62 protein-coding genes and 1 pseudogene (1 of these 63 only partly in view) are annotated in these 54,696 nt (G+C 61.1%); 24 read left to right on the forward strand and 39 right to left on the reverse strand.

Annotation, left to right across the window (positions count from 1 at the left end; all coding sequences use genetic code 11):
- Positions 1–164 precede the first annotated feature (164 nt).
- Positions 165–533: a hypothetical protein gene (locus tag ASE80_RS00005; protein ID WP_056857107.1), complete on the reverse strand. Its 369-nt coding sequence runs from the start codon at positions 531–533 to the stop codon at positions 165–167.
- Positions 534–768: 235 nt separating this feature from the next.
- On the opposite strand from ASE80_RS00005, the gene ASE80_RS00010 reads away from it, so the two are divergent.
- Entirely contained in the window at positions 769–2,067 is a 1,299-nt protein-coding gene (locus ASE80_RS00010) for a serine/threonine protein kinase (RefSeq protein WP_056857108.1), read from the forward strand.
- On the forward strand, positions 2,060–2,848 hold the full coding sequence (locus ASE80_RS00015) for an MlaA family lipoprotein (RefSeq protein ID WP_056857109.1): 789 nt from the start codon (positions 2,060–2,062) through the stop codon (positions 2,846–2,848). The genes ASE80_RS00010 and ASE80_RS00015 overlap by 8 nt, the downstream gene beginning before the upstream one ends.
- A gap of 61 nt (positions 2,849–2,909) precedes the next feature.
- Here ASE80_RS00015 and ASE80_RS00020 read toward each other — a convergent pair whose 3' ends face one another.
- Positions 2,910–3,815 (reverse strand): DUF808 domain-containing protein, encoded by a 906-nt coding sequence (locus tag ASE80_RS00020; protein WP_056857110.1) that lies wholly within the window; start codon positions 3,813–3,815, stop codon positions 2,910–2,912.
- Between the two features lie 133 nt (positions 3,816–3,948).
- Here ASE80_RS00020 and ASE80_RS00025 point away from each other — a divergent pair, with 133 nt between their 5' ends.
- Positions 3,949–4,554 carry a TetR/AcrR family transcriptional regulator gene (locus ASE80_RS00025; RefSeq protein WP_056857111.1) on the forward strand — a complete coding sequence of 202 codons (606 nt, stop codon included), beginning with the start codon at positions 3,949–3,951 and terminating at the stop codon, positions 4,552–4,554.
- 210 nt (positions 4,555–4,764) lie between these two features.
- Entirely contained in the window at positions 4,765–5,223 is a 459-nt protein-coding gene (locus tag ASE80_RS00030) for an REP-associated tyrosine transposase (RefSeq protein ID WP_056857112.1), read from the forward strand.
- 126 nt (positions 5,224–5,349) lie between these two features.
- Here ASE80_RS00030 and ASE80_RS00035 read toward each other — a convergent pair whose 3' ends face one another.
- Entirely contained in the window at positions 5,350–5,790 is a 441-nt protein-coding gene (locus ASE80_RS00035) for a GlcG/HbpS family heme-binding protein (protein WP_056857113.1), read from the reverse strand.
- A gap of 256 nt (positions 5,791–6,046) precedes the next feature.
- Between ASE80_RS00035 and gcl the strand changes: the two genes are divergently transcribed.
- The 8 genes from gcl (at position 6,047) to ASE80_RS00075 (ending at position 15,489) form a co-directional block, all read left to right on the forward strand.
- Positions 6,047–7,822: a glyoxylate carboligase gene (gcl, locus tag ASE80_RS00040; protein WP_017136240.1), complete on the forward strand. Its 1,776-nt coding sequence runs from the start codon at positions 6,047–6,049 to the stop codon at positions 7,820–7,822.
- A gap of 10 nt (positions 7,823–7,832) precedes the next feature.
- Positions 7,833–8,615, forward strand: coding sequence for a hydroxypyruvate isomerase (gene hyi / locus ASE80_RS00045; RefSeq protein WP_056857114.1), 783 nt, complete (start codon positions 7,833–7,835; stop codon positions 8,613–8,615).
- A 171-nt stretch (positions 8,616–8,786) separates the two neighbouring features.
- Entirely contained in the window at positions 8,787–9,677 is an 891-nt protein-coding gene (locus ASE80_RS00050; protein WP_056857631.1) for a 2-hydroxy-3-oxopropionate reductase, read from the forward strand.
- Positions 9,678–9,835: 158 nt separating this feature from the next.
- A complete protein-coding gene (locus ASE80_RS00055) occupies positions 9,836–11,116 on the forward strand; it encodes a glycerate kinase type-2 family protein (protein WP_056857115.1) in 1,281 nt (426 codons plus the stop codon).
- Positions 11,106–12,521, forward strand: coding sequence for a pyruvate kinase (pyk, locus tag ASE80_RS00060; RefSeq protein WP_056857116.1), 1,416 nt, complete (start codon positions 11,106–11,108; stop codon positions 12,519–12,521). Before ASE80_RS00055 ends, pyk begins: the two co-directional genes overlap by 11 nt.
- 138 nt (positions 12,522–12,659) lie before the next feature.
- Positions 12,660–13,532, forward strand: coding sequence for an urea transporter (locus ASE80_RS00065; protein WP_056857117.1), 873 nt, complete (start codon positions 12,660–12,662; stop codon positions 13,530–13,532).
- Positions 13,533–13,563: 31 nt separating this feature from the next.
- Positions 13,564–14,388: an ion transporter gene (locus tag ASE80_RS00070; RefSeq protein WP_056857118.1), complete on the forward strand. Its 825-nt coding sequence runs from the start codon at positions 13,564–13,566 to the stop codon at positions 14,386–14,388.
- A gap of 96 nt (positions 14,389–14,484) precedes the next feature.
- Positions 14,485–15,489: a sulfate ABC transporter substrate-binding protein gene (locus tag ASE80_RS00075; protein WP_056857119.1), complete on the forward strand. Its 1,005-nt coding sequence runs from the start codon at positions 14,485–14,487 to the stop codon at positions 15,487–15,489.
- Positions 15,490–15,641: 152 nt separating this feature from the next.
- Here ASE80_RS00075 and ASE80_RS00080 read toward each other — a convergent pair whose 3' ends face one another.
- Entirely contained in the window at positions 15,642–16,256 is a 615-nt protein-coding gene (locus ASE80_RS00080; protein WP_056857120.1) for a DUF5666 domain-containing protein, read from the reverse strand.
- A gap of 178 nt (positions 16,257–16,434) precedes the next feature.
- Between ASE80_RS00080 and ASE80_RS00085 the strand changes: the two genes are divergently transcribed.
- Positions 16,435–17,631, forward strand: a complete 1,197-nt coding sequence (locus ASE80_RS00085) for an MFS transporter (RefSeq protein WP_081321498.1) — start codon at positions 16,435–16,437, stop codon at positions 17,629–17,631.
- Between the two features lie 99 nt (positions 17,632–17,730).
- Here ASE80_RS00085 and ASE80_RS30575 read toward each other — a convergent pair whose 3' ends face one another.
- Complete coding sequence (locus ASE80_RS30575) at positions 17,731–18,330, reverse strand: M10 family metallopeptidase C-terminal domain-containing protein (RefSeq protein WP_236371748.1); 600 nt, start codon at positions 18,328–18,330, stop codon at positions 17,731–17,733.
- Here ASE80_RS30575 and ASE80_RS31240 point away from each other — a divergent pair.
- Entirely contained in the window at positions 18,235–19,200 is a 966-nt protein-coding gene (locus ASE80_RS31240; protein WP_236708797.1) for a hypothetical protein, read from the forward strand. The genes ASE80_RS30575 and ASE80_RS31240 overlap by 96 nt on opposite strands.
- Before the next feature lie 788 nt (positions 19,201–19,988).
- Here ASE80_RS31240 and ASE80_RS31245 read toward each other — a convergent pair.
- Together ASE80_RS31245 and ASE80_RS31250 are read right to left on the reverse strand one after the other, a co-directional pair.
- Positions 19,989–20,882, reverse strand: coding sequence for a hypothetical protein (locus tag ASE80_RS31245; protein WP_236708798.1), 894 nt, complete (start codon positions 20,880–20,882; stop codon positions 19,989–19,991).
- A gap of 283 nt (positions 20,883–21,165) precedes the next feature.
- A pseudogene (locus ASE80_RS31250) lies at positions 21,166–22,080 on the reverse strand (M10 family metallopeptidase C-terminal domain-containing protein); the annotation flags it as partial.
- Between the two features lie 81 nt (positions 22,081–22,161).
- Between ASE80_RS31250 and ASE80_RS31255 the strand changes: the two are divergent.
- Positions 22,162–22,503 (forward strand): hypothetical protein, encoded by a 342-nt coding sequence (locus ASE80_RS31255; RefSeq protein ID WP_236708799.1) that lies wholly within the window; start codon positions 22,162–22,164, stop codon positions 22,501–22,503.
- Positions 22,482–22,730: a hypothetical protein gene (locus tag ASE80_RS30580; RefSeq protein WP_133257299.1), complete on the forward strand. Its 249-nt coding sequence runs from the start codon at positions 22,482–22,484 to the stop codon at positions 22,728–22,730. Before ASE80_RS31255 ends, ASE80_RS30580 begins: the two co-directional genes overlap by 22 nt.
- Positions 22,731–23,490: 760 nt before the next feature.
- Here ASE80_RS30580 and ASE80_RS31260 read toward each other — a convergent pair.
- Complete coding sequence (locus ASE80_RS31260; RefSeq protein WP_236708796.1) at positions 23,491–24,093, reverse strand: M10 family metallopeptidase C-terminal domain-containing protein; 603 nt, start codon at positions 24,091–24,093, stop codon at positions 23,491–23,493.
- Between ASE80_RS31260 and ASE80_RS31265 the strand changes: the two genes are divergently transcribed.
- Entirely contained in the window at positions 23,979–24,491 is a 513-nt protein-coding gene (locus ASE80_RS31265; RefSeq protein ID WP_236708800.1) for a hypothetical protein, read from the forward strand. The genes ASE80_RS31260 and ASE80_RS31265 overlap by 115 nt on opposite strands.
- Positions 24,492–25,270: 779 nt before the next feature.
- Here the strand turns inward: ASE80_RS31265 and ASE80_RS00110 are convergent.
- The 3 genes from ASE80_RS00110 to ASE80_RS00120 form a co-directional block, all read right to left on the reverse strand.
- Entirely contained in the window at positions 25,271–25,675 is a 405-nt protein-coding gene (locus ASE80_RS00110) for a type II toxin-antitoxin system HicB family antitoxin (RefSeq protein WP_056857126.1), read from the reverse strand.
- Between the two features lie 11 nt (positions 25,676–25,686).
- Positions 25,687–25,875 carry a type II toxin-antitoxin system HicA family toxin gene (locus ASE80_RS00115; protein ID WP_056857127.1) on the reverse strand — a complete coding sequence of 63 codons (189 nt, stop codon included), beginning with the start codon at positions 25,873–25,875 and terminating at the stop codon, positions 25,687–25,689.
- Between the two features lie 115 nt (positions 25,876–25,990).
- On the reverse strand, positions 25,991–27,112 hold the full coding sequence (locus ASE80_RS00120) for a cytochrome P450 (protein ID WP_056857128.1): 1,122 nt from the start codon (positions 27,110–27,112) through the stop codon (positions 25,991–25,993).
- A 74-nt stretch (positions 27,113–27,186) separates the two neighbouring features.
- Here ASE80_RS00120 and ASE80_RS00125 point away from each other — a divergent pair, with 74 nt between their 5' ends.
- Positions 27,187–27,882 (forward strand): ArsR/SmtB family transcription factor, encoded by a 696-nt coding sequence (locus tag ASE80_RS00125; protein ID WP_056857129.1) that lies wholly within the window; start codon positions 27,187–27,189, stop codon positions 27,880–27,882.
- A gap of 206 nt (positions 27,883–28,088) precedes the next feature.
- Here the strand turns inward: ASE80_RS00125 and phnP are convergent, their stop codons facing one another.
- The 13 genes from phnP to phnC all read right to left on the reverse strand — a co-directional run bounded on the left by phnP (position 28,089) and on the right by phnC (position 38,545).
- Positions 28,089–28,838 (reverse strand): phosphonate metabolism protein PhnP, encoded by a 750-nt coding sequence (phnP, locus tag ASE80_RS00130; protein ID WP_056857130.1) that lies wholly within the window; start codon positions 28,836–28,838, stop codon positions 28,089–28,091.
- Positions 28,829–29,401, reverse strand: coding sequence for a phosphonate metabolism protein/1,5-bisphosphokinase (PRPP-forming) PhnN (gene phnN, locus ASE80_RS00135; protein ID WP_056857131.1), 573 nt, complete (start codon positions 29,399–29,401; stop codon positions 28,829–28,831). The genes phnP and phnN overlap by 10 nt, the downstream gene beginning before the upstream one ends.
- Entirely contained in the window at positions 29,401–30,546 is a 1,146-nt protein-coding gene (locus tag ASE80_RS00140; protein ID WP_056857132.1) for an alpha-D-ribose 1-methylphosphonate 5-triphosphate diphosphatase, read from the reverse strand. Before ASE80_RS00140 ends, phnN begins: the two co-directional genes overlap by 1 nt.
- Positions 30,536–31,258, reverse strand: coding sequence for a phosphonate C-P lyase system protein PhnL (gene phnL, locus ASE80_RS00145; RefSeq protein ID WP_056857133.1), 723 nt, complete (start codon positions 31,256–31,258; stop codon positions 30,536–30,538). The genes ASE80_RS00140 and phnL overlap by 11 nt, the downstream gene beginning before the upstream one ends.
- Positions 31,255–32,058: a phosphonate C-P lyase system protein PhnK gene (phnK, locus tag ASE80_RS00150; RefSeq protein WP_371920490.1), complete on the reverse strand. Its 804-nt coding sequence runs from the start codon at positions 32,056–32,058 to the stop codon at positions 31,255–31,257. The genes phnL and phnK overlap by 4 nt, the downstream gene beginning before the upstream one ends.
- A complete protein-coding gene (locus ASE80_RS00155) occupies positions 32,025–32,891 on the reverse strand; it encodes an alpha-D-ribose 1-methylphosphonate 5-phosphate C-P-lyase PhnJ (RefSeq protein WP_056857135.1) in 867 nt (288 codons plus the stop codon). The genes phnK and ASE80_RS00155 overlap by 34 nt, the downstream gene beginning before the upstream one ends.
- Complete coding sequence (locus tag ASE80_RS00160) at positions 32,884–33,960, reverse strand: carbon-phosphorus lyase complex subunit PhnI (RefSeq protein WP_056857136.1); 1,077 nt, start codon at positions 33,958–33,960, stop codon at positions 32,884–32,886. Before ASE80_RS00160 ends, ASE80_RS00155 begins: the two co-directional genes overlap by 8 nt.
- On the reverse strand, positions 33,960–34,550 hold the full coding sequence (gene phnH, locus ASE80_RS00165; protein ID WP_056857137.1) for a phosphonate C-P lyase system protein PhnH: 591 nt from the start codon (positions 34,548–34,550) through the stop codon (positions 33,960–33,962). The genes ASE80_RS00160 and phnH overlap by 1 nt, the downstream gene beginning before the upstream one ends.
- Positions 34,550–34,987, reverse strand: coding sequence for a phosphonate C-P lyase system protein PhnG (gene phnG, locus ASE80_RS00170; RefSeq protein ID WP_056857632.1), 438 nt, complete (start codon positions 34,985–34,987; stop codon positions 34,550–34,552). The genes phnH and phnG overlap by 1 nt, the downstream gene beginning before the upstream one ends.
- Positions 34,988–34,990: 3 nt before the next feature.
- Positions 34,991–35,695: a phosphonate metabolism transcriptional regulator PhnF gene (gene phnF / locus ASE80_RS00175; protein ID WP_164488388.1), complete on the reverse strand. Its 705-nt coding sequence runs from the start codon at positions 35,693–35,695 to the stop codon at positions 34,991–34,993.
- 36 nt (positions 35,696–35,731) lie between these two features.
- A complete protein-coding gene (gene phnE / locus ASE80_RS00180) occupies positions 35,732–36,514 on the reverse strand; it encodes a phosphonate ABC transporter, permease protein PhnE (protein ID WP_056857139.1) in 783 nt (260 codons plus the stop codon).
- Between the two features lie 163 nt (positions 36,515–36,677).
- Positions 36,678–37,679 (reverse strand): phosphonate ABC transporter substrate-binding protein, encoded by a 1,002-nt coding sequence (gene phnD / locus ASE80_RS00185; protein WP_056857140.1) that lies wholly within the window; start codon positions 37,677–37,679, stop codon positions 36,678–36,680.
- A 32-nt stretch (positions 37,680–37,711) separates the two neighbouring features.
- Positions 37,712–38,545 (reverse strand): phosphonate ABC transporter ATP-binding protein, encoded by an 834-nt coding sequence (gene phnC, locus ASE80_RS00190; protein WP_056857141.1) that lies wholly within the window; start codon positions 38,543–38,545, stop codon positions 37,712–37,714.
- A gap of 478 nt (positions 38,546–39,023) precedes the next feature.
- Here phnC and ASE80_RS00195 point away from each other — a divergent pair, with 478 nt between their 5' ends.
- Positions 39,024–39,398, forward strand: a complete 375-nt coding sequence (locus ASE80_RS00195; RefSeq protein WP_133257298.1) for a hypothetical protein — start codon at positions 39,024–39,026, stop codon at positions 39,396–39,398.
- Between the two features lie 258 nt (positions 39,399–39,656).
- Positions 39,657–39,932: a DUF6124 family protein gene (locus tag ASE80_RS00200; RefSeq protein ID WP_056857143.1), complete on the forward strand. Its 276-nt coding sequence runs from the start codon at positions 39,657–39,659 to the stop codon at positions 39,930–39,932.
- 299 nt (positions 39,933–40,231) lie between these two features.
- On the opposite strand, the gene ASE80_RS00205 is transcribed toward ASE80_RS00200, so the two are convergent.
- From ASE80_RS00205 to ccmA, 10 genes are all read right to left on the reverse strand, one after another.
- On the reverse strand, positions 40,232–40,624 hold the full coding sequence (locus tag ASE80_RS00205) for a hypothetical protein (RefSeq protein ID WP_056857144.1): 393 nt from the start codon (positions 40,622–40,624) through the stop codon (positions 40,232–40,234).
- A 15-nt stretch (positions 40,625–40,639) separates the two neighbouring features.
- Positions 40,640–41,824, reverse strand: coding sequence for a c-type cytochrome biogenesis protein CcmI (gene ccmI / locus ASE80_RS00210; protein ID WP_056857145.1), 1,185 nt, complete (start codon positions 41,822–41,824; stop codon positions 40,640–40,642).
- Entirely contained in the window at positions 41,817–42,290 is a 474-nt protein-coding gene (locus ASE80_RS00215) for a cytochrome c-type biogenesis protein (RefSeq protein WP_056857146.1), read from the reverse strand. The genes ccmI and ASE80_RS00215 overlap by 8 nt, the downstream gene beginning before the upstream one ends.
- A complete protein-coding gene (locus ASE80_RS00220) occupies positions 42,287–42,823 on the reverse strand; it encodes a DsbE family thiol:disulfide interchange protein (RefSeq protein WP_056857147.1) in 537 nt (178 codons plus the stop codon). Before ASE80_RS00220 ends, ASE80_RS00215 begins: the two co-directional genes overlap by 4 nt.
- Positions 42,820–44,808 carry a heme lyase CcmF/NrfE family subunit gene (locus ASE80_RS00225; RefSeq protein ID WP_056857148.1) on the reverse strand — a complete coding sequence of 663 codons (1,989 nt, stop codon included), beginning with the start codon at positions 44,806–44,808 and terminating at the stop codon, positions 42,820–42,822. The genes ASE80_RS00220 and ASE80_RS00225 overlap by 4 nt, the downstream gene beginning before the upstream one ends.
- Positions 44,809–44,811: 3 nt before the next feature.
- Positions 44,812–45,267, reverse strand: coding sequence for a cytochrome c maturation protein CcmE (ccmE, locus tag ASE80_RS00230; protein WP_017136197.1), 456 nt, complete (start codon positions 45,265–45,267; stop codon positions 44,812–44,814).
- Positions 45,264–45,440, reverse strand: a complete 177-nt coding sequence (gene ccmD, locus ASE80_RS00235) for a heme exporter protein CcmD (protein WP_017136196.1) — start codon at positions 45,438–45,440, stop codon at positions 45,264–45,266. The genes ccmE and ccmD overlap by 4 nt, the downstream gene beginning before the upstream one ends.
- The gene (locus ASE80_RS00240; RefSeq protein WP_056857149.1) at positions 45,437–46,192 is read right to left on the reverse strand and encodes a heme ABC transporter permease; all 756 of its coding nucleotides are present in this window, start codon (positions 46,190–46,192) and stop codon (positions 45,437–45,439) included. The genes ccmD and ASE80_RS00240 overlap by 4 nt, the downstream gene beginning before the upstream one ends.
- 93 nt (positions 46,193–46,285) lie before the next feature.
- On the reverse strand, positions 46,286–46,954 hold the full coding sequence (ccmB, locus tag ASE80_RS00245; RefSeq protein ID WP_014717701.1) for a heme exporter protein CcmB: 669 nt from the start codon (positions 46,952–46,954) through the stop codon (positions 46,286–46,288).
- Positions 46,951–47,586: a cytochrome c biogenesis heme-transporting ATPase CcmA gene (gene ccmA / locus ASE80_RS00250; protein WP_056857150.1), complete on the reverse strand. Its 636-nt coding sequence runs from the start codon at positions 47,584–47,586 to the stop codon at positions 46,951–46,953. The genes ccmB and ccmA overlap by 4 nt, the downstream gene beginning before the upstream one ends.
- A gap of 200 nt (positions 47,587–47,786) precedes the next feature.
- Between ccmA and fliK the strand changes: the two genes are divergently transcribed.
- A complete protein-coding gene (gene fliK, locus ASE80_RS00255; RefSeq protein ID WP_056857151.1) occupies positions 47,787–49,364 on the forward strand; it encodes a flagellar hook-length control protein FliK in 1,578 nt (525 codons plus the stop codon).
- Positions 49,361–49,690 carry an EscU/YscU/HrcU family type III secretion system export apparatus switch protein gene (locus ASE80_RS00260; RefSeq protein ID WP_056857152.1) on the forward strand — a complete coding sequence of 110 codons (330 nt, stop codon included), beginning with the start codon at positions 49,361–49,363 and terminating at the stop codon, positions 49,688–49,690. The genes fliK and ASE80_RS00260 overlap by 4 nt, the downstream gene beginning before the upstream one ends.
- A 118-nt stretch (positions 49,691–49,808) precedes the next feature.
- Here ASE80_RS00260 and ASE80_RS00265 read toward each other — a convergent pair whose 3' ends face one another.
- Together ASE80_RS00265 and moaB are read right to left on the reverse strand one after the other, a co-directional pair.
- Positions 49,809–50,996, reverse strand: coding sequence for a molybdopterin molybdotransferase MoeA (locus tag ASE80_RS00265; RefSeq protein ID WP_056857633.1), 1,188 nt, complete (start codon positions 50,994–50,996; stop codon positions 49,809–49,811).
- A gap of 22 nt (positions 50,997–51,018) precedes the next feature.
- Positions 51,019–51,558: a molybdenum cofactor biosynthesis protein B gene (gene moaB, locus ASE80_RS00270; protein WP_056857153.1), complete on the reverse strand. Its 540-nt coding sequence runs from the start codon at positions 51,556–51,558 to the stop codon at positions 51,019–51,021.
- 76 nt (positions 51,559–51,634) lie between these two features.
- Here moaB and mobA point away from each other — a divergent pair, with 76 nt between their 5' ends.
- Together mobA and ASE80_RS00280 are read left to right on the forward strand one after the other, a co-directional pair.
- Positions 51,635–52,237, forward strand: a complete 603-nt coding sequence (mobA, locus tag ASE80_RS00275) for a molybdenum cofactor guanylyltransferase MobA (RefSeq protein ID WP_056857154.1) — start codon at positions 51,635–51,637, stop codon at positions 52,235–52,237.
- 79 nt (positions 52,238–52,316) lie between these two features.
- On the forward strand, positions 52,317–52,538 hold the full coding sequence (locus ASE80_RS00280) for a YgdI/YgdR family lipoprotein (protein WP_017136187.1): 222 nt from the start codon (positions 52,317–52,319) through the stop codon (positions 52,536–52,538).
- Between the two features lie 56 nt (positions 52,539–52,594).
- On the opposite strand, the gene ASE80_RS00285 is transcribed toward ASE80_RS00280, so the two are convergent.
- From ASE80_RS00285 to ASE80_RS00295, 3 genes are all read right to left on the reverse strand, one after another.
- Positions 52,595–53,485 (reverse strand): pseudouridine synthase, encoded by an 891-nt coding sequence (locus tag ASE80_RS00285; RefSeq protein WP_056857155.1) that lies wholly within the window; start codon positions 53,483–53,485, stop codon positions 52,595–52,597.
- A 71-nt stretch (positions 53,486–53,556) separates the two neighbouring features.
- Entirely contained in the window at positions 53,557–53,892 is a 336-nt protein-coding gene (locus tag ASE80_RS00290; RefSeq protein WP_003189932.1) for a hypothetical protein, read from the reverse strand.
- Between the two features lie 118 nt (positions 53,893–54,010).
- On the reverse strand, positions 54,011–54,696 hold the 3' portion of the coding sequence (locus ASE80_RS00295) for a LysR family transcriptional regulator (protein WP_056857156.1). 226 nt of this gene lie beyond the right edge of the window; only the last 686 of its 912 coding nucleotides appear in the window; its start codon lies off the right edge, out of view; the stop codon is at positions 54,011–54,013.

Genomic DNA, 54,696 nt, shown 5'->3' on the forward strand with positions numbered 1-54,696 from the left:
GCCTGCATGCGGATACTACTGATCAGACTAAATGCCATGCTGCGAGACGGTACAGAATGGCGCTGACGGACGGTAGGTTAAGACAGTTGCTCCCACATTCGAGCGCATTCCAAGGGATGCATCCAATCTAATGTGGGAGCGGGCTTGCTCGCGAAGAGGCCCTGTCAGACAACCCGAGGCTTCCTGACCAATCGCAACCCCGCAATCACCACCGCAAACACCGCAAACGTGGTGTTATACAACGCCAGCGCCGGCAGCCCGAACACCATCCCCAGCACCGCCAACCCCCAGCCGACGCGGCCCGGCACAAAAAACGCCAGCACCGACGTCACCAACGCCGCCCAGCCCAATACCTTGAAGTGAATCATCAGCCCCAGGTTCGAGCGCAGCTGGCATTCCCAGCGGCTGGCCTCATCGACGCAGACCCCCACCCACTGGCCGTCTTCCATAAAACCGTAACGGGCGCCATAACTGGCAGCCAGCCATAACGGCAAGGCGATAAGCAGCAGGATAAGTGGCAAACGACGGGACATGGCGAACTCCGATAGGCAAAAACGGCGCTCAGCTTAATCCCACGGCGGCCGTTAGCAAGGTGTGTACGCAGATAACTGTTCATCAAGGCGCTGCAAAGTGTATCTTCTCGCTACTATTACCCCCGATTCCGTGTTTTTTTCCGACTTTTAGTGCCGAGGGCTGGCACTTCGGTGGCAACGCGGTGGTCATAGCCTGCGAACTTCATTCAGCACGTTTCCTCTTAGGGATTAAGTCATGCTCCGTTCCTTGCGCTGCGCTGCCTTGCTGGGCAGCCTATTTTTGAGTGCGTCAGCACTGGCCGTCGATGTCGACCAGGCCACTTATGGCTTCCCTTTGACGAACCCGTTCGAGGCGACCATTGCCACCACCCCGCCGGACCTGCGGCCCAAATTGCCCAGCAACGACGAGATCAACCAGTCCGATTACACCCTCAACATGCGCCCTGAGCGTGAATTCAGCCTGCCGGACAACTTCTGGGCAGTGAAGAAACTCACTTACCGCATCGCCAAACAGGACCGTGCCGCGCCGCTGATCTTCCTGATCGCAGGCACGGGCGCCCGGTTTGACAGCAGCATCAACGAATACCTGAAAAAGCTCTATTACCAGGCCGGCTACCACGTGGTGCAGCTGTCATCGCCTACCAGCTTCGACTTCATCAGCGCCGCCTCGCGCTTCGCCACGCCGGGTATCACCCAGGAAGACGCCGAAGACATGTACCGCGTGATGCAAGCGGTGCGCGCGCAGAACGCCTCGCTGCCGGTGACCGACTACTACCTCACCGGCTACAGCCTCGGTGCCCTGGATGCAGCGTTTGTCAGCAAGCTCGACGAGACCCGCCGCAGCTTCAACTTCAAGAAAGTGCTGCTGCTCAACCCGCCGGTCAACCTCTATACCTCGATCACCAACCTGGACAAGCTGGTACAGACCGAGGTCAAGGGCATCAACAACACCACGACCTTCTATGAGCTGGTGCTGGCCAAACTGACGCGCTACTTCCAGCAAAAGGGCTACATCGACCTCAATGACGCCCTGCTCTACGACTTCCAGAACTCCAAGCAGCACCTGACCAACGAACAGATGGCCATGCTGATCGGCACCTCCTTCCGCTTCTCGGCGGCCGACATTGCCTTTACTTCGGACCTGATCAACCGCCGTGGCCTGATCATCCCGCCGAAATACCCGATCACCGAAGGCACCAGCCTCACGCCGTTCCTCAAGCGCGCACTGCAATGCGACTTCGACTGCTACCTCACCGAACAAGTGATTCCGATGTGGCGCGCCCGCTCCGACGGCGGCAGCCTGCTGCAACTGGTTGACCAGGTCAGCCTGTACGCACTCAAGGACTACCTGCACGACAGCCCGAAAATCGCGGTCATGCACAACGCCGACGACGTGATCCTCGGCCCTGGCGACCTCGGGTTCCTGCGTAAAACCTTCGGCGATCGCTTGACCGTCTACCCGCTGGGCGGCCATTGCGGCAACCTTAATTACCGCGTCAACGCCGACGCCATGCTGGAGTTCTTCCGTGGCTAAATATCTTTTGCTGCTCGCCGCGCTGATGTGCGCAGGCGTCGCCAATGCCGACAACAGCAAGGCCCACGAGCCGGTCAAGGTTGACTCCGATGGCTTCAAGGAGCCGTTGACCAAACTCAAGTTCAACCCAGGCCTGGACCAACGTGAGTTCGAGCGTTCATCGCTGACGGCACTTAACGTCTATGACCCGCTGGAGTCGTGGAACCGTCGCGTCTACCACTTCAACTACCGCTTCGACCAATGGGTGTTCCTGCCCGTGGTCAATGGCTACACCTACGTCACCCCAAGCTTCCTGCGCACCGGCGTGAGCAACTTCTTCAACAACCTGGGCGATGTGCCCAACCTGTTGAACAGCCTGCTGCAACTCAAGGGCCACCGCTCCCTGGAAACCACCGGGCGCCTGCTGCTCAACACCACCATCGGCATCGCCGGCCTGTGGGACCCGGCCACCGCCATGGGCCTGCCGCGCCAGAGCGAAGACTTCGGCCAGACCCTGGGTTTCTACGGCGTGCCGGGCGGCGCCTACCTGGTACTGCCGATCTTCGGCCCCTCGAACCTGCGTGACACTACCGGCCTGATCGTCGACTACGGCGCCGAGACCGAGATCAACTTCCTCAACGTCTCCAAGGTCAGCGAAAACCACCCGGAAATCTGGGCCCTGCGCGCCGTCGACAAGCGCTACCAGACCAGCTTCCGCTACGGCCAGATGAACTCGCCGTTTGAGTATGAGAAGGTGCGCTACATCTATACCGAATCGCGCAAGTTGCAGATCGCCGAGTAAACCGGGCGACACAAAAAAAGGCCATTCGAATGAATGGCCTTTTTTATTGCGTGGAATTTCTTCAAGCCTTGAGGGTTTTCCACACCTTGCCGACCACGCTCACCACCGCCAACACAACAGCCCCCGCAATAATCCCGGCCACCGCATTGAGCAACGTCGGCATCAACCACGCCAGCCCGCCAACGTGCTGACTGACGCTCTCGATCCAGTGATGCACCGCCGGCACGCCATGGGTGAGAATGCCGCCGCCGACCATAAACATCGCCGCTGTGCCGATCACCGACAGGCTTTTCATCATGTAAGGCGCGGCGCGCAAGATCGCCCCACCGATACTGCGCGCCGCCTGGCCGGGCTTTTGCGTCAGCCACAGGCCCAGGTCATCGAGCTTGACGATACCGGCTACCAGCCCGTACACGCCGATGGTCATGACGATGGCAATGCCCGACAGCACCACCACCTGCTGCATCAAAGGCGCATCCGCGACGGTGCCCAGGGTGATGGCGATGATCTCGGCCGAGAGGATGAAATCGGTGCGAATTGCACCTTTGATCTTGTCCTTCTCAAATGCCACCAGGTCAGTGGCCGGATCAGCCACGGCTTCAACCAGGTGGGCCTGCTCTTCGGTGCGTTTATGCAAAAAGGTATGCGCAAGCTTCTCAAAGCCTTCAAAACACAAATAGGCGCCGCCGAGCATCAACAGCGGCGTGACCGCCCACGGCGCAAAGGCGCTGATCAGCAATGCCGCCGGCACCAGGATCAGTTTGTTGACAAACGACCCCTTGGCCACCGCCCACACCACAGGGATTTCCCGCTCGGCGCGCACGCCGGAAACCTGCTGGGCGTTGAGTGCCAAGTCATCACCCAGCACCCCGGCGGTCTTCTTGGCGGCCATTTTGGTCATCAGCGCAACGTCATCGAGTACGGCGGCGATATCGTCGATCAATACCAACAAGCTGCTTCCTGCCATGAATCGGGCTTCCATAAGAATGAGAAAGGCCGAGCATAGCGCGGCGCAAAGCTTTACGGGCGCATTCTTGAGGCTCGCGGATAGCCGGTGCTACCATGCACAACCGCCGATCTGGCAAGGAAACTCCTGGTTTATGAGCACCATTCGCGAGCGCAACAAAGAAAAGATCCTGCGGGCGGCAAGCGAGGAGTTTGCCGACAAGGGCTTCGCCGCGACCAAAACCAGCGACATCGCCGCCAAGGCCGGGCTGCCCAAGCCCAACGTCTATTACTACTTCAGGTCCAAGGACAACCTCTACCGCGAGGTGCTCGAGAGCATTATCGAGCCAATCCTGGCCGCCTCCACACCGTTCAACCCCGAGGGCGAGCCGGCGGTGGTGCTGAGCAATTACATCCGCTCGAAAATCCGCATCTCCCGCGACCTGCCCTTTGCCTCCAAGGTGTTTGCCAGCGAAATCATGCACGGCGCCCCGCACCTGAGCCCCGAGCAGATCGAACAGCTTAACGCCCAGGCCAAGCACAACATCAACTGCATCCAGAGCTGGGTAGATCGCGGCCTGATCGCCAACATTGACCCCAATCACCTGATGTTCAGCATCTGGGCGGCGACGCAGACGTATGCCGATTTTGACTGGCAGATTTCGGCGGTGACCGGGAAAGCCAAGCTGGACGAGGCGGATTATGAGGCGGCGGCGCAGACGATTATTCGGTTGGTGTTGAAGGGGTGTGAGTTGGGCTGATGGGCCGAGGTGCCGATGCTATTGGCGAGCAAGCCCGCTGCCACATTTTGATCCTCGCGAGACATAAATTGTATTAACACCGCAGACCCCATGTGGGAGCGGGCTTGCTCGCGAAAGCGCCCATCCAGACACATCCTGCCAAAAGCCTGCCGATCAGCATCAGCCACCGAGATCTAGCCTCTCAGAACCCATCTGAAGAGAGGCCATGGAATGCCTGATCTAGCGACTTCACACCGCCTGCGCATCGGGCGGTTCAGCGAACCGAACCGCATCTACCTAATCACCACCAACACCCAGGAGCGAGTCCCACTATTCGGCGACTTTCACCTCGGGCGCCTGGTGGTCTGGCAGTTCAGACTGGCCCAATACCAAGGCCTGGCTAATTCCTTGGCCTGGGTGGTGATGCCAGACCACTTCCACTGGCTGATCGAACTGCAAAAAGGCTCTTTGGGGGATTTGATCTGTCAGGTGAAATCCAAAAGTACGCGATCGGTGAATGGTGCAACCGGGCGCAAGGGCCGGCTTTGGCAAACCGGTTTTCATGATCGGTCACTGCGCAGGGAGGATGATTTGGTAAAAATGGCCAGGTATGTGGTGGCCAATCCACTGCGAGCCGGGTTGGTAGAGCGGATTGGCGACTATCCGTTGTGGGATGCAGTTTGGGTTTAAGGCTGAGACCGAGTTGCCGCCTTCGCGAGCAAGCCCGCTCCCACACTTGACTGCATTCACAGGTGGAACTCGGTCAAGTGTGGGAGCGGGCTTGCTCGCGAAGAGGCCCTTACAGTCACCACATAATCAAGCCGAAACCCCCGCATCCGCCAACAACCCCACCCCCTCAATCGCCGTAATCGCACACTGCTCATCAATATCCGAGGTATCGCCGCTGATCCCGATCGCCCCCAGCACCAGCCCGTCATGATTGCGAATCAACACACCACCCGGTGCCGGCACTACGCTGCCCTGCCCCAGGCTGTTCAACGCGGCAATAAACGCCGGGCGCTGCTGGGCGTCCAGCGCCAGCAAGCGTGAGCCCTTGCCCAGTGCAATCGCGCCCCAGGCCTTGCCGATGGCGATTTGCGGGCGCAACAGGCTGGCGCCGTCCTCGCGTTGCAGGGTGATCAAGTGGCCGCCGCTGTCGAGCACCGCAATGGTCAGCGGCGCAGCCGAGATCGTGCGGCCTGCGGTGAGGGCCTGGCTGGCGAGTTGGGTGGCGAGTTTCAAGGTTAAAGCGCTCATGGTGCCGTCCTTCTTTTGTTATTGGGAATGCGCTGGAGGTCTGTTTGATCAGATGCTCGATCAAACAAATAGAACACAATGATATTTATTTTTGTATACAATATTTTCGAACAAAGGCTCCATACGTCGAAAAAAGTGCTTCCGACGAACGCCAGGGCCACTTTGCAAAATGCATTGACCTGCGCCGCTTGCCGTGAATACACTTTGCCCAGACACCACTTGTATACAATTACAAAACGCAAGAGGCACCAAAACCATGAGCAAAATGAGAGCAATCGAAGCCGCCGTCCTGGTCATGCGCCGTGAAGGCGTGGACACCGCCTTCGGTATCCCGGGCGCCGCGATCAACCCGCTGTATTCGGCCTTGCAGAAGGTCGGTGGCATCGATCACGTCCTTGCTCGCCACGTTGAAGGCGCCTCGCACATGGCCGAGGGCTACACCCGCACCAAGGCCGGCAATATCGGCGTGTGCATCGGCACCTCCGGTCCGGCGGGCACCGACATGGTCACCGGCCTGTACAGCGCCTCGGCCGACTCGATCCCGATTCTGTGCATCACCGGACAGGCCCCACGTGCGCGGATGCACAAGGAAGATTTCCAGGCCGTGGATATCACCAGCATCGTCAAGCCGGTAACCAAGTGGGCGACCACCGTGCTGGAACCCGGCCAAGTGCCCTACGCGTTCCAGAAAGCCTTCTATGAAATGCGCTCCGGCCGCCCTGGCCCGGTGCTGATCGACCTGCCGTTCGACGTGCAGATGGCCGAGATCGAATTCGATATCGACGCCTACCAGCCACTGCCGCTGGCCAAGCCACTGGCTACGCGCATCCAGGTGGAAAAAGCCCTGGCGCTGCTGGATGCGGCCGAACGCCCCTTGCTGGTCAGCGGTGGCGGCGTGATCAATGCCGACGCCAGCGAGTTGCTGGTGGAGTTTGCTGAACTCACCGGCATCCCGGTAATCCCGACCCTGATGGGCTGGGGCACCATCCCGGACGATCACCCACTGATGGTGGGCATGGTCGGCCTGCAAACCTCGCACCGTTACGGCAACGCGACGATGCTCAAGTCGGACGTGGTGCTGGGCATCGGCAACCGCTGGGCCAACCGCCACACCGGTTCGGTGGAGGTGTACACCGAAGGCCGCAAGTTCATCCACGTCGACATCGAACCGACGCAGATTGGCCGCGTGTTCACACCGGACCTGGGCATCGTTTCCGACGCCGGTTCCGCGCTGACCATGTTCATTGAAGTGGCCCGCGAGTGGAAAGCTGCCGGCAAGCTCAAGGACCGCAGCGCCTGGCTGCATGACTGCCAGCAGCGCAAGGCCACCCTGCACCGCAAGACGCACTTCGACAACGTGCCGGTCAAGCCGCAACGCGTGTACGAAGAGATGAACCAGGTGTTCGGCAAAGACACCTGCTACGTCAGCACCATCGGCCTGTCGCAGATCGCCGGCGCGCAATTTCTGCACGTGTACAAGCCACGTCACTGGATCAACTGCGGCCAGGCCGGCCCCTTGGGCTGGACCATTCCGGCGGCACTCGGGGTGGTCAAGGCCGACCCGAGCCGCAAAGTGGTGGCGCTGTCGGGCGACTATGACTTCCAGTTCATGATCGAAGAGCTGGCGGTGGGTGCTCAGTTCAAGCTGCCGTACATCCACGTGGTGGTGAACAACTCCTACCTGGGCCTGATTCGTCAGGCCCAGCGCGGGTTTGAGATGGACTACTGCGTGCAGCTGTCCTTCGACAACCTCAACGCGCCGGAACTCAACGGGTATGGCGTCGACCACGTGGCTGTCGCCGAAGGCCTGGGTTGCAAGGCGCTGCGTGTATTCGAGCCGGGCCAGATCCAGCCGGCGTTGCGCAAGGCGCAGGAAATGATCGAAGAATTCAAGGTTCCGGTGATTGTTGAGATTATTCTGGAGCGCGTGACCAATATTTCCATGGGCACCGAGATCAACGCCGTCAACGAATTCGAAGATCTGGCCCTGGTCGGCAACGATGCGCCGACTGCCATTTCCCTGCTCGATTAAGGAGAACCCTATGCCGCGTTTTGCCGCCAACCTGTCCATGCTGTTTACCGAGCAGGACTTTCTCGCCCGTTTCAAAGCGGCCGCCGACGCCGGCTTCCAGGGTGTGGAATACCTGTTCCCGTACGAGTTCAGCTCCGCCGAGATCAAGGCGCAGCTGGATGCCAACGGCCTGACCCAAGTGCTGTTCAACCTGCCGGCCGGTGACTGGGCCAAGGGCGAGCGCGGCCTGGCGTGCCACCCGGACCGGGTCGAGGAGTTCCGCGCCGGGGTCAAGCTGGCCATCGCCTACGCCCAGGTGCTGGGCAACACCCAGATCAACTGCCTGGCCGGAATTCGCCCTGCCGGTGTGGATGATGAAACCGTGGAAAAGACCTTTGTCGCCAACCTCAAGTACGCCGCCGACAAGCTGCAAGCGGCGGGCATCAAGCTGGTGATGGAGATGATCAACACCCGCGACATTCCGGGTTTCTACCTGAACAACACGGCGCAGGCCCTGTCGATTCGCGAGCAGGTGGGCAGCGCCAACCTGTTCCTGCAATACGACATCTACCACATGCAAATCATGGAAGGCGACCTGGCCCGGACCATGGCGGCGCACCTGGGTGAGATCAACCATATCCAGCTGGCTGACAACCCTGGGCGTAACGAGCCGGGGACCGGGGAGATCAACTATCGCTTCCTGTTCGAGCATCTGGATCGGATTGGTTATGCCGGTTGGGTCGGCTGCGAGTACAAGCCGCTGACCACCACCGAAGCGGGACTGGGTTGGCTCAAAACCCATAACGCCATCTAACTGACACAACACAAAAGAAGGTGGGAGCTGGCTTGCCTGCGATGCGGACACTGCGGTGTATCAGGCAAAACCGGGGGATGCCATCGCAGGCAAGCCAGCTCCCACAGTGGATCTTCAGTGTTTGGCGGACCGTGTCCGCCCTGCACATAGAATAAAAAGAGGATGTTGATCATGGCTAAAATCGGATTTATCGGCACCGGCATCATGGGCCAACCCATGGCCGCCAACCTGCAAAAGGCCGGCCACCAACTGTTCCTGTCCGAGCATCACGGCAAGGCGCCCGAAGCTTTGATCGCGGCGGGTGCCGTGGCCCTGGCCAACCCGCAGCAAGTCGCCCAGGAAGCCGAGTTCATCATCGTGATGGTGCCCGACACCCCACAGGTGGACGATGTGCTGTTTCGCGCCGACGGCGTTGCCGCCGGCCTGTCGCCGAACAAAGTGGTGATCGACATGAGTTCGATCTCGCCCACCGCCACCAAGGCGTTCGCCGCGAAGATCAACCAGACCGGCGCGCAATACCTCGACGCGCCGGTGTCCGGCGGTGAGGTCGGCGCCAAGGCAGGCACCCTGAGCATCATGATCGGCGGCGAGCCGCAGACATTCGAACGCGCCCTGCCGTTGTTCCAGGCCATGGGCAAGAACATCACCCTGGTCGGCGGCAATGGCGATGGCCAGACCGCCAAGGTGGCGAATCAGATCATCGTCGCGCTGAACATCCAGGCAGTGGCCGAAGCACTGCTGTTCGCCTCCAAAAACGGCGCCGACCCGGCCAAGGTGCGCGAAGCGCTGATGGGCGGCTTTGCTTCGTCGAAGATCCTGGAAGTGCATGGCGAGCGCATGATCAAGGGCACCTTTGATCCGGGCTTCCGTATCAATCTGCACCAAAAAGACCTCAACCTGGCACTGGCCGGGGCCAAGGAGCTGGGGATCAACCTGCCGAACACGGCCGGTACGCAGCAGGTGTTCAGTACCTGCACGGCGATTGGTGGCGGCAATTGGGACCACTCGGCGCTGATCAAGGGCCTGGAACACATGGCGAATTTTTCGATTCGCGATAAGTAACACACACCACTGATCGTTCCCACGCTCCGCGTGGGAATGCAGCCCAGGACGCTCTGCGTCCCAAAGCATGACGCAGAGCGTCACATGAGGCATTCCCACGCGGAGCGTGGGAACGATCGCTGCACCTCTAATAACAAGAATCCCCCGGGAGCCCGCTTATGTCGGTCGATCCGCAACACCTGCTTCGCGAGCTGTTTGCCACAGCCATCGACGCCGCCCACCCCCGACAAGTCCTTGAACCTTACCTGCCCGCCGACCGCAGCGGCCGTGTGATCGTGATCGGCGCCGGCAAAGCCGCTGCCGCCATGGCGCTGGTGGTCGAGAACTGCTGGCAGGGCGAAGTCTCGGGCCTGGTGGTCACCCGTTACGGCCACGGCGCGCTGTGCAAAAAAATCGAAGTGGTCGAGGCCGCGCACCCGGTGCCCGATGCGGCCGGGCTTGCCGTCGCCAAACGCGTGCTGGAACTGATCAGCAACCTCACCGAAGACGACCGCGTAATCTTCCTGCTCTCCGGCGGCGGCTCAGCCTTGCTGGCCCTGCCCGCCGAAGGCATTACCCTGGCCGACAAACAAACCCTTAATAAAGCCCTGCTCAAATCCGGCGCGACCATTGGCGAGATGAATTGCGTGCGCAAGCACCTCTCGGCCATCAAGGGCGGCCGGTTGGCCAAGGCCGCATGGCCGGCGACGGTGTACACCTACGCCATCTCGGATGTGCCGGGCGACCAGGCCACCGTCATCGCCTCCGGCCCCACCGTCGGCGACCCGAGCACCTCCCAGCAGGCCCTGGCGATTCTCAAGCGCTACGGCATTGAGGCGTCGGCGTCGGTGCGCAACTGGTTGCAGAACCCCGCCTCGGAAACCGTCAAACCCGGCGACCCGGTACTCGCGCGCAGCCACTTCCAATTGATCGCCCGCCCGCAGCAGTCGCTGGAAGCGGTGGCGGTAAAAGTCCGCCAGGCCGGGTTCAGCCCGTTGATCCTCGGTGACCTCGAAGGTGAAGCACGGGACGTGGCCAAGGTACACGCCGGTATCGCCCGGCAAATCGTGCAGCACGGCCAACCCTTGGCCGCGCCGTGCGTGATTCTCTCGGGCGGTGAAACCACCGTCACCGTGCGCGGCAATGGCCGTGGCGGGCGCAATGCCGAATTCCTGCTGAGCCTGACCGACAGCCTCAAGGGTTTGCCCGGCGTGTACGCACTGGCCGGTGACACCGACGGCATCGACGGCTCCGAAGACAACGCCGGCGCAATCATGACCCCGTGCAGCTACCGCCGCGCCGAAGCCCTGGGCCTTAGCGCCAGCGACGAGCTGGACAACAACAATGGCTATGGCTACTTCGCCGCGCTCGACGGTTTGATCGTCACCGAGCCGACCCGCACCAATGTCAATGACTTGCGCGCCATCCTGATTCTTGAGACTGCCAAACATGACGCCTGACAAGAAAGTCAAAATCCTCGCCACCCTAGGCCCGGCCACTGACGGCATCGATGACATCCGCGAGCTGGTGGAAGCCGGGGTGAATATCTTCCGCCTCAACTTCAGCCACGGCGAGCATGCCGATCACGCCCAGCGTTACCAGTGGATTCGCCAGGTGGAGCGCCAGCTCAATTACCCGCTGGGCATCCTTATGGACCTGCAAGGGCCCAAACTGAGGGTCGGGCGTTTTGCCGAGGGCAAAGTGCAACTGGTGCGCGGCCAGGCGCTGCGCCTGGACCTGGACCCGACCCCGGGCGATCAGCGCCGGGTCAACCTGCCGCACCCGGAAATTATCGCAGCGCTTGAGCCGGGCATGGACTTGCTGCTGGACGACGGCAAACTGCGCCTGCGCGTAATCACCAAACATAGCGATGCGATCGACACCACCGTGCTCAATGGCGGCGAGTTGTCCGACCGCAAAGGCGTGAATGTGCCGCAAGCGCTGCTGGAGCTCAGCCCGCTGACCGCCAAGGATCGCCGCGACCTGAGCTTCGGCCTGGAGCTGGGCGTGGACTGGGTGGCACTGTCGTTTGTGCAACGCCCGGAAGATATCCGCGAAGCCCGCGAACTGATCGGCGACAAGGCCTTCCTGATGGCCAAGATCGAAAAGCCCTCCGCTGTAATGCGCTTGCGGGAAATTGCCGAACTGAGCGACGCGATCATGGTGGCCAGAGGCGACCTGGGCGTGGAAGTGCCCGCCGAAAGCGTGCCGCAGATCCAGAAAGACATCATCAGCACCTGCCGCCAGCTGGGTAAACCGGTGGTAGTGGCCACGCAGATGCTCGAATCCATGCGCTTCTCGCCGGCACCAACCCGCGCCGAAGTGACCGACGTGGCCAACGCCGTGGCTGAAGGCGCGGACGCGGTGATGCTCTCGGCCGAAACCGCCTCGGGCGAATACCCACTCGAAGCCGTGCAGATGATGAGCAAGATCATCCGCCAAGTGGAAAACGGCCCGGATTACCAGGCGCAACTGGACGTGAGCCGGCCCAAGGCGGATGCCACGGTGTCGGACGCCATCAGCTGCGCGATCCGGCGCATCAGCAGCATTTTGCCGGTGGCGGTGCTGGTGAACTACAGCGAGTCCGGCAGCTCCAGCCTGCGCGCGGCGCGGGAACGGCCAGTGGCGCCGATCCTCAACCTCACGCCGAACCTGTCCACGGCGCGGCGTTTGAGTGTGGCCTGGGGCGTGCACTCGGTGGTCAACGACCGGCTGCGCCAGGTCGATGAGGTGTGTTCCACGGCGCTGGAAATTGCCCAGGCGCAGGGTATGGCGCAGCGTGGGGACACTCTGGTAATTACGGCGGGAGTGCCGTTCGGGCAGCCGGGGTCGACCAATTCGTTGCGTATCGAGACGTTGATTTAGCGTCTGTAAGGGCCTCATCGCGGGCAAGCCCGGCTCCCACAGTGGATTGGGTTCACACTTCCTTATGTGTGAACACAGCCAAGTGTGGGAGCTGGCTTGCCTGCGATAAGGGCAACTCGGTCTCACTGACTAACCACCATGCACAACCCAACCTGCCCCGACTGGGCCGAAGCCCTGCTCAACGGCTTCAGCCAGATATTCCTGCAACGCCAGCCGCTGTGTGGCCTGCTGTGCCTGCTGGCCATCCTGATCGGCGCCCCGGCCTTGCTCGGCGGGGCGTTGCTGGGTGGCCTCGCCGGTTTGCTCACGGCCCAACGCCGGGGCTACCCCAAGGCCGAACGCCAGGCTGGCTTGTACAGCTACAACGGCGTACTGCTGGGTGTGTTGATCAGCCAGCACTTCGCCTGGTCGGCGTTGCTGCCGCCGCTGATTCTGGCGTGCGGCGGCCTGAGTGCGATGCTCACGCGGCTATGGTTGAAACATGCCCGCCAGCCGGATGACTTATCTGCGTACACCGCGCCCTTTGTCGGCCTGGGTTGGCTGCTGATCGGCAGCGTGCCTCAGCCTGAGTTCGCGCTGGTCGAGCCCGACGTTCTGTCTGTGGTCAGTGCGCCCTTTACCGGCCTTGCGCAAGTCATGCTGCTGGACCAGCCCCTGGCCGGCGTCCTGATTGCGCTCGGTCTGTTGCTGGCCAACCGTCGCGCCGCGCTATGGGCGCTGATCGGCGCCGTGAGTGGCGTGCTGATGGCGCTACTGATGGACGAACCTGCCAGCGCCCTGCTCGGCTTGCACAGCTACAACCCGGCGCTGGCGGCACTGGCTTTGAGCCAATCACGCCGCCAGCCGTGGCTGCCACCGCTGGGCATCCTGCTGGCGCTCATGCTCACGCCCGGTTTTGCCGCCCTGCACCTGCCTGCGCTGACTGCGCCGTTTATCCTCGCCTGCTGGCTGGTGCGCGCCACGCAGCGGATGTTCAAAACCCGCGTGGACAGCCCGTTCGAATCCCCCTAGGCTTGCTCGATATTCGATTCAGGCAGGTTTTATGGACAGCAACAGCGACTGGCGCCAGCGCCTCTATGTGATGGTATTCCAAAGCGACACCGCAGCCGGGCGGCGCTTTGACGGCATCCTGCTACTGATCATCCTTGCCAGCATTGTGATCGTGATGCTCGACAGCATCGACGAAATCCACCAGAACTACGCCAATGTGCTGGCCTATATCGAATGGGGCTTCACGCTGATCTTCGCCATCGAGTACGGCTTGCGGCTGTACTGCTCGCCCAAACCCTTGCGCTACGCCTTCAGCTTTTATGGCTTGGTGGACTTGCTGGCCATCGTGCCCGGCATCCTCGCGCTGTATTACAGCGACGCCCAGTACCTGCTGATTATCCGCATCATTCGGATGCTGCGGATTTTCCGCGTGCTCAAGCTCAGCCCGTACCTCAAACAAGCCAACTACCTGATGGCGGCGCTGCGCGGCAGCAAGCAGAAGATCGTGGTGTTCCTGGTCAGCGTGTGCACCCTGGTCACGGTTTTCGGCACCCTGATGTATGTGATTGAAGGCCCGGAGCACGGGTTTACCAGCATTCCCAAGGGCATCTACTGGGCGATCGTGACCCTCACCACCGTAGGCTTTGGCGATATCGTGCCGAAGACGCCGCTGGGCCAGGTGATTTCGTCGCTGGTGATGATCACCGGTTACTCGATCATCGCCGTGCCCACCGGGATTTTTACCGCTGAACTGGCCAGCGCCATGCGCGGTGAACAGCTGGAACACGACTGCCCGGTGTGCAAGAAAAACAGCCACGAACCGAACGCGGCGTTTTGCTCGCGCTGCGGCAGCAACCTGTTTCATAAAGTGGAATAAGCACAGTACGTTTTAATCTTTAAACGCCTATGCAGGCCCGGCTATAGTTGCTGGCAAATTGCCCCCAATCTTCTCTCGAACAACAAGGAATGAGCAGTGAAAAAAATCCTCAGCGCCTCTCTTCTGGCCGCGGGCCTGGCCCTGGCTGGTGCCGTGCAAGCCGCACCGGTCACACTGCTTAACGTCTCCTACGACGTGATGCGCGACTTCTATAAAGACTACAACGCCGCTTTCCAGAAGCACTGGGAAGCCGAGCACCCGAACGACAAACTGACCCTGCAGATGTCTTTCGGCGGTTCCAGCAAACAAGCGCGCTCGGTGATCGACGGTCTGCCGGCGGATGTGATCACCATGAACATGGCCACCGACATCAACGCCCTGGCGGATAACGGCAAACTGGTGCCGGACAACTGGGTCACGCGCCTGCCGAACAACAGCGCGCCGTTCACCTCCGCCACCGTGTTTATCGTGCGCAAAGGCAACCCCAAGGCCCTGAAGGACTGGCCCGACCTGCTCAAAGACGGCGTGCAAGTGATCGTGCCCAACCCGAAGACCTCGGGTAATGGCCGCTACACCTACCTGTCGGCCTGGGGTTATGTGCTGAAAAACGGCGGTGATGAAGACAAGGCCAAGAAATTTGTCGGCGAGCTGTTCAAACATGCGCCAGTGCTGGACACCGGCGGCCGTGCCGCCACCACCACGTTCATGACCAACCAGATCGGCGATGTGCTGGTGACCTTCGAGAACGAAGCGGAAATGATCGCCCGTGAATTCGGCCGTGATCAGTTCGAAGTGATCTACCCAAGCGTCTCCGCCGAAGCTGAGCCGCCAGTGTCGGTGGTCGACAAAGTGGTCGACAAAAAAGGCACCCGCGTCGCAGCCGAGGACTACCTGAAGTACCTGTGGTCGCCGGAAGGCCAGGAAATTGCCGCCAACAACTACCTGCGCCCGCGTGATCCTAAAGTGCTGGCCAAGTACACCGACCGCTTCCCGAAAGTCGACTTCCTGTCGGTGGAGAAGACCTTTGGTGACTGGCGCACCGTGCAGAAAACCCACTTCAATGATGGTGGGGTTTTTGACCAGATCTACAGCGGGCAATAAATCGCTCTAACTGAAGAAATGCAGTCAACTGTGGGAGCTGGATTGCCTGCGATGCAGACACCTCGGTGTATCAGGCATACGGGGGTGATGCTATCGCAGGCAAGCCAGCTCCCACACAAGCCAGCTCCCACATTTGTTTTTGTGTTTGGCGGTTACATCGGCGGTGTCACGCCATCCTTGCCGGCTGAGATCGCCTGGGCCGTAATGGTCCCATCCGGCGCTTGCGCCGCAAACAACACCACCTTCACGCCCGCCTTGAGCAAGCTGCGATCGCCCGGCTCAAGGTTCACGATCGGCACATCCTCCGGCACCACAATCTTCTGCTCGCCGCCTTTGTACTTCACGGTCAGGGTGCGCCCGTTGCTGACCACCAGGTCGCCCACCGTGCCGTTGGTCATGCTGCTGCCTTCTTTCAAGTCGAACGCGCGGTGCCCGTCGCCTGTGCCGGCCATGGCCGGTGGGAATACGTGGACTTCCAGCGCAGTCAGGGTGCCATCGGCGTTCGGCATGGCGGCCGAGCCGATGTAGCTGCCGGGCTTGATCTCATCGATCTTGGCCAGGGTGACGGCGCGTACCTGGGTGGCCGGCGTGAGATGCACCACCACCTCTTCACCACTGTTGACCTTGACGTGCATCGCGTCGCCGTCCATCGCAGTAATGGCGCCGCGTACGCCAACCCGTGGGGCCTCGGCGGCGTTGGCCAGCCCAATGGCCATGGCCGCAGCCAGGGTGGAGGCCAGGAGCATCTTGTTCAGCGTGATTTTCATCGCAATGGATTTCCTGTTTCGACAGTTATGCCTGAATGTATCATTGGCGCTTGCCCCAAAAGTTAACGATTCAGTCATTAATTTGCGGCATGAGTGATATCAATGCGCGCGCTCTACACCGGCGCTGGCGTTGTCTTTACTCTCGCACGCCACCTTCCTTCGCTTTAACGAGAAAACCATGACGGCTACCTCACACGCTTCAAGCACCATGACCCGAGGCATGGTGATGCTGTTTGCGTTCTGTTGCGGCGCCATTGTTGCCAACATCTACTACGCCCAGCCGATCATCGAGCTGATCGCGCCGGACATCGGCCTGACCCCGGCACTGGCGAGCCTGATCGTCTCACTCACGCAAATCGGTTACGCCCTGGGCCTGTTCTTTCTGGTGCCCCTGGGCGACCTGCTGGAAAACCGCAAGCTGATGATCATCACCAACCTGGTGGCCATCGCCAGCCTACTGGGTGCAGCGTTTGCCGAGCAGCCGAATGTGTTCCTGCTTGTGTCGTTGCTGATCGGCTTCAGTTCCGTCTCGGTGCAGATTCTTATCCCGCTGGCCGCGCACCTGGCGCCCGCCGAGTCCCGCGGCCGGGTGGTCGGCAGCATCATGGGCGGCCTGTTGCTGGGCATCCTGCTGGCGCGGCCGGTGTCGAGCCTGGTGGCGGACCACTTTGGCTGGCGTGCAATGTTCATGGCGGCGGCTGCAGTGATGGTGTTTATCAGTGCCGTGCTGATGCTGACTATCCCCAAGCGCCAGCCCGACCACAGCGCCAGCTATGGCCAACTGCTGGGCTCGCTGGGCACCTTGCTGCGCAAACAACCGGTGCTGCGTCAGCGGGCCTTCTACCAGGGCTGCATGTTCGCCACCTTCAGCCTGTTCTGGACCGCCGCACCGTTGGAGCTGGCGCGTAACCATGGCCTGAGCCAAAGCGAAATCGCCCTGTTTGCCCTGGTCGGCGCCCTCGGCGCCATCGCCGCACCTATTGCCGGGCGCCTGGCAGACGCCGGGCACACGCACCGCGCCTCACTGCTGGCGATGCTGTTTGCCGCGTTGAGTTTTCTGCCAGCCTTGGTGCACCCGTTGTACAGCGTGATCGGCCTGGCGGTGACCGGCGTGGTCCTGGACTTCTGTGTGCAGATGAACATGGTGCTCGGCCAACGCGCCGTCTACGCCCTCGACGCCAACAGCCGCAGCCGCCTGAACGCGCTGTACATGACCAGCATCTTCATCGGCGGCGCCTTCGGCTCGGCGATTGCCAGCAGCGTGTATGAACACGGCGGTTGGCTGGGTGTGATGCTGGTGGGCAGTGCGTTCCCGCTGGTGGCGTTGTTGCGGTTTTTGAGTGCGTCACGTGGCGTTCTGGCGACCGCCGCCTGATCGTTCAACACGCAAAAAGGCAGGACTTGATCAAACCTCGATCAAGCCCTGCCCACTCTCTAAGCCAACGGCCGCCTTTACGGCTACCGGCTTAAGGCATCACAAATAACCGCCCTCTGGAATCTTCAAACCCACCACATCTTCCGGACTGATCATTTTGGTGCTTTTAATCAGGAAGTCGGTCTTGCCATCCCCATCCAGGTCTATCGCCAGCAGGTAACGCCCCGTTTGCGGATTGAACTTGATAATGGTATCGCCCGCCTGCCCCGAATAGGCATCCACGAAGTTGAAGGTGACCTTGCCGTCGATCGCCATTTGCGACAGGTCGATCTTGTCCTGGCCGCTATTGAAGTCCAACAGCAAGTCGGCATTGGCACGAGTAGAATCGGTGAACGCGTTGAACTTGAAGGTATTCCAGCCCCCACCGCCCACCAGAGTGTCGGCCCCTGCACCGCCTGTCAGCACGTTATCCGCACTGTTGCCGATAAGCCGGTCGTTACCACTCCCGCCGATAGCATTTTCAATCACCGACTTCTCAGCGATCCGCACGTTCTCCCTCATCCCACCCACGCTGGAAGCCGCCCCCCCACGCAAGTCGACGATTTGATCCTGCTCGAAGCCGGAAAAGTCGAACGTATCTACCCCACGGTCATCCCAGACATTGAACTGCGGTTTAACGGAGGCCGATGTGAGCGTCATCTCCGGCCTTCCGGTATTGGAGTTGAAGCCATAGGTGGTGTCATCTGCCAGGGGCTTGCCTTTGGGCTGAGTAACGGGCGGGTTGATCACGGCGCCCTGACCCGGTGGGGTCGGAGCGATGCCGCCTTTGCCACCTTTACCGGTTGGGGTTGGAGTGACGCCGCCTTTGCCGTCCTCACCCGCTGGGGTCGGAGTGACGCCGCCTTTGCCACCCTGACCCGCAGGGGCCGGAGCGACGCCGCCTTTGCCGCCCTGACCCGCTGGGGCCGGAGCGACGCCGCCTTTGCCGCCCTGACCCGCCGGGGCCGGAGTGACGCCGTCTGTGCCGCCCTGACCCGCTGGGGCCGGAGCGACGCCGCCTTTGCCACCCTGACCCGCTGGGGCCGGAGCGACGCCGCCTTTGCCATCCTGACCCGCTGGGGCCGGAGCGACGCCGCCTTTGCCATCCTGACCCGCTGGGGCCGGAGCGACGCCGCCTTTGCCGTCCTGACCCGCTGGGGCCGGAGCGACGCCGCCTTTGCCGTCCTGACCCGCAGGGGCCGGAGCGACGCCGCCTTTGCCACCCTGACCCGCTGGCGCCGGAGTAACGCCGTCTTTGCCGTCCTGACCCGCTGGGGCCGGAGCGACGCCGCCTTTGCCACCCTGACCCGCCGGGTCCGGAGCGACGCCGCCTTTGCCGCCCTGACCCGCCGGGGCCGGAGTGACGCCGCCTTTGCCGCCCTGACCCGCCGGGGCCGGAGTGACGCCGCCTTTGCCACCCTGACCCGCTGGAGCCGGAGTGGCGCCGTCTTTGATCGGGTCCAAATCAACTTCTGGCTGGGGCATACAGTTGGCAGTGAAAACGTGGTGATTCAACCCATCCATACCTGAGAGAAACCCGGTGCCCAGGGTTGGTTCTCCAGCCTGGAGCAGCCTGGGTGCGTCAGGATTGAAATTCGATCCGTACATCCGCTGCAAACTGGTCGGCCCACCTGTCATCGGCGCAGAAAGACTCAGCAACTTATCGCCCATCGAGGACTGTTCATTGCTTTTCGAATGCACATCACCCTTGTTGGCGGGTGCAGGGTCGACAGGGCTAGCCGATGGTGCCGCCGATAACGGTGCAGGCGCCAGATTCGAGGTGTTCACAAAGGCATTCAATACGGGTGAATTAACATTAATCATAATTAGACTTTCTCGATTAGTTATAAAAAAATACAACAGCCCAACATTTCGCAGCTGTAACACTCGCGAACTTTTAAATACTCAACAATCAATCAACAGCACGCCTGCCAACCCAACAATTGCTGTCAGGCTTAGTGGATCGAATAACGTTCACAAACAAGCCATTTTACTTTCCTCCTGATTATCCACACTCACCAAACTCAAGGTACCAACGAAAAGTGCGAGACTATAACGATACGTCGCACGGGCACGCCAAACCGTCTGAATAAGTCAGCTATATCTCGAACACCGACAACCTGTGGAAACCAAACTATTCAACGGTCGCGAAAGGGCCATTTACTTAAAACATGGGACTTCACTTTACGTCTTCCACGCACTGCTACCTGTGAACTGATTCGCGCCCCAAGCCTGCGTTGAAAAAGGCGACTTCCGAGTGGCCGATACCAACAGTGGTGAGCGTTCTCCAGCGCCGGCCTTCACGCTATGTGCCTGTTTCACGTACGAGGCGCCAGCCAGTAGCCTGCGAGGGTCCGAAAGACCAAAAGAACATGAGGTCGGTGCCGGTTCGCATGGGTCAGGTTTTGGATCGCATGGAGCCGGGCTCGGATCGCATGGGTCCGGCTTCGGATCACGAGGGTCTGGCTGCGGATCGCGTGGGTCCGGCTTCGGATCACGAGGGTCTGGCTGCGGGTCGCGTGGGTCCGGCTTTGGATCACGTGGGTCCGGCCTCGGATCGCGTGGCACCGGCTTCGGATCACGCGGGTCTGGCTGCGGATCACGAGGGTCCAGCTTTGGATCACGTGGGTCCGGCTTTGGATCACGTGGGTCCGGCCTTGGATCGCGTGGCATCGGCTTTGGATCACATGGGTCTGGCCTCGGGTCGCATGGGTCCGGTTTCGGATCACGTGGATCTGGCTGCGGGTCGCGTGGCGCCGGCTTCGGATCACGTGGATCTGGCTGCGGGTCGCGTGGCGCCGGCTGCGGATCGCGTGGATCTGGCTGAGGGTCGCGTGGCGCCGGCTTCGGATCACGTGGATCTGGCTGCGGGTCGCGTGGGGCCGGCTTTGGATCACGTGGGTCTGGCTGCGGGTCGCGTGGCGCCGGCTTCGGATCACGAGGGTCTGGCTGCGGGTCGCGTGGGGCCGGCTTCGGATCACGAGGGTCCGGCCTTGGATCGCGTGGGACGGGCTTCGGATCACATGGGTCTGGCCTCGGGTCGCATGGGTCCGGCTTCGGATCACGAGGGTCTGGCTGCGGGTCGCGTGGGGCCGGCTGTGGATCACGAGGGTCTGGCTGCGGGTCGCGTGGGGCCGGCTTCGGATCACGAGGGTCTGGCTGCGGGTCGCGTGGGTCAGGCCTCGGATCGCGAGGGTCTGGCTTCGGATCACGTGGATCTGGCTGCGGGTCGCGTGGCGCCGGCTTCGGATCACGTGGATCTGGCTGCGGGTCGCGTGGCGCCGGCTTCGGGTCGCATGGGTCCGGCTTCGGATTGCATGGGTCCGGCTTCGGCTTACAGGGATCGGGTTTCGGCTCACACCAGTCTGGCTTGGGTTCCTTGGGTTCAGGACGCGGATCTGCCTTGGGCTCCTTGGGTTCAGGCTTGGGCTCTTTCGGCTTGGGCTCAGGATCTGTCGCTGGGGTTCCCTCATGGGACAACACATCACTGGCTTTCATCCGGCCAATGCTTTTTATGAACAGGTCTGTCTTACCGTTACCCGTCAGGTCCAGCGACAAGCTTCCTTCACGGCTGCCTTCGTCGTATTTGAGCACTACTTGGCCGGGTTGACCGTTTAACCGCTCAACGAATTTAAGGCTGCTGATGCCTGCCCTTTTCATGACCGCAGAGACATCAATCTTGTCTGCGCCGCTCTCAAAATCCAGGATCACATCGGGGTTATCAAGTGTGGAGTCACTGGCCCGGTCATAGACGAAAGTGTCTCCTGCGCCACCACCTTGCAACCGATCGGCTCCCGCTCCTCCCTTGAGGCGATTGGCGACCTGGTTACCCACCAAAGAGTCGTTCCCCGCGCCTCCCACAGCGTTTTCCAACGTAACGCCTTTGGCAATCGAGACGTTACCCTTCAACGCGCCCACGTCTGAAAACGACTCAGCATTAAGATTGATCTTCTGGTTATGTGAAAACCCGGAAAAATCCAATGTGTCATTCCCGCCACCGTCCCATACACAAAAAACAGGGTTGTCGCTATTCGATTTCAAACTCAACGCTTCGCGATTGGTATTGGAGTTGAACCCATACGTGGTATCGGTGTTACGGGTTTTAGTGTTGGCTCCGTAGAGCTTCTGAATACCCGCAATATCATCCATCATCGGCGCTGAGGGATGCAGCGAACTGAAGTTATGTCCCGGCTGGTTTTTTTCCGAAAAGTAACTCATCACAGAACGCGCCCTGGTATCCCCGGCATATTCCGCGTGCTTATCATAGTTGCCATACCCATTATACTTTCCAGGGTGCTCCAACCCGACGGCGTGGCCAATTTCGTGAATAAGCACTTCTCGAAAAAAACTGCCTAACGCCGGGTTGGCGCCCGCGTTGGCCGTGCCAATTTTTGCAAACGTTCGGTTCATATATTTAGTCGGGAGCGACGCCTCACCCCCTGATGTTCCAGGCCTGTCATCAACGCTGACTTCGCCGTCAGCCTTTTGCGCATGTTCAGTGAACGTCACATTGGCGACATCCTGCCAGGATTGCAGTGCCTGCCTGGCCTGATCGGCCTGCTGCGGCGTGAACCCCTTGGAGATCCGAAACGACAAGTCAATTTTCCCGTCGCCATCACGATCATTAAATCGAAACCCACTGCGGGTAATATGCGCTCCGGCTTGTTCTGTCGTCAGTACGCGTTTATTGCTGTTCCGGGTATACGCCTCAACGGGCCGCTCTGGGCTGACATTTACTTGGGAAGCAAGCGCCTGCTGTCCAGCACCGTTGATAGCGAGTGGCTCTGGTACTCTCATAAACAAAAGTCCTCATGCGAATCAAACTCGAAATGAACCATCGCCCAATTCAAGATGCCGACCTCCCGCTTCACAAGAGCGGCAGTAGTTATCGGCGCAACACAAAGTTCGCACAGCAAACCTTATCGCACCAGACGCCAATTATTTCAGCAGGACATACTTTAAAACTTCAAAACAGTTTAAGCACTTCGCCGCAACGCTTTGAAACTGCACACTCAACAACCGCGCACCACCGCGAGCCACAACTCGTTGATTTAGATTAAAATAAAAAAATTAAAACACACTAATAACAATTTCAATGTCAACACGTTACTCACAACCAGACAAACCCTGCACGCGAACATATAAGCACCCCACCAGCACTTCCTACACAACTTAGTCCGCAAGGATAAGAACCCTTAATATGAACCGAAGGAAGAGTCAAACAATCGCAACATCGATAATTTCGTCTGTCCCGTTGCAGTAACTCTATGCACCGTAACGGGTGATCCATCTGACAGACCAGACGCTGAAGACTTGAAAGTCAGAATGGGGACAGACATGCCCAACGCGCCAGCAAAATAGCCTGACCATCAAATAGCATGCCGCCGTTCACTTATCGCCAGGACCGGCGATGGCAACAAAGCTGAGTCAGAAAGCAGCCGACCGCTCAGCCATCAACGCAAGCTGCTGGCGCTTGAGGTCGGGATCTACCCGCTTGTTCACGCACGAATAAGGGAGTTGTATGGGTTTCGACAGACTCGCGGCTGCGCGGCTTATCCGTGAAATGCACCGTTCAGAAAGGCAACACCCAGGGCTGACGACCAGACAAAGTGGGCGACATGCACACGTGCGTATGCCTTAACCTTTGCTGTGCCGCACTGATTGAAAGACAGGCTTGATCACGACGCGAGTCCGTATCAAGCCTGTCAAGAAGAGCGATTGACCAGCGCAATCAGCGCGTGAGCCGAGCGGCGTGCCTAAGCAGCCTGCTGGAGGAGGCGCAAGGCGCTAGCTCAGGATGGTCAACGCAATGTGCACTTTTCAGGATAGCCCGATAACGTCTTCCGGGCTGACGGGTCGACTGCTCTTGATCAGGAAGTCACTTCTAAAATTACCCGACAGGTCGACCGCCAAAAAATAACGTCCGGTATCCGAATTGTATTTAATGACGGTGTCACCGGGCCTGCCCGTAAAACCATGCACAAGGCTCAGTTTGACACCCGCCGACTCAGCCATAGTACGCAGGTCGATTTTGTCCCAACCCGTTTTGAAGTCCGTGAGCAGGTCTGCACTGCCGTAAGCGGAGTCAGAAACCGAATTGTATTTAAAGACGTTGCTTTCACCTGCGCCACTCAAGGTGTCAGCCCCCGCTCCACTGATCCGTACATTGTCTGCCTCGTAGCCGAGGATCCGGTCATTACCGGAACCACCAATGGCATTGTCAACTGACCTGGCGCCAGCTTCGCTGTTCGAGTTGAAGTCATATGGGGTGGCCTGCGCAGCACCTTTCCACGGTTCTGGTAAGGGGCATGGCTCAGGCTCGGGTTCTGGCCGTGGACATGGCTCGGGCTCAGGCTCTGGCAGCGGGCATGGCTCGGGCTCAGGTTCTGGCGGCGGACATGGCTCGGGCTCAGGCTCTGGCAGCGGGCATGGCTCGGGCTCGGGTTCTGGCGGCGGACATGGCTCAGGCTCTGGCTCTAGCGGCGGGCATGGTTCGGGCTCTGGCTCTGGCGGCGGACATGGCTCAGGCTTTGGTTTTGGCGGCGGGCATGGCTCGGGCTCAGGTTCTGGCGGCGGACATGGCTCAGGCTCTGGCTCTAGCGGCGGGCACGGCTCGGGTTCAGGTTCTGGCGGCGGACATGGCTCAGGCTCTGGCTCTAGCGGCGGGCATGGCTCGGGCTCAGGCTCTGGCGGTGGACATGGCTCAGGCTTTGGTTTTGGCGGCAGGCACGGCTCAGGCTTCGGTTCTGGCGGCGGGCATGGCTCAGGCTTCGGTCTTGGCGGCGGACATGGCTCAGGCTTCGGATCTACACATTGGATAAATAGCGTTTTAAACTCATGGAGTTTTTTTACAAAAAAGTTAAAAAAGCCACTGACCAGATTAAACCCAAAGGAAATTTTCTCGCGAATGCTTCTGGAGAACCGTGCACTTACGTCACCATCACACACACTTTCCCTTGACCGTGACGCATAAGTATTGAACGTGCCAGCCTTATGTTCAAAGACAATACGCGCACTGCTTCGATAACCCTGCACAGTAGAGTACGGGGAATTCATCGCTTTACCGGGCCTATTTAAAACGGTGAACCCTCCCGAGTCCCTAGGCGGTTCATACGCCCGCAAACCCACGTTTGAAACAGGTAGTTTCATTATCCAAAATCCTCTTTTCCAAAAAATAACTGCAAATTAATTCAACCCATCGATCCTCACTTCCTTTTGTGGGAATACATGAGCATCCGAATGAATCACCACTAAATTCGCACGCTCGAAAAAGCCAGACAACACCTTATTCATTGCAAACAAAAACACGACTTAATGTGTAGGACCGAAGCAACAAAAAAAACAAAAAAGTTAAACAAAACAAGAATTTTTCGGACACAGCCAGCAGAACTTTCAACGCAACTCATAAATAACTGATAGTTGATCAGCACTGACACAGCAAATAACGCGCGAGGGCAACCCCACTAAAAGACTATTAATTTCTTACATAAAAAAATAAACACGTTAGGCACTTGGACACACGCCTGCAGGAAGCAACCTGTTCGGGCAGGTTGGGCAAACCGGTTGCTGTCCGCCCGCGCAGGTCCATGCATTGTTTCCCTCAGGAACGCACCAACTTCTCCAGCGCCGCATCCGCCAGAAATGACGAGCGGCTTTTGACTTTGTGCTCACGCACATAGCGATCGATTCGCTGAATGACATAACCGGGCAAGGTCACATTGACCTTCTCGGTCTTGCCCAGGTAGGGCGAGATATCCAACTCCAGCATGCCCCAGCCCATCCCGGCGTAGTCTTCGTGGGCGTGGTGATTGGCCACTGACGTCGGCATCGGGATTGCGCCACCTTCGGCCGCGATCTCTTGCAGCATGATGTGGGCGATTTCTACCGCGGCGTTGTACGCCTCTTCAAAACTGTCTCCGGCGGTGACCGCGCCTGGAATATCGGGGATCTGAATACCGGTGGCGGTGAAGTCATCGCCCCATTCGATACACATTGGGTATTGCATGCATGCTCTCCTTAAAACTGAATCAGCCCGGCGCGCTTGCGGATGCTGCGGACCGTGCCCATAGGCAGGTCCTTTTTGGGATGAGGCACCGGGATCGTGTACGGGTTATAGCGGTGGGTAAAAACATGATGACTGCCCGTGACCCGATCCAGCACCCAACCCGCCTCTTGCAGCTCCTTGATCAATAACCTGCTTTGCACCCCAGCCTCCTTGGCTTGGCCTGAATAAAAATAACCCTAGAGTTATCTTTACTCAAGCACAGTTTTTGTTGGCCGGACTGGCGGGTGTTTTGCTGAATATTGAAATGCAGAAGGGTTACTGGCTTGGCGCCGCAGCACTGAACCTGGGGATACGACCGTTAAGCGAGGGCCAGTAGCAAAACCGGCCAGCGTCAGCCAGCAAATCGGGCTGATGACGCAGCAAGGCCAACAGCGCTTGCGCGGCGATCGTCAACGCCATCTGTTGGCCTGGGCACTGATGGCGCCCTATACCAAAGCTGAACAGGCGCCGTTGCGCGCGCTCCAACAGGAAGCTGTCAGGATTGGGGTTGGCCTCGGCGTCCCGATTGGCCGACGCCAGCAGGACTAAAACACTCTCTCCCGCCGCCAACACCCGGTTGCCGATGGTGCAGCGCGCCGCCACGAATCGCCGTGTGTTTTGCACCGGTGAATCGTAACGAGCCACTTCTTCCACCAGCGCCGTGGCGAGGGTTGGCGTGCGCACAATCTGCGCCACCCGCTCAGGTTGGCGCGCGAGCATCACCAGTGAATTGCCGATCAACCCGGCGCTGGCTTCGCAGGTCTGCGACAACAACCCGATCAGATTGGCCGTCAATACCTGCGTGTCCTCCCAGTTGCCGCTGCGAATATGGGCCAGCAGTGCGGTTTCCTCCAACACCGCACAAAACATCTGCTGCAACTGCGACGCACCGGCCTGCGCATTGCACAACTGGGCTTCACTGCTCAGCGGTGAAAGGCCCGCGACAAACTCCCGCGTTAGCCCGGCGACACGCGCCAACTGTGGCGCCGGGCACCCCAGCAGCGACGCGACCACCGAGACGGGCAAGGTAAACATCAGCGCATCCAGGCTCTGCACGCTGTCGATTAACCGAGCGACCCGCTCGGCGATGGCCGTCGCCGCCACAGCCGCTAACGCCGGCTCAATCGCCGCCCGAGGGCATCGATGCGCCGGGCCTTCGTTCATGCGCATCCACCGCGCAAAAACCTGTCCCGCCGCACCCTGTGCAATCGCCTTGGGCACCGGCTCATGCAACGGGCGTACGCGACAATCCGGGTATGCCAGCACCGCCTCCACCGTCTTGGCGCGGCTGGCGATCCACAGGCCCAGTTCGGCATCGAACATCAGTTCTGCATCGCGCCTAAGGCTTGCGTAATACGGATAGGGATCTACATGGGTTGCGGCTTGCAGCGGTGTCATCCGGGACGTCCTGTGCTTGAAGAAGCGTTACTATCGGCGCTCCCACGCAGCAATGATTCGCTCAGGAACGAAATATGAACGCCTTTGATGATGACGCGGCACTCTCACAAATCGCCGGTGCGATAGCAGAGCCTGCGCGCACCAAAATGCTCTGTGCGCTGATGGATGGCCATGCGCGCACCAGCACCGAGATGGCCGTGATTGCCGGCGTCAGCACCTCGACGGCCAGCGCCCACTTGGCCAGGCTCAAGGACGATGGCCTGCTCACGCTGCACACCCAGGGCCGCCATCGTTACTACAGCCTCGCCGGCGCGCACGTGGCCCAGGCCATCGAAGGGTTGATGGTGATCAGCCGCAACACCGCCCAGGCATTTGTGCCCAGCACGCCCAACCGCCTGCAGCTCGCACGCACCTGCTACGACCACATGGCCGGGACACTGGCGGTGCAACTGCACGACCATTTCATCGCCTCTGGTTGGCTGGTTGGTGACGGCACCTATGCGCTGACGGAGTCCGGCGAAACCGCGATGATCGCGTTGGGGCTGGATCTGCCTGCGTTGCGTGCGCAGCGTCGGCGTTTCGCCTGTGCCTGCCTGGACTGGAGCATGCGCCGCCCGCATTTGGCCGGGGCACTGGGCGCAGCGGTTTTGCAGTGTGTGATTCGTCGCGGCTGGGTGACCCAGGATCTGGACAGCCGCGCGCTGGGCGTCACGGCCAAGGGGCGCAAGGCGTTTGCAGCGCGCTTTGGAATACAACCTGCCGGACAATAAAGACCAAAGGTGGGAGCGGGCTTGCTCGCGAATGCGGTGGGTCAGTCAGCTCATCTGTCACTGACACACCGCATTCGCGAGCAAGCCCGCTCCCACAGTTGACCGCATGCAGTTTTGAATATGAGGTCGGCGGCGGATTTGCATGCACCGAAGAACTGCTTTTCTGTGGGAGCTGGCAAGCCAGCTCCCACAGGGTTATGTGGTGTTCAAATAATCCGGCCATCCCATGCCACCGTCACATGCCGTGGCAACTCGCGTCGGTGTTCCAGCAGCCACGCATCCAGGGTGTGCCCCACATGGGTCAGCACACCCAACTGCGCGCCGGTTTCTTCGATGCTCTGCAACGCCAGCGTCAGGTCATTGTGATTACGCGGCGTTTGCGGCTGCGGTGGCATGGAGCAGTCGAGTACCAACACGTCCAACGGTTCCCGTTGCAACCAGGCCCGCGTGGCCGGCGGCAAGCCCACCGTGTCGGTGAGGTAGGCGATGCGCCGCCCCTCGCCTTCGAGCAGATAACCCAAGGTCAGCTTTGAATGCTGCAACGGCAATGCAGTGACGCTCAGCTCACCAAACTGCCGTGTTTCGAACTCGGCAAACGGCTGGCTGAAATCGAGGATGCCCGGATGTTTGTAGAGGTCGGACAAACCCTCCGGGTCGGCGGGGCCGTGTACCGGAATGATCAAACCCTGGCCCCAGCGCAGGTGCAACAAACCCTGAGCGTGATCGGCGTGATAGTGGGTCTGCAAAATCCCATTGAAACTGCGCGGCGGGAAGCGTTCGCAGAGGTCGGGCAAGCCGCTGTCGATCAACCAGCGCTGCTCGCCGCATTCGATCAACGCGCTGCACGGGCGGCGGCGCAGGCTGGCATCGGTGCGCGCCAAACCGCACGCCGCGCACTCGCAGCCATATACCGGAACTTGCCGCGCGTCACCGGTGCCCAGCAAGGTCAGGCGCATGCCGTGTGCCCGTGATCAAGGCAGCAAAGCAAACGCTCGACGGTGTTTTCCAGCGGGCCGGAATTGTCGAGCACGGACAAGCCGGCGCCATTGCCTGCGATCAAATCGGCGGTGAACCGCGCATTGCGCGCCAGGCGTTCCTCGATATCGGCCTGGGACTCGCGCCCGCGCGCCGTCAGGCGCTGGCGCAACACGGCCTGATCCACCGTCAACAGCAGCACCAGCAAGCTCGGATAGCGCTCACGGGTTTGCGCCAGGTGCGCACGCGAGCCATTGACCAGCACATCGTCCCCCGCCGCCAGCCATTCGTCGATGGCCTTGGGAATGCCATACCACAAGCCATTGGCCTGCCAACTGAGGGCAAACGCGCCCTCGGCCAGCAGCGCGGCGAACTGTTCGGGGCTCACCCCTTGCGCGGCCTCGCCCACCGCTTCCGGCGAACGGGTGATCACGCGGCGCACAATGCGGCAGCCGCGCTCGGCCAAGCGCGGGCGTGCGGCATCCAGCAGGCTGTCCTTGCCCGAACCGGATGGCCCGATGAGATAGATCAACCTGCCTGCCATCAAAACACCCTCTTCGCCTGTCGCCAGACTTGTTGCACTACAGGAAGCCCTTCGCAACGGCGGGCCTGCACCAGATCCGCTCGCAGGCCAATGGCGATTTCACCGCGATCATTGAGGCCCGCCGCTTGCGCAGGCGCCAGGCTGATCATCTTGACGGCCCGCGACAGGTCGCCGCCATCCTGTTGATCGGCCAGTACAAAGGCCGCCTGCAACAGGCTGGCCGGGTAGTAATCACTGGAAAGTATATCCAGCAATCCCTCGGCAGCCAGGCCGGCGGCGGCCACATTACCCGAGTGCGACCCGCCGCGCACCACGTTCGGCGCGCCCATCAGCACTTTCATGTTCAGCGCCTGGCAGCCCTTGGCCGCCTCCAGCGTGGTGGGGAATTCAGCAATGGTCATGCCATAGCCCGCCGATTCTTCCACGTGTGCCAGCGTCGCGTCGTCATGGCTGGCCACCGACAGGCCGCGTTCCAGGCAATGCGCAACAATGGCGGCGCGATAGCGGTCGCTGTACGCCTTGGAGTTGGCCATTTGCAGCACGATAAACGCGTCCATGGTTTCGTCGTTGAGGTGGTACTTGCCCATGTAGTACTCACGGTACTTGGATTCGAGCACGAACTGGCGCTGGCCCGGCGAATGGTCCATCACCGACACTAGGCGCACCAGCGGGTTTTCCACCAGGTCGCGGAACACGCTGAGGGTGTCCGGGTGACACAGCTCGCAGCGCAGGTGCAGGTGGTGCTCGGCGCGGGTCAGGCCGGCATCTTCAGCCTGGGCGATGGCATCGAGCATCGCCGGCAGCTTTTTCATGCGGTTGCCCTTGGGGTTCACATCGCCGATGGACACCGCGTCGAACACCGTGGTGATCCCCGCCGCGATAATTTGCGCATCATGGCTGAGCACCGCCGAGATCGACGGCCAGTCCACGCCGGGGCGCGGGGTCATGTGTTTTTCCAGGTTGTCGGTGTGCAGCTCTACCAGGCCCGGCAACAGGCAATCGCCGCCCAGGTCCTGGGCCTGGGGCAACTGGCTGCGGCCCTCGGCGATGTCGACAAGCTTGCCGTCGCGCAGCACCACCGTGCCCAGGAACATGCGCTCAGCCGTGACGACCTGGGCATTGGTGAGGATTTGTTCAGCGGGCATGGGCGTATTCCTCTTCGGCAACGGCTGCAGGGGTCATGTCGAAATGGCGGTCGGCGACCGCTTCACGGGCGGCGCGGTCGTGGAAGATGCCGATCAGCGCCGCGCCGGCGGCCTTGGCTTCGTTCATCAGTTCCAGCACCACCTGGCGGTTGTTGTCATCCAGGGACGCGGTAGGTTCGTCCAGCAACATCACCGGCCAGGCGACCATGAAGCCGCGGGCGATGTTGACGCGCTGTTGTTCGCCACCGGAGAAGGTGCCGGGCGCCAATGGCCACAAGCGCTGCGGGATGTTCAGCCGCGTGAGCAACAGTTCGGCGCGGGCCTGCGCATCGGCCTTCGACCAGCCACGGGCCAGGGCCGGCTCCATCACCACGTCCAGGCAGGCCACGCGGGGGATCACGCGCAGAAACTGGCTGACGTAACCGAGGGTCTGCTGGCGCACCTGGAGAATGTCACGCGGCTCGGCGCCGACCAGCTCCAGCCACTCACCGGCATGCTGCACACGAATACTGCCGCCCGCCGGTAAATAGTTGCCGTACAGCGTGCGCAGCAAGGTGCTTTTACCCGCGCCGGACTGGCCATGCAGCACCAGGCATTCACCGCCCTGCACACTGAACGCCACACCGCGCAGCACGTTAAGCACCACGCCGTGTTGCTGATGCAGGGTGAAGGTTTTCGAGAGGTCACGGACCTCGATCAAGGCATTTGTCATGGCTGCAATACCGAAGACACCAGCAGTTGAGAGTAAGGGTGCTGTGGATCGTCGAGGATCTGGTCGGTGAGCCCGGTTTCCACCACGCGGGAGCGGCGCATCACCATCAGGCGGTCGGCGAGCAAACGCGCAACGGCCAGGTCGTGGGTGACGATCACCACCGCCAGATCCAGCTCACGCACCAGGCCGCGCAACAGGTCGAGCAGGCGCGCTTGCACCGACACGTCCAGGCCGCCGGTGGGTTCGTCCATAAACACCAGGCGCGGGCTGGAGACGAGGTTGCGGGCGATTTGCAGGCGCTGCTGCATGCCGCCCGAGAAGGTGCGCGGCAAATCGTCGATGCGCTGCGGGTCGATTTCCACCTGGCCGAGCCAGTCCAGACCGGCATCGCGCAGTTGCGCATAGTTGCGCACGCCTTGGGCCATCAGGCGTTCGCCGATATTCGCACCGGCCGACACGCCCATGCGCAGGCCGTCCCGTGGGTTCTGCTCGACAAAACCCCATTCGGTGCGCAGCAAGGTGCGGCGCTCGGCTTCGCTGGCACTGTACAAATCCAGCCATTCGCCGTCCTTGCTGCGGTAGCCGATGCTGCCGGCTTGCGGCGGCAAACGCCCGCTCAACAACGAGAGCAAAGTGGATTTACCCGAGCCGGACTCGCCGACGATGCCCAGCACTTCGCCGGGGTAAAGATCAAAGCTCACGCCCTGGCAGCCCTTCTCCGGGCCGTACAGCAACGACAGCTCACGTACTTGAAGCAAAGGCTGGCTCACTGGTTGTTCTCCTTGACTCGTTGGGCGCAATACCAGGTGTCGGAACACACAAAACTCTGGGTTCCTGCGTCGTCGAGAATCAGTTCATCGAGAAAGGAATCGTGGCTGCCGCAAATGGCGCAGTTGTGCGCCCACTTCTGCACTTCGAACGGATGGTCTTCAAAGTCCAGGCTGGTGACCTGGGTGTACGGCGGCACCGCGTACAGGCGCTTTTCGCGACCGGCGCCGAACAGCATCAGTGCCGGGCTCATGTCGAGTTTGGGGTTGTCGAATTTGGGGATCGGCGACGGGTCCATCACGTAGCGCTCATCGACCATCACCGGGTAGGCGTAACTGGTGGCGATATGGCCGAAGGTGGCGATGTCTTCGTAGAGTTTGACGTGCATCACCCCGTAGTCATTCAGGGCGTGCATGGTGCGAGTCTCGGTTTCCGAGGGTTCGATAAAGCGCAGCGGCTCGGGAATCGGTACCTGGTAAACCATGATCTGACCGGCCTGCAACGGCGTTTCCGGGATGCGGTGGCGGGTCTGGATCACGCTGGCGTCAGGCGTGGCTTCGGTGGTGGCAACCCCCGCCGTGCGGGCGAAAAAGCGCCGGATCGACACGGCATTGGTGGTGTCGTCGGCGCCCTGGTCGATCACCTTGAGCACGTCCTCATCACCGAGGATCGCGGCGGTCAACTGCATGCCGCCGGTGCCCCAGCCGTAAGGCAATGGCATTTCGCGGCCGCCAAACGGCACTTGGTAACCCGGGATCGCCACGGCCTTGAGCAAGGCGCGGCGGATCATGCGTTTGGTCTGTTCGTCGAGGTAGGCGAAGTTGTACGCCGGGTCGCGCACAGCCGGTTGGCTCAAGTCATTCATGGCGGTTGCCCTCGGCCGGTTGGCGCAGTTTGCGGATCAGTTCCAGCTCGGACTGGAAGTCCACGTAGTGAGGCAATTTGAGGTGCGAGACAAAACCCGCCGCCTCGACGTTGTCGCAGTGGGCCAGCACAAACTCTTCACGTTGGGCCGGTGAAACGACTTCTTCGTTGTATTCCCCGGCGCGCAGCGAGCGGTCGACCAGCGCCATGCCCATGGCCTTGCGCTCGGCATGCCCAAACGCCAGGCCGTAACCACGGGTGAACTGTGCAAGCTCAGTGGCCGAGCCGACAAACTGGTTGACCATCTCGCACTCGGTGACTTCGATGCTGCCCAGGCAGATGGGAAAGCCCAGCTCTTCGGGGTCGATCCACACTTCGACGTCGCCGATGCGAATCTCACCGGCAAACGGGTGATTGCGGCCGTAACCGCGTTGATTCGAATAGCCCAGCGCCAGCAGAAAGCCTTCGTCGCCACGGGCCAGGGCTTGCAGGCGCTCGGCGCGGCTGGCCGGGTATTCCAACGGGTCGCGGGTGATGTCGGCGACGCTGGCGTTGTCGTCGGCTTCGTTTTTGATCAAGCCTTCTTTGGCGAGCAAACCGAGCACCCGCGGGCAGGCTTCAATCTGCGCATCGGCCGTGGTCTGCGGGCCTGGGTATTCACCTTCGGCCAACAGCGAAAAATCCAGCAGGCGGTGGGTGTAGTCGAAGGTCGGGCCCAGCAGTTGGCCGCCGGGCACGTCCTTGAAGGTGGCCGACAGGCGCCGGCTCAAGCACATCTGCGACGTATCAATCGGCAGGCTCGGGCTGAAGCGCGGCAGCGTGGTGCGGTAGGCGCGCAGCAGGAAGATCGCCTCGACCAAATCCCCTGCCGACTGCTTGATCGCCAGCGCAGCCAGCTCTTCGTCAAACAACGAGCCTTCGGTCATTACCCGCGCCACCGCCAGCGGCAATTGCTCGCGGATTTGCGTCACGCTTAACTCGGGAATCGCAGTATCGCCCCGGCGTTTTTTCGCCAGCAGGCGGTGGGCGTTGTCGATGGCCTGTTCGCCACCTTTGACGGCTACGTACATCAGGCGTGCTCCTGTGCAATGCGGCTGCTGCGCGGCAGACCGATCAGGTGGTGGCCGGCGGTGAACAACAGGTCCAGGCCACGCGGGAAGGCTTCGCGGCGTTGGCGCTCCGGCCAGAAGGCTTGCGGCACCGGCAGGTTGACCAGGCGCTGGGTTTTGATCCCTGGGCCGCGCCAGTGCAGGCCGCGACCGGATTCGAGGTCGGTGAGCTGAACCAGCAAGGTGCAGGACTGATCCGGATAACGGTCGTTGCCGTGGTCGAAGCCGCCGAGGTCGAGCAGGTCTTGCTCGCCCAGCAGCGCAAACACCGCGTCTTCGCGCTTATCGGTGAGCGGGCAACCGCAGTGGAAGGCCAGGTTGGCGCGGATCAGCGGCGTGTCGAAGCTCGGCGCCAGCCACAGCGGCGTGTCCCTATCCAGCAGGGCCAGGCACAGTGCATAAGTGGCGGGCGCCAGGCCGTCGAGGCGTGGCGCGGACGGCAGATGCTGGATCAAACCGGGTTCGGCCAGCGCCTTGAGGGCCGCACGAAAACCGCGCTGGGCATCCAGCACCGGCTCGACAAACGCCGGTTGCAACAGGTGAGCGTTCATCAGTTTTCTCCTCGCACCAGGGTGAAGAACTCGACCTTGGTGGCAGCGGTATCGGCTTGTTTTTCGGCGCGGCGTTTGGCTTGGGCAGTGGCCAATGCGGTGATCAAGTCGCTGAGCCACAGGCTCGGTTGCGTGCCTTGCAGATGGGCATCGGCCAACGCGGCCAGCTCGGCATGCAGCTTGTCGCGCCCGGCCAGGTAGCTGTAGCCGGTGCGGCCGTCGGCCAGGCGCACCACGCAGCGGGTCACGCTCATTTCGCCGACGTTGAAGGCTGCGCCGTCACCGCCCATGCGCCCGCGCACCAGGGTCATGCCGATTTCCGGGGCGCGGATCAGTTGGTATTCGGCGTCTTTCAAGGCCGCTGCGTGGGGTTGCAGTTCATTGAGCTGGGCGCGGGCTAATACGCCGATCCAATGTTGTCGCGGGGACACATTCATCATTCAAGTCACCACTTGGTACTGAAAGCGATCCGAACGGCTGGTGGACTGCGCCAGCTCCACCGGGCAGCCGTCGCGATCGCAGGAAAGGGTAAACACCGTGAGGGCCGGCAAGTGCCGAGGCATCATCAGCAGCGCGGCTTCATCGCGGTTGGGCAAACGCGCACCGATCAGGCTTTGGGTGCGGGTCAGCGGCAGCGCTCGTTCACGCAGGTACTGGCGCAGGGAGCCGCCGGTGTAATCGGCCAGCAACGGCGCACGGCTGGCGCAGTAGCGATGGCGGATCAGGCTGACGGGCTGGTGGTCGAGCTTGCGCAGGGTTTGCAGCTCGATCATCGGCGCCATCTCGGCGATGCCCAAATGCAGGGCTTCGTCGCGGCTGGCGTAGCAGTAGCGGCGCTTGAGCAACACCGCCTCAACGCCCACGCCCTGGGCCGACAGCGATTGGCTGTAGGAGGTCTCGGCGCCCATCGAGTAAATCAGCGGGCGGTCGAGCACCTGGGTGCCCTTGCCCTGACGGCGCAACAGGCTGCCTTCAAACACCAACTCGTCGATGGCGCGGCGCAAGGTGTGGCGGTTGACGCCAAAACGCTCGGCCATGTGCACCTCGCCGGGCAGGAAGTCGCCGGCCTGGTAGCTGCTCAATTCACGGCGCAAAATATCGGCGAGTTCGCGGTACACCGGCTCGTCTTGTCTAGACAACTGCATGCTTAAAAAAAGCGCCGCGCGGGCACCCCTCCGGCGTCAGATGAACTGCTTGCGCAGGCGTTGGGACAGCACGTCGATACCGCTCACCACCACGATGATCACCAGCAGCACCGCGCAGGTTTGTACGAACTGGAAGGCGCGAATGTTTTCCCAGAGGATCACGCCGATCCCGCCGGCGCCGACCATGCCCACCACGGTGGCCGAGCGCACATTGGCTTCGAAGCGGTACAGCGCGTAGCTCACCCACAGCGGCATCACTTGCGGGATCACGCCGTAGATCACTTCCTGCAAGGCACTTGCGCCGGTGGCTCGCACGCCTTCTACCGGGCCTGGGTCGATGGCTTCGACGGCTTCGGCAAACAGCTTGGCGAGCACGCCGGTGGTGCTGATCCACAAGGCCAAAACACCGGCAAACGGACCGAGGCCGACGGCGACCACGAACAACATCGCGAAGACCATTTCATTGATGGAGCGGAAGGCATCCATCACCCGGCGCAGCGGTTGGTGGACCCACCACGGGGTGATGTTGTCGGCGCACAGAATGCCCAGCGGCACCGAGCAGACGATGGCCAGCACCGTGCCCCACAGGGCGATTTGTACGGTGACGATCATCTCCTTGAGGTAGGAGCGCCATTCGTGGAAGTCGGGCGGGAAGAAGTCGGCGGCGAAGGTCGCCATGTTTCCGGAATCGCGGTACAGCGCCAGCGGGTTCATCTCGGCGCCGTGCCAGGCCCAGGCCAGCAGGACCAGGAACAGGCCCCAGCCGAGGTATTGCGGCCAGGTTCTTTTACCCACTGCTTCAGCATGTAAGGTAGTCATGGGTCACTCTCGGTAAAGGTTGGAACTGGACCTAATGTGGGAGCGGGCTTGTGTGGGAGCGGGCTTGCTCGCGAATGCGGTGTATCAGTCGCTGAATGTGTTGAATGACACACCGCTTTCGCGGGCAAGCCCGCTCCCACATTGACCCGGTTCCTACAGGGGGTTAGCCGTTGGTTGCGGTTTTCTTGTCCAGCTCGGAGATGCGCTGTTGCAGCTTGGCCAGGTCAGCGTCTATGTCGGCGAGCTTCTTGGCTTTGTCGGCCGCTTCCAGCTTGTCGTCAGCACTGATGGTGGTGCGCTGCTTGAACAGCTCCAATTGGCGGATCGACAAGAGCTGGTCGTCGTTGGAGGCGAGGAACTTGCCCAACTGCATGTTCTTCAGCACCGCCTTCTCTTCATCGGTGTCGCCGTAGTGGGCGAAGAAGTCGCGGATCTTGGTTTTCTCGCTGTCCGTCAGCGCCTTGCTCCACACCATCGGGTCGGCCGGAATCAGCGGCGATTTCCAGATCACCTTGAGCATTGCGGCTTTGTCCGGCTGGGTGACTTCCAGGCGGTCCCAGCTTTCGGTGTTGAAGGTGGCCACGTCCAACTGCCCCTTGGCCACGCTGAGTGCGTTGACTTCATGGCTGGAGTTGAGCGTGCGTTTGAACGCGGTGGCGGCATCCACATGGTTCTTGGCGAACACGTAGTAGCCCGGCACCAGGTAGCCCGAGGTGGAGTTCGGGTCACCGTTGCCGAAGGTCAGGTTCTTGGCGTTCTTGAGCATGTCGTCGACGTTGTTGATCGGGCTGTCCTTGCGCACGATCAGCACGCTCCAGTAACCGGCGGCGCCGTTGGCGGCGGCGGTCTGGGCGAAGATCTCGCCGTTGGAACGGTCCACCGCTTCCATCGCGGCCTTGTTGCCGAGCCAGGCCACGTCGACCTTGTTAAAGCGCATGCCCTGAATCAACCCGGCGTAGTCGGAGGCGAAGGTGGCGTTGATGGTCAGGCCGGTCTTCTTGTGCATGTCATCCAAAAACGGCTGCCAGATGCTCTTGAGGTTCTGCGAAGACTCGGTGGACATGATGCCGAAGTTGATGGTTTTGTCGGCGGCCTGGGCGGTGCCCATGGCGGCGCCGACCAGCAACACTGCAGACAGAAACACGTGGCCGATACGGTTCAACATGGACGGGATTCCTGTGGGTCGTGAGTAGGGTTTCAAGCGCGCGCCATGGCCAGCCGAGGCGTGGCGACGGCTGTGCGGGTGTGGTCGGAAAACATCAGGCTGGTGTCGACATCGGCACCGTACAAATCGTTGAGGAACTGGCTGCTCATGGCGCTGCCCTGCCCGTCGAAATGAATGCGCCCGCCTTTAAGGGCCACGGCACGCGGGCAATAACGCATGGCGTAATCGACTTGATGCAGGGTCACCACCACGGTCTTGCCGTCGCGGCGGTTGATGTCGGCGAGGATCTCCATGACCTTGCGCGCCGACTCCGGGTCCAGCGAGGCGATAGGCTCATCGGCGAGGATGACTTCGGCGCGCTGGGTCAATGCACGGGCAATCGCCACACGCTGCTGCTGGCCGCCGGACAAGGTCGAAGCACGCTGCCCGGCGAGGTCGGCCAAGCCCACGCGGGCCAGGGACTCGAGGGCAAAGGCCTTTTCCTCGGCATTGAACAAACCGAGGTTGCCGCGCCAGCGCGGCATCCGGCCCAGGCAACCGAGCAGTACGTTGTCGAGCACGCTCAGGCGGTTGACCAGGTTGAACTGCTGGAAGATGTAGCCGATGTCTGCGCGCAACCGCCGCACCTTGCCATTCAAACGCCCACTGGCCTGCACCTCCCGGCCCAACACCGTGACGCTGCCGCCGTTGCTCTTGTCGCAACAGGCCAGGCCCGCCAAATGGCGCAACAAGGTGGACTTGCCGGAACCGGAAGCGCCGATCAGCGCGACCATCTCACCGGATGCAATGGTGAGTTCGAGGTCGACCAATGCGGATTTCTTCGCAAAGGTCTTGTTCAAGTGATCGACATGGATAGCGTGAGTCATGGGCTTCTCTGTCTGGTTTGAACAGCCACACAAGGGCTGCGGTTGAGTTCAAACGACAGTAGGCGCGGGAGGTGTCAGTGCTATTACTTGCACATGACTGCACGGGGGCGGATTGATGAAGGTTTTGTGAAAGGTTGGATGCGCCCCTGAGAGGTCTTGTTGTGGCGAGCAGGCTTGCCCTGCGTTGACCGATCGTTCCCACGCTCTGCGTGGGAATGCCGCCTGGGACGCTCTGCGTCCCGAAGCAGGCGAAGGTTTGCGCAACGGTGACGCAGAGCGTCACGGGATGCATTCCTTTGCTGCGCGTGGGAACGATCGGTAAGACCATAATAAATTCGCTGATAACAACTAACCGACCTATCTACAATTCCAAACCACTCTAAACACCTGTCATTTATCACAGGTGCGCAAAGCAGCGTCTCACAGCATGATAAATCCGTGCACAGATATATAATTTATTATTGACGAGGTGAAAAACATGGCAAAGCCCAACCCAGCCATACAAGGAATCTATTATATGCGTGGCGAGCATAGTCCTGGATTCCTCAGGATTGAATTTGCTGATTTAGATACAGGAGCGATGCAGGTGACTTTTAGTACATCCTACAAAGGCGATCGTATAGGCTCGGCTGAATCAGCCAGCTACAGCAGAGTTGGCTCTCCATCTACTGCAACTACAATATACATAAGATTGCCAATCCTCGATTTAGACGCCACTGACACTAACCATATAAAAATCGGAACCATTACTCTCAACCTGAACGCCGATGATTTCTCATACAAACGACTTTACGGAACCATTACCGACAGTAGAAATTCTGAAGCCAAACAGGTAGAACTTGAGAAGCAGTGACGTGCCTTCAGCTTTAAAACCATTGCATTGAGTGATCGTTCCCACGCGAGCGTGGGAACGACGTATAGCTCCCTCTTTTTAGCTGCCCTCTTGTTAGGACATGCCCTACAAAGTTTTCGGGTTGCGTCCGAGCAAAGCTCACAGCTAACCTTCTCGAGTCGTTGCAAAATCAACGGCCGGGTGTGGAAGCCCGAATGATCCAGGCGCATTAGCGCCCACAGAAGTGAGCGCTTTTTTCATAACTCACGGAGCATCCGTATGAAAAAAGTTACGCCTACCCCAATATCGTCTACCCCGGATGAAACCTCACAAGCCACAAAGAACCTCATCTTCACCGTCCGCCCCGGCCTCAGTACCGAAGTTGCCTTGAGCAATGCCAGCGAAATGCTGGAATCGGCGACCGTGTGCGCCTACGACTGTGCCGAGCATTTGGACGGTTCAAGCCGCAAGCAGGTGCTGGCGGTGGTGCAGATGGTTGAGATTGCGCAGCTGCTGGTGGATCAAGCGCTGAATCGGGAGTGCCCCGTGGCCTGATGGCTGAGGCGATGCTCGTTCCCACGCTCTGCGTGGGAATGCCGCCTGGGACGCTCTGCGTCCCCAAGTGGGCCTGACGCAGAGCGTCACCGGATGCATTCCTTTGCTGCGCGTGGGAACGGTCAAATTCGAACGATCAAAGGGGATCCACTGTGGGAGCTGGCTTGCCTGCAATAGCGGTGAGTCAGTTGGCAGATGGGTAGCTGACACACCGCTATCGCAGGCAAGCCAGCTCCCACAGGGGATTGCGTTTCAAGTTGAGTAATAAAAAAGGCGACCTTTCAAAGGTCGCCTTTTTGTTATTGCGCGTACTGCTTGCTCAACCCCGGCGGCACGCCGTGCACATCGGTGTCTTCCCACGGCCCGTTCGGGCTGATGGAGCGGCTCCAGCCGTTGCTCCAGCGGTAGTAGGTGCGTTGGCGGTAGAAGGTGTCGGGCTGTTCGTCGAGTACATACACCTGCATCTTGCCGTCCCAGTGGCTGGCGGCGCCCGGTGGTGGGGCGAAGGTCGGCGATTTGCTTGGCACAGGTTTCGGCGGCGGTGTTACCGGGCCGGACGGTTTGGTGCCAGGCTGGGTCGCCGGGCCAGACGGCGGGATGGTCGGGCCGGTGGGCGCGGGAGGCCGATGGACCGCACAAGCGCTCAAGCCGAGTACCAGGCTGAGCAGGGTGATGCGTGCAAATGCGGTCATAGGCGTTTCCTCGAATTATTTGTCCGGAGTGTCGATGGTCAGCTGCTGCAGTGCAGTGGTGGTGCTGGCCAAGGGTTGGCTGCGGCCGATCCACTCGCCAGTGGTCGGCTGACCGGCCCTGGATATGCGCGCAACCAGTTGGACTTCGGGGAAGTTCGACAGTTTCAACTGCGGCATCATTGCGTCCGCATCGCCCAGCTCGACGGTAACCGGCAGTTCAGCCACGGTGACACGCTTGGCCGCCAACGGTGCCGGAGGGCCATTCACGGCGCGGGCAAAGATAAACACGCTGTCGGTGGGCAGGGCTTTGGCCTTCACGTCGGACGCCAGGTCCACGCGCACTTTCATCACGGTTTTTGCCGCAACCGTGCCACCGCTTTCCTTGAGCTTCTCGGCCGCGCGGTCAATGCCACCTTGCAGCGCGACACGGGAGTTGTCTTCCGGTGGCAACTGGGCCAACAGGCGGTTCCAGTAATCGATGGCTTCCTGATAACGCTGGCCTTCAAAGGCGGCGATACCCAGCAGGCCAAGGCTGGTGACTTCCTTGGGGTCGAGTTTCAAGGCTTCATCGGTCAGCGCCTGCACCTTGGGCGACCATTGTTTGTTGTCGGCAAAGTACTGCGCCTGCGCCCACTGGCCGAGCAGTTCGGGCTGGCGACCGGCCAGTGCGACGGTGCGTTCGAAGATTTTCGCGGCGTCCGCGGAACGGTCCTGAGCCATGTAGGCGCGGCCGAGGAAGTACAAGCCTTCCGCCGAGTCCGGCTGGGCGGCGGCGGCGCGCTCCAGGCGGCGGGTCATGTCTTGCATCGACACCGGCGGCTGGGAGAATTCGCGGGTCAGTTCGACCTTGTCGCTCGCCCCGTAATGCAGGTACAGCGCAACGCCCAGGACCGGCACGAGAAACGCCGCCAACAACGGCAGTGGTTTGCCCAGGCGCGATTCACGCGGCTTTTCTACGCCTTCGGTGTCGGCCAGCAACTCACGCGCAGCCTCGGCGCGGCCGGTGTCGAGCTGAGCGGCATTCAGCACGCCTTCGTCCTGCTGCACTTGCAGCTCGGCCACGCGTTCTTGATAAAGCGCCACGTTCAATGCGGTGCGATCCTCTTCACGCTGGGCACGGCGGCCGCGCAGTACAGGGATCAACAGGAAACTCAGGGCAATCAGGAGCAGCAACCCTGCTGCGAGCCAAAAATCAATCATCAGTCTTGGTGTCCAGCAATTGGTCGAGGCGTTTGCGCTCATCCGGGGACAGCGCATCGGAACCATCAGTCGGCGCGGCGCGGCGGCGGCGCACGATCACGGCCATCACCACCACACCGGCCAGCAGCAGCCCGGCGGGGCCGAACCAGAGCAGCGCAGTCTTGCCGGTGAGGGCCGGTTTGTAGCGCACGAAATCACCGTAGCGGTCGACCATGAAGTCGATGATCTGCTGGTTGTCCTTGCCCTCCCCCAGCATGCGGAAGATCTCTTTGCGCAGGTCGGCAGCGATCGGGGCGTTGGAGTCGGCGATGTCCTGGTTCTGGCATTTGGGGCAGCGCAGTTCCTTGGTCAGTTCGCGGAAACGCTCGCGGTCACCTTCCTTGGCGAACTCGTAAGTGTCGATGGCCGCGTGGGCGACGCCAACGAGTCCAAGGGCCAACACAGCAGCGGCTAACAGACGCTTCATGGCTTGGCCTCATCGACCAGCGCCTGATACTTGGCGGCCAGTTGCTCGCGCCAGACCACTTCGTCGATCACGCCAACATACTTGTCGCGGATCACGCCCTTGGCATCGATAAAGAAGGTTTCCGGCGCGCCGTACACACCGAGGTTGAGGCCGAGGTTGCCGTCTTCATCGCGGATATCCAGCTGGTACGGGTTGTGGAACTCGGCCAGCCACTTCAAGGCCGCCGCATTGTCGTCCTTGTAGTTGATGCCGTAGATCACCACGCCCTGCTCGGCCAGTTTGTTCAGCACCGGGTGCTCGACGCGGCAGGAGATGCACCAGGTGCCCCACACATTGACCAACGCCGGTTTGCCCAGCAGGTCGGCCTGGGTCAGGGTTTTGTCGCCCTGTACCGTCGGCAGGCTGAACGCCGGAAATTGTTTGCCGATCATCGCCGAAGGCAACTCGGCGGGGTCCAGGTACAAGCCGCGATACAAAAACACGGCCATCACCAGAAAGGCCGCCAGCGGTAACACCATCAACCAACGCTTCATGCCGCCGCTCCTTGCAGGCCGAGGGCTTCACGCACCCGGCTTTTGACCTTGACTCGATAACGCCGGTCCAGCGCGGCCAGCAAGCCACCAAAGCCGGTGAGCAAACCGCCGAACCAGATCCAGCGCACGAACGGTTTCACATGCACGCGCACCGCCCAGGCGCCGTCGCCCAAGGGTTCACCCAGCGCCACATACAGGTCGCGGGTGAAACCGGCGTCGATACCGGCTTCGGTCATCATCGAACTTTGCACGGTGTACAGGCGTTTTTCCGGGTGCAGCACCGCCACTTCCTTGCCGTTGCGCACCACCCGCACAGTGCCTTTGTCGGACGTGAAGTTCGGGCCTTCGAAGTGCTTGGCACCCTCGAAGATGAAGTGGTAACCGGCCAAATCCATGGACTCACCCGGCGCCAGGCGCAGGTCGCGCTCGGCACTGTTCTGGCTGGACAGCACCACGCCGAGGGCGCACACGGCGATGCCGATGTGGGCGACCTGCATGCCCCAGTAGCTGCGGGTCAATGTTGGCAGACCTTTGATCAGGCCTTTGTGGCGGGTCTTGTCGAAGATGTCGCGCACGCCGGCCAGCAATACCCAGGCAGCCAGCAGGAAGGTGGCGAGCACCGCCCAGTTGAAGTCGCCATAGGCAAACCCGGCGATCACTGCCAGGGCCACACTGCCGAGCAGCACAGGCATCAACATGCCGGCCAGCCATTTGACCGGCGTGTCTTTCCAGCGCACCAGCACACCCACGGCCATCACCACCATCAACAGGCCCATCAACGGGATAAACAACGCGTTGAAGTACGGCGGGCCGACGGACAGCTTGGCGCCGCTCAGCGCGTCCAGCACCAAGGGGTACAGGGTGCCGAGCAGGATCATCGACGCGGCCACCACCAATACCAGGTTATTGCCCAGCAGCAGGGTTTCTCGCGACCACAGGTTAAAGCCGACCTGGCTCTTGACCACCGGCGCGCGCAGCGCAAACAGGGTCAGCGAGCCGCCAACCACAAACAGCAGGAAGATCAGGATGAATACGCCGCGTTCCGGGTCGGAAGCAAACGCATGCACCGACGTGAGCACGCCCGAACGCACCAGGAAAGTACCCAACAGGCTGAGGGAAAACGCGGCAATGGCCAGCAACACCGTCCAGCTTTTGAACACGCCGCGTTTTTCGGTGACCGCCAGCGAGTGAATCAGCGCGGTGCCGACCAGCCAGGGCATGAACGAGGCGTTTTCCACCGGGTCCCAGAACCACCAGCCGCCCCAGCCGAGTTCGTAGTAGGCCCACCACGAACCGAGGGTGATACCGATACCGAGAAACGCCCAGGCCACAATGGTCCACGGCCGCGACCAGCGCGCCCAGGCTGCATCGAGGCGCCCGCCGAGCAAGGCGGCGATGGCAAACGCAAAGGCCACGGAGAAACCGACGTAGCCCATATAAAGCATCGGCGGGTGCACGATCAGGCCGATGTCTTGCAGCAACGGATTGAGGTCATGCCCGTTCGCCGGGATCTGCGGCAGGATGCGCGTGAACGGGTTGGAGGTCATGATCAAAAACAGCAGGAAGCCGATGCTGATCATGCCCATCACCGCCAATACGCGGGCTAGCATGACCTGCGGCAGTTGCCGCGAAAACACCGACACGGCAAAGGTCCAACCGCCGAGGATCAACGCCCACAGCAGCAACGAACCTTCGTGGGCGCCCCACACGGCGCTGAACTTGTAGTACCACGGCAGCGCGCTGTTGGAGTTATTGGCCACGTAGGCGACGGAAAAGTCGTCGGTCATAAAGGCGTAGGTCAGGCAGCCGAATGCGAACACCAGAAACGCGAACTGGCCCCAGGCAGCCGGCTGCGCCAGGCTCATCCACAGGCGGTCGCCGCGCCAGGCGCCGAGCAATGGCACCACGGCCTGGACGATGGCGAAGCACAGGGCGAGGATCATCGCCAACTGGCCCAGCTCCGGAATAAACAGTGCGGACGTCATGGCTTAGCCCTCCTTGGCAGGTGCTGGGGCCGATTGGCCGCTGTCTTTCAACGCCTTGGTCACTTCCGGCGGCATGTATTTCTCATCGTGCTTGGCCAGTACTTCATCGGCCACCACCACGCCGTCGGCGTTGAGCTTGCCCAGGGCGACGATGCCCTGGCCTTCACGGAACAGGTCCGGGAGGATGCCGCGATAGGTGATGGTCACGGCTTTGTTGAAGTCGGTGACCACAAAGGTCACGTCGAGGGAATCACCGGAACGCTTCAAGGAACCCTTCTCGACCATGCCGCCGGCGCGGATGCGCGTGTCGACAGGCGCTTCGCCATTGGCGATCTGGGTCGGGGTGTAGAACAGGTTGATGTTCTGCTGCAAGGCGCTCAGGGCGAGGGTCACGGCAATGCCGACGCCGGCCATGATGGCGAGGATGATCAACAGACGCTTTCTACGCAGCGGATTCACTTATCGGTCTCCCGGCGCAAACGACGCGCCTCTTGTTGCAGGTAACGCTTGCGGGCCAGGATCGGCGCGGCGACGTTGAGGGCCAGCACCGCCAGGCAGATGCCATAGGCGGTCCAGACATACAGGCCGTGATGGCCCATGGCGAGAAATTCACTGAACGAATTGAAGTTCATGGGCGGGCTCCCAGGCTGCTTTGCACTTCGGCCTTGACCCAGCTGGTGCGGGCTTCACGCTTGAGCACTTCGAGGCGCATGCGCATCAGCAGCACGGCGCCGAAGAAGCAGTAGAACCCCAGCACCATCAGCAGCAGCGGCGCCCACATTTCCACGGGCATCGCCGGTTTTTCGGTGAGGGTGAAGGTGGCGCCCTGGTGCAGGGTGTTCCACCACTCCACCGAGTATTTGATGATCGGGATGTTGATCACACCGACAATCGCCAGCACCGCACAGGCCTTGGCGGCGCTGTCGCGGTTGCTGATGGCATTGCCCAGGGCGATAAGGCCGAAGTACAGGAACAGCAGGATCAGCATGGAGGTGAGCCGCGCATCCCACACCCACCATGAACCCCAGGTCGGTTTGCCCCAGATCGCGCCGGTGACCAGCGCCACGGCGGTCATCCAGGCGCCGATGGGCGCGGCGCATTGCAGGGCGACGTCGGCCAGTTTCATCTTCCACACCAGGCCGACGATGCCGCACACCGCCAGCATCACATAGCAGGACTGCGCCAGCATGGCGGCGGGCACGTGGATATAGATGATGCGAAAGCTGTTGCCTTGCTGGTAGTCCGGCGGCGCGAAGGCCAGGCCCCAGACCAGGCCGATGCCGATCAGCAAAATGGCGGCGACGCTCAACCACGGCAGCAATTTGCCGCTGATGCCGTAAAACCATTTGGGCGAGCCGAGCTTGTAAAACCAGGTCCAGTTCATTGCTGTTTCCATCACGGTGGCTGTGCGTCATTGCGCAAAGCTCAGGGTCTTTCTTATGTTGAAGAGCTGATTATGTCGCTTAACCAGACCTCATTATTCGCCGACGCTGATCTTCAGGCCAGCCGCTATAGCAAAGGGTGTCAGGGTTACCGCCAGGGCGGTCAGGCTGCCAAGCCACAGGAGGTAACCGGTCGCCGGCATGCCCATGAGCGCGGCCTGCAAGGCGCCGCTGCCCAGGATCAACACCGGGATGTACAAAGGCAGAATCAGCAGGGCCAGCAACAGGCCACCCCGCTTCAAACCGACGGTCAACGCTGCGCCCACCGCCCCCAACAGGCTGAGCACCGGCGTACCGAGTAACAAGGACAGGAGCAATACCGGCAGGCACTCAACGGGCAAGCCGAGCATCATCGCCAGCAGCGGCGAGAGCAATACTAGCGCCAAGCCGGAAAAAACCCAGTGTGCCAGCACCTTGGCCAGTACCAGAAGTGGCAAGGGGTGCGACGAAAGGACCCACTGTTCGAGGGAACCGTCTTCAAAATCACTGCGAAACAGCCCGTCCAGCGAGAGCAGCACCGATAAAAGCGCGGCCACCCACACCAATCCTGGGGACAAGGTTTGCAACAGTTTAGTCTCGGGGCCGACCGCCAGCGGGAACAACGCGATGACGATGGCGAAGAACACCAAGGGGTTGGCCAATTCGGCCGGGCGGCGGCACAACAGGCGGGCTTCACGGGCGACTAACAGCGCGAACACACTCATGCCGACCACCGCCCTAAATCCAGGTCGCGGTAACCGGCGGGCCTGCGCACCAGCGTGTGGTGGGTGGTGAGCAGCACCAGGCCGCCCTGTTCACAGTGCTGGGCCAAGTGTTCTTCGAGTTGGGCGACGCCTTGCTTGTCGAGGGCGGTGAAAGGCTCATCGAGAATCCACAGCGGCGGGCCAGGCAGATACAAACGCGCCAGCGCCACGCGGCGCTGCTGGCCGGCGGACAAGGTGTGGCAAGGCACGTCTTCAAAACCCTTGAGGCCGACCGCGGCCAGTGCCTGCCAGATGGCATCGCGGGACGCCCGATGATGCAGGGCGCTGAGCCAGCTGAGGTTTTCTTCCGGCGTGAGCACGTCCTTGATGCCGGCGGCGTGGCCGATCCAGATCAGGTTGCGCGCAAGCTCGGTGCGTTGCTCGTTAAGGGGCTTGCCGTTGAGTCGAACCTCACCGGCCGTCGGCTGCATCAACCCGGCCAGCAGGCGCAGCAAACTGGTCTTGCCGCTGCCGTTGGGGCCGCTGATCTGCACCATGTCGCCGCCCGCCAGCCGCAGTTCGAGGTGCTCGAACAGCAGGCGCAGGTCGCGTTCACAGGCAAGCGCTACGGCTTCTAGAAGAGGGCTGGTCAAAAGATCGCGGGCCTTTACGGTTCAAGTCGGCGGTGCAGCGGCCGTTATAGAGAAATGCACAATAACGGCTTTGGCGACCGATTTTAGAGAGCTGGATCAAATAGTTGTGAGGTTTTTACCGCTCTCTTTGCAGACGGGCGGCATTATACATGTGATGCCCTACTCTAAAGAGGGCAATTTCCCCAGAGACGACGCGCACGATGACCGGTGAGATCAACCTTCCTACGCTGCCGCCAGCACCGACGCCCGGGCCTGCCCCGCTGCCGCCGACCGGCGAGTTGTTGAAACTGCTGGAGCCGCAGACCGGCCTGATCGACCCTGGAAAAACCGCCAACGCCGAGGTGATTGCGCTTAAACAAGGCGGTGATGCGTTTCAGCTGTTGCTCAAGTTGACCCTCGAAGGCGGCCGCCAGACCTTGGTACAGGCCAGCAGCGCCCAGCCGTTGCCGTTGGGCAGCAATGTGGCGGTGAGCCAGACGCCGACCGGCAACCTGAGCATCACTTTGCAGCAAGCCTTGAGCGCTAATGTGGCCGCGCTGACGCGCATCGACACCACGCAAATGCCGGTGGGCACGCTGTTGCAGGCCAAGGTGCTGACCACCCAAATGCTGCCGCAAGGCACGGCGCAACCGGCGATTTATCGCTCACTGGTCAGCGTGCTCAATAACGCCCTGGCCGGCACCACGCTGAGCCTGGAAAGCCCGCAGCCGCTGCGGGTCGGCAGCTTGCTCAGCGCCGTGGTGCAAAATGCGCAAACCCTGAATTTCGTGCCGTTGAGCGGGCTGAAGGATCAGTTGGCCGTGGCGCAACAGCTGTCGACCCAGCAAAGTCGCCAAGGCTCGCTGGATGTGCTGTTTACCGCGCTGCAAAGCCTGCCTGCCGACGACACCACCTCCAGCGACCTGCGCGCCGCCGCCGCGCGCTTGCTCAACGCCCTGCCCGACCTGGCGCAAGTCAGCAACCCCAAGGTGCTGGCGCAGCTGGTACAAAACAGCGGTGTGTTTCTTGAAGCAAAATTGCTCGCCGGGCAAAACCCGCAGGTGCCACCACTGGATATGAAAGGCAGCCTGTTGCGGCTGGTCGCCGAACTGCTGCCCGCCCTGCCCGCCGCGACGAATCTGAATGCCATCCTCGCCGCCAATACCCTGGCCCAGGTACTGCCGAACTTCGTGCGTAACCCGCTCAGCACCCTCGGCCAGATCGGCGCACGGCAAGCCCCGGCGGGCTTTCCGCTGCCGGACCGGCTGATGGCGAAACTGGCAGGCGAAGGCGACCTGGAAAACCTGCTGCGCCTGGCCGCCGGGGCGATTTCCCGGCTGCAAAGCCACCAGTTGTCGAGCCTGGAGCAAACCGGCACCACCGCCGATGGCCGGCTGCAAACCACCTGGCAGCTGGAAATCCCCATGCGCACCTTGCAGGACATTGTGCCGTTGCAGGTCAAGTTCCAGCGTGAAGACCCGCCGCCGGACAAGGACCAACCGGAGCGCAAGGACAAGAAAGACCCCAAGCAAATGCTTTGGCGCGTCGAGCTGGCCTTCGACATGGAGCCACTGGGCCCGCTGCAGGTGCAGGCGCAACTGACCCAGGGCAAATTGTCCAGTCAGCTGTGGGCCTCGCGCCCATTCACCGCCAGCCTGATCGAAAGCCATTTGGGCAGTTTGCGCGAGCGCCTGGTGACCTCGGGTATCAATGTCGGCGACCTGGACTGCCACCTCGGTACGCCGCCACGTGGGCCACGAACCGGATTGGAGCAACGCTGGGTGGATGAAACCGCATGAAAAACTCCCTTCCGCCACGCCAGGCGATTGCCCTCAAGTACGACGGCCAGCAAGCGCCAACCCTGACGGCCAAGGGCGACGATGCCTTGGCCGAAGCCATTTTGAAGTTGGCGCGGGAAAATGAAGTGCCGATCTATGAGAATGCCGAGTTGGTGAAACTGCTGGCGCGCATGGAATTGGGCGACAGCATCCCGGAGGAGCTGTACCGCACGGTGGCCGAGATTATTGCGTTTGCGTGGACGCTCAAGGGTAAATTCCCGGTGGGCTATGACCCGAATGCCGAGCCGGTGGAGCGGGATGTGACTGAGCGTGGGGATGATTACTAGCTGCACACAAGTCCAAATGTGGGAGCTGGCTTGCCTGCGATGCAGACACCTCGGTACATCAGGTACACCGAGTTGATGCTATCGCAGGCAAGCCAGCTCCCACAGTCGGTCTCTATTGTCAGTTCAGCACTTCACTCAAGGGAATGAAATTGACGCGGTCGCCAATATCGAGTGTCGTCCCCTCCAACACCTCCACAAACCCTTCGGCCCACGCCGCGCTGCGCAGCACGCCGGAGCTCTGGTTGCGGTAGATAATCGCCCGGCCCTGTTCGATACGCCCGCGCAGGTACTCGCGACGGTTGCCCGGCTGAGGCCATACGAACCCCACCGGCACTTCGAAACGCAGCGGCGCCACGTCCTGCACGCCTTGGCGGCGCAGCAGATAAGGCCGGGCCAGCAGTGCAAAGGTCACCAGCGTCGAGGCCGGGTTGCCGGGCAGGCCGATCACCGGCACACCGCGAAAGTGCCCGAAGGTCAGCGGTTTGCCCGGCTTGATCGCAAGTTTCCACAGGGCCAGTTTGCCCTCTTCGCGCAGGGCGATGCCGAGAAAGTCCGCCTCGCCGACCGAGACACCGCCGGTGGACAGGATCAGGTCGACACTGCCCAGGCTCGCCAGGCGTATGCGGGTCTTTTCCAGATCATCCGGAAGAATTCCGGCATCGATCACTTCACAGCCCATGCGCACAAGCCAGCTGCACAACACACGCCGGTTGCTGTTGTAGATCTGCCCCGGCCCCAGCGGCAGGCCGGGTTCGATCAGTTCGTCGCCGGTGGACAGCACGGCCACACGCACCCGGCGCACCACACTCAGGCAGTCATGCCCGAGGGAGGCCGCCAGGCCCAATTCAATCGGGCCCAGCCGAGTGCCGGCGTTTAGCACCAATTCACCGACCGTGGTTTCCTGGCCTTGGGGGCGGATGTTCTGGCCGGCCCGCAAGCGCTCGGTGAAGCTCACGCGGTCGTCGGCGTGCACCACGGCGTTTTCCTGCATCTCCACACAATCGGCGCCTTCAGGCACCGGCGCGCCGGTAAAGATGCGCGCGCAGGTGCCGGCGGCGAGTGGCTGCGGTGCCTGGCCGGCGAAGATGCGCTGGCTCACGGGCAGCGGCTCGCCGGTCCAGTCGGCCAGGCGCAGGGCGTAACCGTCCATGGCGCTGTTGGGCCAGGGCGGCAGGTCGAGGGTGGAGGCCAAATCTTGCGCCAATACGCGGCCATCACACTCGGCCAAGGGCTGCACGTCGTGCTCGCGAATCGGCGTTGCTTCAGCCATGTCCAGTAGTTGCTGCAGCGCTTGTTCCACCGGCATCAGTGCACCGGACTTGCCAGGCTTACCCACGGGATTCGCAGGGTTCGGCCTGCTTCAGGTGCGGCACAAAGTTGCACGGGCGGTGGCGGTTATCCAGCTGCTCGGCAAGGATGCCATCCCAACCGGTGCGCACGGCGTTGGTCGAACCCGGCAGGCAGCAGACCAGCGTGCCGTTGGCCAGGCCGGCCAGCGCGCGTGATTGCACGGTGGAGGTGCCGATGTCGGCCACGGAGATCTGGCGGAACAGCTCGCCAAAACCGTCGACCTGCTTGTCCAGCAGGCAACTGACGGCTTCGGGCGTGCTGTCGCGGCCGGTGAAGCCGGTGCCGCCGGTGATCAGCACCACTTGCACCACGTCTTCGGCGATCCAGTGGGCGACCTGGGCGCGGATTTTGTACAGGTCGTCCTTGAGCAGCACACGCTCGGCCAGGTTGTGGCCGGCGGCGGTCAGGCGATCGACGAAGACCTGGCCGGAGGTGTCGGTGTCCAGGGTGCGAGTGTCGCTGACGGTCAGCACAGCGATATTGAGGGGTACGAAAGGCGCATCAGCCTTGGCTTTCATGGCTCGGTCCGGTTGTCGAATGAACAGCCCGATGTTATATCACAGGCCCCTATTTGCCTGCCGCAGCGGAACCACCATGTCGCTTGATTCTTCGCCCCTGCCCTGTTCGATCCTGCTGCTGGCCGGCGGCCGTGGCCAACGCATGGGCGGCCAGGACAAAGGCCTGCTGCCCTGGTACGGCCAGCCGTTGGTTGCCCATTTGCAGCGCCTGACTCGCCCGCTCACCGATGACCTGATCATCTCGTGCAACCGCAACCATGAGCAGTACGCGCCGTATGCCGACCAGTTGGTGAGCGACGACAGCCCGGAGTTCCCCGGCCCGCTGGCGGGCATCCGCGCGGGCCTGGCCGCCGCGCACCATGCGCATGTGCTGATACTGCCGTGTGACGTACCCAACATCGACGCAGGACTGTTGGTCGAACTACGTGAGATTGCACAAAGCAACCCGCAGCTGCCGGTGATGGTACGCCATGGCGCGTTCTGGGAACCCTTGATCTGTATCATCCCCACCCACCTCAAAACCGCGGTACAACAGGCATGGGACGCCGGTGAGCGCAGCCCGCGCAAGCTCTTCCTGCAGCTGGGCGCAGTGGGCCTGGAATGCCCCGCCGATGACCCACGCCTGGCCAACTTGAATACACCCGAGCTGTTGCACCCTGGGTCCGGCGTGTCAGAATGAACCTCGCACAAGGAACTTTGTCGACGCCATGCGCGTCACAAGGTCAGCTATTTAAAAGAATTCTCTTGGAGACAAACTCATGACTCAACGGACCATCGCCGCTCTCATGCTTGCACTGGGCCTCGCCACTCTCGCCGGTTGCGCTTCGCCTACAGTGATCACCCTGAATGACGGTCGCGAAATCCAGGCCGTCGACACCCCTAAATACGACAAGGCTTCGGGCTTCTACGAGTTCGAACAACTTGACGGCAAGCAGACCCGTATCAACAAGGATCAGGTTCGCACCGTTAAAGACCTGTAAGTCTTAAGCGTTTGCCCACAAGGCCCGCCATGTGCGGGCCTTGTCGTTTCTGGCGGTTACCAGTCGAGGGTGATGCGGCTGCGAAAGTCGCGTTGTTCACCGGTCACCGGGTCGATAAAGCGCACGCCCTGGGCCAGCAGTTTGAGCGGGTTGGCGTAGTCGTCCTCGGCATCCTTGAGCACGTCGGGGTAGAACGGATCGTTGCAGATACTCGCCCCCAACGCCGTCATGTGCACCCGCAGCTGGTGCTTCTTGCCGGTCACGGGGAACAGTCCGTAGCGCCACAGATCGCCATTTTTCTCGCGCACTTGCACCGCCGTTTCGGTGTTGCTGGCGCCCGGCCCTTCCTGCATGCGAAAGAACGGCTGGCCATCGACCAGGCGACTTTTATGCACCAGCGGGAAGGTCAGGTCGGGTAAGGCCGGGGCAATGGCTTCGTAGAGTTTATCGATGCGCCGCGTGGGGAACAGCTGTTGATACGCGGACCGGGTTTGCGGGTTGGCCGAGAACAGCACCAGCCCCGCCGTGTGCCGATCAATACGATGCAAAGGCACCAGCGCGGGGTTGTCCAGGCGACGAATCAGGCGGCGCAACAGGGTTTGCTCGACGTATTCGCCGGCCGGGGTCACCGGCAGAAAGTGCGGTTTGTCGGCCACCACCAAGTGCTCGTCGGCATACAGGATGGTTTCCTGAACCGGGATCACCTTCTCATTCGGCACTTCGCGGAAATAATAAATGCACAGGCCTTCCTTGTAGGCGAGGTCCAGGTTGATCGGCTGGCCATTGATGTCCAGGACACGGCCACGGGCGACGCGGTCCAGCCACTGCTCACGGCTGATCGCCGGAAAGTGCTCGCACAGGCAATCGAGCACCGTCGCCCACGGGCCGGGTGGCAGGTACAACGTGCTGGCTTGATGCTGGGACGCAGAGAAAGCGGATGTGGACATGCAATGCTCGAAACCTGGATAAACCGGCAGGCATTATCCCGCATGGAACGCGATTGGGCCTAGGGCGGATCTCAGGCCTTGGCCAATTGCGCTCGCAACACCGGCGAGGCGCTGGCAGCCTCGGTAAATTCCTTGAGCCAACGCAACACGTCCACCGCTTCCCAGCGGCCGGGATCGTAGAGCGCGTACAACAAGCCCTGGTAACCCACCACGTCCAGCTGCTTGTGGTAACCGGCGCGCTGGAACAACGCCTCGATTTCGGCAAAGCAGGTATTGAAATGCACTTTGTTAAACGGCGTCTTGCCTTCCGTGACAAGGCCGTCGAGGCGCAGCTCGTTCACCGCGTCGCGCACGACGTCGGCGGACATGCGATTGACGCTGCTTTTCAGTTGTTCAACATTCACCACGGGCGTTCCCTCTATTCAATCGCTGTACAAACATACAGTAACTTAATATTCGGAAACTCGCCATCGCGAAAACGCGCCCGGGCGATCAAGAGCACCCGTGCACGATCAGTGGGTCTGCTCAGAGGTTCTGCAACTGAGCGCTTATGCGCTGACAATTGCTGCGCAGCACCTCCACAAAGTGGAGGACGCTGGACGATTCGGGGCGATGCAACGGCCGTACGACACTCACACAGTAAGAAATCGAATGGGAAAAACGCCGGATCTGCAACCCTCTGCCCACATAGTCCAGCGCAGTGAGCGGATTGACGATTGCAACGCCGACACCCAGGTTGACGGTCGCACACACAGCGCTGGCGTTATGCGTTTCGACCACCAGCCGTCTCTCAATACCGGCCTGGTGAAAGATCGCGTCGGTTTTGATCCTGTAGGGATCATCCGCCGCAAGGTAAACAAAATTCTGCCCATTGAAGTCCTCTGGTGTGAGGACCGCTTTTGCATTGAGCGCATGGTGAGAGGGCAAGACACACACCACATCAAGGTTTAACAAGGTTTCGCTGTGGGTTCCAGGTGGCGTCTCAAGGGTTTCAGTCAGCCCCAAATGATAACGCTGAGCCGTCAGTGACTCTTCCAGCGCGGGAGACTCCTGCGGCGTGACATTGATGCTGACACCCGGGAATTTAATACAAAAATCCTGGCAGACCTGCGGCAGCAAGGCATTCGAAAACGCCGGCAGGCAGGTCAGCGAAATCTGCCCATGGCGAAAGTGCCGGATCGCCTCAGCGGCGTTCTTGACGCGCGCCAGGC

Source organism: Pseudomonas sp. Leaf15, assembly GCF_001421425.1.
GTDB lineage: Bacteria > Pseudomonadota > Gammaproteobacteria > Pseudomonadales > Pseudomonadaceae > Aquipseudomonas > Aquipseudomonas salomonii.

Coding starts and splice junctions, on each gene's coding strand:
- ASE80_RS00005 (WP_056857107.1), bottom strand. CDS start 533: ATGTCCCGTCGTTTGCCACTTATCCTGCTGCTTATCGCCTTGCCGTTA.
- ASE80_RS00010 (WP_056857108.1), top strand. CDS start 769: ATGCTCCGTTCCTTGCGCTGCGCTGCCTTGCTGGGCAGCCTATTTTTG.
- ASE80_RS00020 (WP_056857110.1), bottom strand. CDS start 3,815: ATGGCAGGAAGCAGCTTGTTGGTATTGATCGACGATATCGCCGCCGTA.
- ASE80_RS00025 (WP_056857111.1), top strand. CDS start 3,949: ATGAGCACCATTCGCGAGCGCAACAAAGAAAAGATCCTGCGGGCGGCA.
- ASE80_RS00030 (WP_056857112.1), top strand. CDS start 4,765: ATGCCTGATCTAGCGACTTCACACCGCCTGCGCATCGGGCGGTTCAGC.
- ASE80_RS00035 (WP_056857113.1), bottom strand. CDS start 5,790: ATGAGCGCTTTAACCTTGAAACTCGCCACCCAACTCGCCAGCCAGGCC.
- gcl (WP_017136240.1), top strand. CDS start 6,047: ATGAGCAAAATGAGAGCAATCGAAGCCGCCGTCCTGGTCATGCGCCGT.
- hyi (WP_056857114.1), top strand. CDS start 7,833: ATGCCGCGTTTTGCCGCCAACCTGTCCATGCTGTTTACCGAGCAGGAC.
- ASE80_RS00050 (WP_056857631.1), top strand. CDS start 8,787: ATGGCTAAAATCGGATTTATCGGCACCGGCATCATGGGCCAACCCATG.
- ASE80_RS00055 (WP_056857115.1), top strand. CDS start 9,836: ATGTCGGTCGATCCGCAACACCTGCTTCGCGAGCTGTTTGCCACAGCC.
- pyk (WP_056857116.1), top strand. CDS start 11,106: ATGACGCCTGACAAGAAAGTCAAAATCCTCGCCACCCTAGGCCCGGCC.
- ASE80_RS00065 (WP_056857117.1), top strand. CDS start 12,660: ATGCACAACCCAACCTGCCCCGACTGGGCCGAAGCCCTGCTCAACGGC.
- ASE80_RS00070 (WP_056857118.1), top strand. CDS start 13,564: ATGGACAGCAACAGCGACTGGCGCCAGCGCCTCTATGTGATGGTATTC.
- ASE80_RS00080 (WP_056857120.1), bottom strand. CDS start 16,256: ATGAAAATCACGCTGAACAAGATGCTCCTGGCCTCCACCCTGGCTGCG.
- ASE80_RS00085 (WP_081321498.1), top strand. CDS start 16,435: ATGACGGCTACCTCACACGCTTCAAGCACCATGACCCGAGGCATGGTG.
- ASE80_RS30575 (WP_236371748.1), bottom strand. CDS start 18,330: ATGACGCTCACATCGGCCTCCGTTAAACCGCAGTTCAATGTCTGGGAT.
- ASE80_RS31255 (WP_236708799.1), top strand. CDS start 22,162: ATGTTCAGTGAACGTCACATTGGCGACATCCTGCCAGGATTGCAGTGC.
- ASE80_RS30580 (WP_133257299.1), top strand. CDS start 22,482: ATGCGAATCAAACTCGAAATGAACCATCGCCCAATTCAAGATGCCGAC.
- ASE80_RS31265 (WP_236708800.1), top strand. CDS start 23,979: ATGGCTCAGGCTCGGGTTCTGGCCGTGGACATGGCTCGGGCTCAGGCT.
- ASE80_RS00110 (WP_056857126.1), bottom strand. CDS start 25,675: ATGCAATACCCAATGTGTATCGAATGGGGCGATGACTTCACCGCCACC.
- ASE80_RS00120 (WP_056857128.1), bottom strand. CDS start 27,112: ATGACACCGCTGCAAGCCGCAACCCATGTAGATCCCTATCCGTATTAC.
- ASE80_RS00125 (WP_056857129.1), top strand. CDS start 27,187: ATGAACGCCTTTGATGATGACGCGGCACTCTCACAAATCGCCGGTGCG.
- phnP (WP_056857130.1), bottom strand. CDS start 28,838: ATGCGCCTGACCTTGCTGGGCACCGGTGACGCGCGGCAAGTTCCGGTA.
- phnN (WP_056857131.1), bottom strand. CDS start 29,401: ATGGCAGGCAGGTTGATCTATCTCATCGGGCCATCCGGTTCGGGCAAG.
- ASE80_RS00140 (WP_056857132.1), bottom strand. CDS start 30,546: ATGCCCGCTGAACAAATCCTCACCAATGCCCAGGTCGTCACGGCTGAG.
- phnL (WP_056857133.1), bottom strand. CDS start 31,258: ATGACAAATGCCTTGATCGAGGTCCGTGACCTCTCGAAAACCTTCACC.
- ASE80_RS00155 (WP_056857135.1), bottom strand. CDS start 32,891: ATGAATGACTTGAGCCAACCGGCTGTGCGCGACCCGGCGTACAACTTC.
- ASE80_RS00160 (WP_056857136.1), bottom strand. CDS start 33,960: ATGTACGTAGCCGTCAAAGGTGGCGAACAGGCCATCGACAACGCCCAC.
- phnH (WP_056857137.1), bottom strand. CDS start 34,550: ATGAACGCTCACCTGTTGCAACCGGCGTTTGTCGAGCCGGTGCTGGAT.
- phnG (WP_056857632.1), bottom strand. CDS start 34,987: ATGAATGTGTCCCCGCGACAACATTGGATCGGCGTATTAGCCCGCGCC.
- phnF (WP_164488388.1), bottom strand. CDS start 35,695: ATGCAGTTGTCTAGACAAGACGAGCCGGTGTACCGCGAACTCGCCGAT.
- phnE (WP_056857139.1), bottom strand. CDS start 36,514: ATGACTACCTTACATGCTGAAGCAGTGGGTAAAAGAACCTGGCCGCAA.
- phnD (WP_056857140.1), bottom strand. CDS start 37,679: ATGTTGAACCGTATCGGCCACGTGTTTCTGTCTGCAGTGTTGCTGGTC.
- phnC (WP_056857141.1), bottom strand. CDS start 38,545: ATGACTCACGCTATCCATGTCGATCACTTGAACAAGACCTTTGCGAAG.
- ASE80_RS00195 (WP_133257298.1), top strand. CDS start 39,024: ATGGCAAAGCCCAACCCAGCCATACAAGGAATCTATTATATGCGTGGC.
- ASE80_RS00200 (WP_056857143.1), top strand. CDS start 39,657: ATGAAAAAAGTTACGCCTACCCCAATATCGTCTACCCCGGATGAAACC.
- ASE80_RS00205 (WP_056857144.1), bottom strand. CDS start 40,624: ATGACCGCATTTGCACGCATCACCCTGCTCAGCCTGGTACTCGGCTTG.
- ccmI (WP_056857145.1), bottom strand. CDS start 41,824: ATGATTGATTTTTGGCTCGCAGCAGGGTTGCTGCTCCTGATTGCCCTG.
- ASE80_RS00215 (WP_056857146.1), bottom strand. CDS start 42,290: ATGAAGCGTCTGTTAGCCGCTGCTGTGTTGGCCCTTGGACTCGTTGGC.
- ASE80_RS00220 (WP_056857147.1), bottom strand. CDS start 42,823: ATGAAGCGTTGGTTGATGGTGTTACCGCTGGCGGCCTTTCTGGTGATG.
- ASE80_RS00225 (WP_056857148.1), bottom strand. CDS start 44,808: ATGACGTCCGCACTGTTTATTCCGGAGCTGGGCCAGTTGGCGATGATC.
- ccmD (WP_017136196.1), bottom strand. CDS start 45,440: ATGAACTTCAATTCGTTCAGTGAATTTCTCGCCATGGGCCATCACGGC.
- ASE80_RS00240 (WP_056857149.1), bottom strand. CDS start 46,192: ATGAACTGGACCTGGTTTTACAAGCTCGGCTCGCCCAAATGGTTTTAC.
- ccmB (WP_014717701.1), bottom strand. CDS start 46,954: ATGAGTGTGTTCGCGCTGTTAGTCGCCCGTGAAGCCCGCCTGTTGTGC.
- fliK (WP_056857151.1), top strand. CDS start 47,787: ATGACCGGTGAGATCAACCTTCCTACGCTGCCGCCAGCACCGACGCCC.
- ASE80_RS00260 (WP_056857152.1), top strand. CDS start 49,361: ATGAAAAACTCCCTTCCGCCACGCCAGGCGATTGCCCTCAAGTACGAC.
- ASE80_RS00265 (WP_056857633.1), bottom strand. CDS start 50,996: ATGCCGGTGGAACAAGCGCTGCAGCAACTACTGGACATGGCTGAAGCA.
- moaB (WP_056857153.1), bottom strand. CDS start 51,558: ATGAAAGCCAAGGCTGATGCGCCTTTCGTACCCCTCAATATCGCTGTG.
- mobA (WP_056857154.1), top strand. CDS start 51,635: ATGTCGCTTGATTCTTCGCCCCTGCCCTGTTCGATCCTGCTGCTGGCC.
- ASE80_RS00280 (WP_017136187.1), top strand. CDS start 52,317: ATGACTCAACGGACCATCGCCGCTCTCATGCTTGCACTGGGCCTCGCC.
- ASE80_RS00285 (WP_056857155.1), bottom strand. CDS start 53,485: ATGTCCACATCCGCTTTCTCTGCGTCCCAGCATCAAGCCAGCACGTTG.